The organism is Piscinibacter sp. PDB5-1, assembly GCF_056676035.1.
The window spans coordinates 389,205-443,882 of the sequence record NZ_JBWVZL010000005.1; the positions used below are offsets into that span (position 1 = coordinate 389,205).

Annotated in this window: 52 protein-coding genes; 26 read left to right on the plus strand and 26 right to left on the minus strand. The window is 69.7% G+C overall.

What is annotated here, in order from left to right; translation table 11 throughout:
• Positions 1-69 precede the first annotated feature (69 nt).
• The gene (locus tag AC1KAT_RS20690) at positions 70-648 is read left to right on the plus strand and encodes a sigma-70 family RNA polymerase sigma factor (protein WP_480328944.1); all 579 of its coding nucleotides are present in this window, start codon (positions 70-72) and stop codon (positions 646-648) included.
• Complete coding sequence (locus tag AC1KAT_RS20695) at positions 645-1,442, plus strand: anti-sigma factor (protein WP_480328946.1); 798 nt, start codon at positions 645-647, stop codon at positions 1,440-1,442. Before AC1KAT_RS20690 ends, AC1KAT_RS20695 begins: the two co-directional genes overlap by 4 nt.
• 6 nt (positions 1,443-1,448) lie before the next feature.
• Here AC1KAT_RS20695 and ubiG read toward each other — a convergent pair whose 3' ends face one another.
• Both ubiG and AC1KAT_RS20705 read right to left on the minus strand, forming a co-directional pair.
• Complete coding sequence (gene ubiG, locus AC1KAT_RS20700; RefSeq protein ID WP_480328948.1) at positions 1,449-2,246, minus strand: bifunctional 2-polyprenyl-6-hydroxyphenol methylase/3-demethylubiquinol 3-O-methyltransferase UbiG; 798 nt, start codon at positions 2,244-2,246, stop codon at positions 1,449-1,451.
• Positions 2,247-2,267: 21 nt separating this feature from the next.
• Positions 2,268-2,591 (minus strand): metalloregulator ArsR/SmtB family transcription factor, encoded by a 324-nt coding sequence (locus AC1KAT_RS20705; protein ID WP_480328950.1) that lies wholly within the window; start codon positions 2,589-2,591, stop codon positions 2,268-2,270.
• A gap of 135 nt (positions 2,592-2,726) precedes the next feature.
• Between AC1KAT_RS20705 and AC1KAT_RS20710 the strand changes: the two genes are divergently transcribed.
• The 6 genes from AC1KAT_RS20710 (at position 2,727) to AC1KAT_RS20735 (ending at position 10,992) form a co-directional block, all read left to right on the plus strand.
• Positions 2,727-3,185: a DCC1-like thiol-disulfide oxidoreductase family protein gene (locus AC1KAT_RS20710; RefSeq protein ID WP_480328952.1), complete on the plus strand. Its 459-nt coding sequence runs from the start codon at positions 2,727-2,729 to the stop codon at positions 3,183-3,185.
• Between the two features lie 68 nt (positions 3,186-3,253).
• The gene (locus AC1KAT_RS20715) at positions 3,254-3,766 is read left to right on the plus strand and encodes an HD domain-containing protein (RefSeq protein WP_480328954.1); all 513 of its coding nucleotides are present in this window, start codon (positions 3,254-3,256) and stop codon (positions 3,764-3,766) included.
• Positions 3,763-5,259 carry an FAD-linked oxidase C-terminal domain-containing protein gene (locus AC1KAT_RS20720; RefSeq protein WP_480328956.1) on the plus strand — a complete coding sequence of 499 codons (1,497 nt, stop codon included), beginning with the start codon at positions 3,763-3,765 and terminating at the stop codon, positions 5,257-5,259. Before AC1KAT_RS20715 ends, AC1KAT_RS20720 begins: the two co-directional genes overlap by 4 nt.
• 239 nt (positions 5,260-5,498) lie before the next feature.
• Complete coding sequence (corA, locus tag AC1KAT_RS20725) at positions 5,499-6,461, plus strand: magnesium/cobalt transporter CorA (protein ID WP_480328958.1); 963 nt, start codon at positions 5,499-5,501, stop codon at positions 6,459-6,461.
• Between the two features lie 25 nt (positions 6,462-6,486).
• Complete coding sequence (locus AC1KAT_RS20730; RefSeq protein WP_480328960.1) at positions 6,487-7,632, plus strand: MFS transporter; 1,146 nt, start codon at positions 6,487-6,489, stop codon at positions 7,630-7,632.
• A 270-nt stretch (positions 7,633-7,902) separates the two neighbouring features.
• Positions 7,903-10,992, plus strand: a complete 3,090-nt coding sequence (locus tag AC1KAT_RS20735; protein WP_480328962.1) for a hypothetical protein — start codon at positions 7,903-7,905, stop codon at positions 10,990-10,992.
• 581 nt (positions 10,993-11,573) lie between these two features.
• On the opposite strand, the gene AC1KAT_RS20740 is transcribed toward AC1KAT_RS20735, so the two are convergent.
• The 10 genes from AC1KAT_RS20740 to AC1KAT_RS20785 all read right to left on the minus strand — a co-directional run bounded on the left by AC1KAT_RS20740 (position 11,574) and on the right by AC1KAT_RS20785 (position 19,927).
• The gene (locus AC1KAT_RS20740; RefSeq protein WP_480328964.1) at positions 11,574-12,527 is read right to left on the minus strand and encodes an NAD(P)/FAD-dependent oxidoreductase; all 954 of its coding nucleotides are present in this window, start codon (positions 12,525-12,527) and stop codon (positions 11,574-11,576) included.
• A 10-nt stretch (positions 12,528-12,537) separates the two neighbouring features.
• Positions 12,538-12,981, minus strand: a complete 444-nt coding sequence (locus AC1KAT_RS20745) for a nuclear transport factor 2 family protein (RefSeq protein ID WP_480328966.1) — start codon at positions 12,979-12,981, stop codon at positions 12,538-12,540.
• Positions 12,978-13,751, minus strand: a complete 774-nt coding sequence (locus tag AC1KAT_RS20750) for an SDR family NAD(P)-dependent oxidoreductase (protein WP_480328968.1) — start codon at positions 13,749-13,751, stop codon at positions 12,978-12,980. The genes AC1KAT_RS20745 and AC1KAT_RS20750 overlap by 4 nt, the downstream gene beginning before the upstream one ends.
• Before the next feature lies 1 nt (position 13,752).
• Positions 13,753-14,283: a DUF3833 domain-containing protein gene (locus AC1KAT_RS20755; protein WP_480328970.1), complete on the minus strand. Its 531-nt coding sequence runs from the start codon at positions 14,281-14,283 to the stop codon at positions 13,753-13,755.
• Positions 14,280-15,554 (minus strand): MFS transporter, encoded by a 1,275-nt coding sequence (locus AC1KAT_RS20760; protein ID WP_480329220.1) that lies wholly within the window; start codon positions 15,552-15,554, stop codon positions 14,280-14,282. Before AC1KAT_RS20760 ends, AC1KAT_RS20755 begins: the two co-directional genes overlap by 4 nt.
• A gap of 22 nt (positions 15,555-15,576) precedes the next feature.
• Positions 15,577-16,131, minus strand: coding sequence for a chalcone isomerase family protein (locus AC1KAT_RS20765; RefSeq protein ID WP_480328972.1), 555 nt, complete (start codon positions 16,129-16,131; stop codon positions 15,577-15,579).
• Positions 16,132-16,135: 4 nt separating this feature from the next.
• A complete protein-coding gene (locus AC1KAT_RS20770) occupies positions 16,136-17,368 on the minus strand; it encodes a class I SAM-dependent methyltransferase (RefSeq protein WP_480328974.1) in 1,233 nt (410 codons plus the stop codon).
• Positions 17,369-17,385: 17 nt separating this feature from the next.
• Complete coding sequence (locus AC1KAT_RS20775; RefSeq protein ID WP_480328976.1) at positions 17,386-18,150, minus strand: DUF1365 domain-containing protein; 765 nt, start codon at positions 18,148-18,150, stop codon at positions 17,386-17,388.
• Between the two features lie 92 nt (positions 18,151-18,242).
• A complete protein-coding gene (locus AC1KAT_RS20780) occupies positions 18,243-19,556 on the minus strand; it encodes an NAD(P)/FAD-dependent oxidoreductase (RefSeq protein ID WP_480328978.1) in 1,314 nt (437 codons plus the stop codon).
• Positions 19,553-19,927 (minus strand): hypothetical protein, encoded by a 375-nt coding sequence (locus AC1KAT_RS20785; RefSeq protein ID WP_480328980.1) that lies wholly within the window; start codon positions 19,925-19,927, stop codon positions 19,553-19,555. Before AC1KAT_RS20785 ends, AC1KAT_RS20780 begins: the two co-directional genes overlap by 4 nt.
• Positions 19,928-20,169: 242 nt before the next feature.
• Here AC1KAT_RS20785 and AC1KAT_RS20790 point away from each other — a divergent pair, with 242 nt between their 5' ends.
• The gene (locus AC1KAT_RS20790; RefSeq protein ID WP_480328982.1) at positions 20,170-21,042 is read left to right on the plus strand and encodes a ferritin family protein; all 873 of its coding nucleotides are present in this window, start codon (positions 20,170-20,172) and stop codon (positions 21,040-21,042) included.
• Between the two features lie 77 nt (positions 21,043-21,119).
• Here AC1KAT_RS20790 and AC1KAT_RS20795 read toward each other — a convergent pair whose 3' ends face one another.
• Complete coding sequence (locus tag AC1KAT_RS20795) at positions 21,120-21,767, minus strand: glutathione S-transferase family protein (protein ID WP_480328984.1); 648 nt, start codon at positions 21,765-21,767, stop codon at positions 21,120-21,122.
• 83 nt (positions 21,768-21,850) lie between these two features.
• Between AC1KAT_RS20795 and rfaE2 the strand changes: the two genes are divergently transcribed.
• Entirely contained in the window at positions 21,851-22,324 is a 474-nt protein-coding gene (gene rfaE2, locus AC1KAT_RS20800) for a D-glycero-beta-D-manno-heptose 1-phosphate adenylyltransferase (protein WP_480328986.1), read from the plus strand.
• Between the two features lie 19 nt (positions 22,325-22,343).
• Here rfaE2 and AC1KAT_RS20805 read toward each other — a convergent pair whose 3' ends face one another.
• Genes AC1KAT_RS20805 through glnE form a run of 3 tightly spaced genes read right to left on the minus strand, consistent with a single transcriptional unit; the run spans position 22,344 to position 26,615 of the window.
• Positions 22,344-23,237: a DMT family transporter gene (locus AC1KAT_RS20805; RefSeq protein ID WP_480328988.1), complete on the minus strand. Its 894-nt coding sequence runs from the start codon at positions 23,235-23,237 to the stop codon at positions 22,344-22,346.
• Positions 23,230-23,838 (minus strand): rhombosortase, encoded by a 609-nt coding sequence (rrtA, locus tag AC1KAT_RS20810; RefSeq protein WP_480328990.1) that lies wholly within the window; start codon positions 23,836-23,838, stop codon positions 23,230-23,232. Before rrtA ends, AC1KAT_RS20805 begins: the two co-directional genes overlap by 8 nt.
• Positions 23,835-26,615, minus strand: a complete 2,781-nt coding sequence (gene glnE, locus AC1KAT_RS20815; RefSeq protein WP_480328992.1) for a bifunctional [glutamate--ammonia ligase]-adenylyl-L-tyrosine phosphorylase/[glutamate--ammonia-ligase] adenylyltransferase — start codon at positions 26,613-26,615, stop codon at positions 23,835-23,837. The genes rrtA and glnE overlap by 4 nt, the downstream gene beginning before the upstream one ends.
• Before the next feature lie 146 nt (positions 26,616-26,761).
• Between glnE and AC1KAT_RS20820 the strand changes: the two genes are divergently transcribed.
• Complete coding sequence (locus AC1KAT_RS20820) at positions 26,762-27,565, plus strand: carbon-nitrogen hydrolase family protein (RefSeq protein ID WP_480328994.1); 804 nt, start codon at positions 26,762-26,764, stop codon at positions 27,563-27,565.
• A gap of 11 nt (positions 27,566-27,576) precedes the next feature.
• On the opposite strand, the gene AC1KAT_RS20825 is transcribed toward AC1KAT_RS20820, so the two are convergent.
• The gene (locus AC1KAT_RS20825; RefSeq protein WP_480328996.1) at positions 27,577-28,764 is read right to left on the minus strand and encodes an FAD-dependent monooxygenase; all 1,188 of its coding nucleotides are present in this window, start codon (positions 28,762-28,764) and stop codon (positions 27,577-27,579) included.
• Between the two features lie 306 nt (positions 28,765-29,070).
• On the opposite strand from AC1KAT_RS20825, the gene AC1KAT_RS20830 reads away from it, so the two are divergent.
• The 9 genes from AC1KAT_RS20830 to AC1KAT_RS20870 all read left to right on the plus strand — a co-directional run bounded on the left by AC1KAT_RS20830 (position 29,071) and on the right by AC1KAT_RS20870 (position 39,185).
• Positions 29,071-29,604 (plus strand): FxDxF family PEP-CTERM protein, encoded by a 534-nt coding sequence (locus AC1KAT_RS20830; RefSeq protein WP_480328997.1) that lies wholly within the window; start codon positions 29,071-29,073, stop codon positions 29,602-29,604.
• Between the two features lie 113 nt (positions 29,605-29,717).
• Entirely contained in the window at positions 29,718-30,755 is a 1,038-nt protein-coding gene (locus tag AC1KAT_RS20835; protein WP_480328999.1) for an SPFH domain-containing protein, read from the plus strand.
• Between the two features lie 111 nt (positions 30,756-30,866).
• Entirely contained in the window at positions 30,867-32,453 is a 1,587-nt protein-coding gene (locus AC1KAT_RS20840; protein WP_480329001.1) for a DUF4178 domain-containing protein, read from the plus strand.
• A gap of 58 nt (positions 32,454-32,511) precedes the next feature.
• Positions 32,512-32,733 (plus strand): DUF350 domain-containing protein, encoded by a 222-nt coding sequence (locus AC1KAT_RS20845; RefSeq protein WP_480329222.1) that lies wholly within the window; start codon positions 32,512-32,514, stop codon positions 32,731-32,733.
• A 7-nt stretch (positions 32,734-32,740) separates the two neighbouring features.
• A complete protein-coding gene (locus AC1KAT_RS20850; protein ID WP_480329003.1) occupies positions 32,741-34,303 on the plus strand; it encodes a polyamine aminopropyltransferase in 1,563 nt (520 codons plus the stop codon).
• A complete protein-coding gene (locus tag AC1KAT_RS20855; protein WP_480329005.1) occupies positions 34,300-35,913 on the plus strand; it encodes a flavin monoamine oxidase family protein in 1,614 nt (537 codons plus the stop codon). The genes AC1KAT_RS20850 and AC1KAT_RS20855 overlap by 4 nt, the downstream gene beginning before the upstream one ends.
• A 352-nt stretch (positions 35,914-36,265) precedes the next feature.
• A complete protein-coding gene (locus tag AC1KAT_RS20860) occupies positions 36,266-36,949 on the plus strand; it encodes a hypothetical protein (RefSeq protein ID WP_480329007.1) in 684 nt (227 codons plus the stop codon).
• A 203-nt stretch (positions 36,950-37,152) separates the two neighbouring features.
• Positions 37,153-37,569: a response regulator gene (locus tag AC1KAT_RS20865; RefSeq protein ID WP_480329009.1), complete on the plus strand. Its 417-nt coding sequence runs from the start codon at positions 37,153-37,155 to the stop codon at positions 37,567-37,569.
• Positions 37,570-37,688: 119 nt separating this feature from the next.
• Positions 37,689-39,185: a sensor domain-containing diguanylate cyclase gene (locus tag AC1KAT_RS20870; protein ID WP_480329011.1), complete on the plus strand. Its 1,497-nt coding sequence runs from the start codon at positions 37,689-37,691 to the stop codon at positions 39,183-39,185.
• A gap of 19 nt (positions 39,186-39,204) precedes the next feature.
• Here the strand turns inward: AC1KAT_RS20870 and AC1KAT_RS20875 are convergent, their stop codons facing one another.
• From AC1KAT_RS20875 to AC1KAT_RS20885, 3 genes are all read right to left on the minus strand, one after another.
• Complete coding sequence (locus AC1KAT_RS20875; RefSeq protein ID WP_480329013.1) at positions 39,205-39,612, minus strand: c-type cytochrome; 408 nt, start codon at positions 39,610-39,612, stop codon at positions 39,205-39,207.
• Positions 39,609-40,181, minus strand: a complete 573-nt coding sequence (locus tag AC1KAT_RS20880) for a ferritin-like domain-containing protein (protein ID WP_480329015.1) — start codon at positions 40,179-40,181, stop codon at positions 39,609-39,611. Before AC1KAT_RS20880 ends, AC1KAT_RS20875 begins: the two co-directional genes overlap by 4 nt.
• Before the next feature lie 112 nt (positions 40,182-40,293).
• Entirely contained in the window at positions 40,294-42,093 is a 1,800-nt protein-coding gene (locus AC1KAT_RS20885) for a zinc-ribbon domain-containing protein (RefSeq protein WP_480329017.1), read from the minus strand.
• Between the two features lie 139 nt (positions 42,094-42,232).
• Between AC1KAT_RS20885 and AC1KAT_RS20890 the strand changes: the two genes are divergently transcribed.
• Complete coding sequence (locus AC1KAT_RS20890) at positions 42,233-42,859, plus strand: LysE family transporter (protein WP_480329019.1); 627 nt, start codon at positions 42,233-42,235, stop codon at positions 42,857-42,859.
• Between the two features lie 45 nt (positions 42,860-42,904).
• Here AC1KAT_RS20890 and arfB read toward each other — a convergent pair whose 3' ends face one another.
• Together arfB and alr are read right to left on the minus strand one after the other, a co-directional pair.
• Complete coding sequence (gene arfB / locus AC1KAT_RS20895) at positions 42,905-43,306, minus strand: alternative ribosome rescue aminoacyl-tRNA hydrolase ArfB (RefSeq protein ID WP_480329223.1); 402 nt, start codon at positions 43,304-43,306, stop codon at positions 42,905-42,907.
• An 11-nt stretch (positions 43,307-43,317) separates the two neighbouring features.
• Positions 43,318-44,415 (minus strand): alanine racemase, encoded by a 1,098-nt coding sequence (gene alr / locus AC1KAT_RS20900; protein WP_480329021.1) that lies wholly within the window; start codon positions 44,413-44,415, stop codon positions 43,318-43,320.
• A 178-nt stretch (positions 44,416-44,593) separates the two neighbouring features.
• On the opposite strand from alr, the gene lplT reads away from it, so the two are divergent.
• Together lplT and AC1KAT_RS20910 are read left to right on the plus strand one after the other, a co-directional pair.
• Positions 44,594-45,871, plus strand: a complete 1,278-nt coding sequence (gene lplT / locus AC1KAT_RS20905) for a lysophospholipid transporter LplT (RefSeq protein ID WP_480329023.1) — start codon at positions 44,594-44,596, stop codon at positions 45,869-45,871.
• A gap of 183 nt (positions 45,872-46,054) precedes the next feature.
• Positions 46,055-46,936 (plus strand): DMT family transporter, encoded by an 882-nt coding sequence (locus tag AC1KAT_RS20910; RefSeq protein WP_480329025.1) that lies wholly within the window; start codon positions 46,055-46,057, stop codon positions 46,934-46,936.
• A gap of 10 nt (positions 46,937-46,946) precedes the next feature.
• On the opposite strand, the gene AC1KAT_RS20915 is transcribed toward AC1KAT_RS20910, so the two are convergent.
• Positions 46,947-47,699: a response regulator gene (locus AC1KAT_RS20915; RefSeq protein ID WP_480329027.1), complete on the minus strand. Its 753-nt coding sequence runs from the start codon at positions 47,697-47,699 to the stop codon at positions 46,947-46,949.
• Positions 47,700-47,831: 132 nt separating this feature from the next.
• On the opposite strand from AC1KAT_RS20915, the gene AC1KAT_RS20920 reads away from it, so the two are divergent.
• On the plus strand, positions 47,832-48,329 hold the full coding sequence (locus AC1KAT_RS20920) for a glutathione peroxidase (protein ID WP_480329029.1): 498 nt from the start codon (positions 47,832-47,834) through the stop codon (positions 48,327-48,329).
• Positions 48,330-48,383: 54 nt separating this feature from the next.
• Positions 48,384-49,580 (plus strand): amino acid aminotransferase, encoded by a 1,197-nt coding sequence (locus AC1KAT_RS20925; protein ID WP_480329031.1) that lies wholly within the window; start codon positions 48,384-48,386, stop codon positions 49,578-49,580.
• Between the two features lie 60 nt (positions 49,581-49,640).
• On the opposite strand, the gene AC1KAT_RS20930 is transcribed toward AC1KAT_RS20925, so the two are convergent.
• Together AC1KAT_RS20930 and AC1KAT_RS20935 are read right to left on the minus strand one after the other, a co-directional pair.
• The gene (locus AC1KAT_RS20930; RefSeq protein ID WP_480329033.1) at positions 49,641-50,879 is read right to left on the minus strand and encodes an FIST signal transduction protein; all 1,239 of its coding nucleotides are present in this window, start codon (positions 50,877-50,879) and stop codon (positions 49,641-49,643) included.
• Entirely contained in the window at positions 50,876-51,556 is a 681-nt protein-coding gene (locus tag AC1KAT_RS20935; RefSeq protein ID WP_480329035.1) for a PhaM family polyhydroxyalkanoate granule multifunctional regulatory protein, read from the minus strand. Before AC1KAT_RS20935 ends, AC1KAT_RS20930 begins: the two co-directional genes overlap by 4 nt.
• Before the next feature lie 167 nt (positions 51,557-51,723).
• Here AC1KAT_RS20935 and AC1KAT_RS20940 point away from each other — a divergent pair, with 167 nt between their 5' ends.
• The gene (locus AC1KAT_RS20940; RefSeq protein WP_480329037.1) at positions 51,724-53,505 is read left to right on the plus strand and encodes a S8 family serine peptidase; all 1,782 of its coding nucleotides are present in this window, start codon (positions 51,724-51,726) and stop codon (positions 53,503-53,505) included.
• A gap of 38 nt (positions 53,506-53,543) precedes the next feature.
• Here the strand turns inward: AC1KAT_RS20940 and AC1KAT_RS20945 are convergent, their stop codons facing one another.
• Positions 53,544-54,560 carry a TraB/GumN family protein gene (locus AC1KAT_RS20945; RefSeq protein ID WP_480329039.1) on the minus strand — a complete coding sequence of 339 codons (1,017 nt, stop codon included), beginning with the start codon at positions 54,558-54,560 and terminating at the stop codon, positions 53,544-53,546.
• Positions 54,561-54,678: the final 118 nt, after the last annotated feature.

Here is a 54,678-nt window from a genome sequence, read left to right on the forward strand (position 1 = left end):
GCCCGGGCGCACGGGCGCGCGCCGCGCCTAAACTGGCCGCTTGCCCGCTTCGCCACCGCCGCACCGACGATGACCCCGGCCCCGGACCTGTCCGCGTTGAACCACCTGCTCAGCCGCATCGCCCTGCAAGACCGGGCCGCACTGCGCGAGTTGTACGAACGCACCGCGAGCCGCCTGCTGGCCGTGGCGCAGCGCATGCTTCACGACACTGGCGCGGCCGAAGACGTGTTGCAGGAAGTCTTCGTCACCGTGTGGTCGCGCGCCGGCCAGTACCCGGCGGTGCACTCGCACCCGATGGCCTGGCTGACCTCGATGGTGCGCAACCGCGCCATCGACCAGATGCGCAAGGCCAAGCCCGAAGTGCCGCTGCACTGGACCGGCGACGACGGTGAAGAGCACCAGCACGACATCGCCGACGAGAGCGCCACGCCCGTCGAACGCCTGATGGCCGCGCAGGCCGATGACCGCCTGGGCGACTGCATCGGCCAGCTCGACGCCGAGCCGCGCCTCGCGGTCATGCTGGCCTACTACGAAGGCCTCACGCATGCCGAACTGGCCGAGCGGCTGGCGCGGCCCCTGGGCACCATCAAGGCCTGGGTGCGGCGCAGCCTGTTGCGGCTGAAAGACTGCATGGGAGAGCCGGCATGAACTGGTACCGCTCGCCCGCCGTCATCGACCGACTCGCCGCCGGCTACGCGCTCGGTACCCTGCAGGGCCGTGCCCGTCGCCGCTTCGAGGCCGTGATGCGCCTGCACCCGGCCATCGCCCGGCAGGCCGCGCAGTGGGACGTGCGCCTGCAGCCAATGGCGCAGCGCGTGCCGCCCGTCGAGCCCAGCACCGATCTGTGGCATCGCATCGAACAACGCGCCTTCGGTGGCGCCCAGCCCGAGGCCGCCTCGCAGGCGAGCGAGCGTCGCCGTCCCGACGCCGACCACGCGCCGTGGTGGCGCAAGCTCTTCGCGCCCATCCCGGCCGGCGCGCTGGCCTTCGGGCTGCTGCTGGGCCTGCTGCCCACGCTCGTGCAACAGCCCCCCGGCAGCGCCCCGGGCCTGGTCGGCGAGACCCAGTTGCCCGAGAGCTACGTCGGCGTGCTGGCCAACCGCGCGGGCCAGACCGGCATGATCATCTCCAGCCAGCGCCATGGCCGCGTGCTCGACCTGAAGCAGCTGCAGCCGCTCTCGCTGGCCGCCGGCCAGACCCTGTTCATCTGGACAATCGACGCCACCGGCATCGTGCGCCCCATCGGCGCGGCCCCCAGCGGTGCGTTCGTGCATGTGGCCTTGCCGCAACCGGCCGAGCAGTTGTTCAACACCGCCGTCGAATTGGCCGTCTCGGTCGAAGTCGACGGCACGCCGCCCGCGGCCCCTGGCGGCCCCTTCGTCTACCGTGGCCTGTGCGGCAAGCTGTGGAAGGCGCCCCGGCCGGCCAGCGCGCCGCGCTGAACTGCCTCAACCGGGGCTTGCGGCGCCTTTGCGCGCAAAGCCCATGTACGACACGCCGAGCTGACGGCTCGGGCCCAGCACGACCGCGTCGCCGAACTGCGCGAAGCTGATGCGGCCCAGCCGCAGCCGCACGAACGCCGCCAGCGCCTTCAACGGGTTGCCCGTCGGGGCCAGGCCCTTGAACTCGGGCGCGACCAGGCCCTGGCGCGCGAAGCTGTCGCGCAACTCTTGCGGGCGGATGAACTGGTGCCACACGTGCACGTCGCGCGGAATGAAACGCGTCGGTGCCCAGTCCTGCGCGAGCTTGATCGCGAGCAGGTGGCTCAGCCACGTGCGGTTGATGGTGTCGAAGAAGAACACGCCACCCGGCTTGAGCACGCGGGCGATCTCGGCGACGACGCGGTCCACGTCGTCCACGTGCTCCAGCACGTCGCAGCAGCACACGACGTCGAAGCTCGCGTCGGCGAAGGGCAGCGTCTGCGCGTCACCCTGGCGGTAGTCGATCGACAGGCCGGTGGCGCGTGCATGCTCGCGGGCCGCCATCAGCGGCGTGGGCGACCGGTCGAGGCCGGTCACCTGGCAGCCCAACTGCGCGAATCGCTCCGACAACAGGCCGCCGCCGCAGCCCACGTCGAGCACCTGCAGGCCTTGCGGCGCGCGGCCCAACCGCTGCACCAGCGCCTCGCGGAAGTAAGCAAAGCGCGCCGGGTTGATCGCGGTGCGCAGCAGCGCCATGAACGAATCGTCGCCCCACCACTCGGTGTGCAGGCGGTCGTAGATGGCGTTGTCGATCAGGGCAGGCATGGCGTTCCTTTCAGCGTGCGATCAGCGAGTGGTGCGGCGGGCCTTGGCGAGCGCGGCGCTTTCTTTCTTGAGCGGGCCACCGACCGGGCAGAAGCTCGCCAGGTGCTTGTGCAGCACGCCCATCAGGTTGTCGTGCGCGAGGCTGTAGTGCACGAACTGGCCGCGCTTCTCGCTCTTCACGAGGCCGGCGTTCTCGAGGATCTTCAGGTGCTTCGAGAGCGAGGGCTTGGTCATCTCGAAACGCTCGGCGATCTCGCCGGCGGTGAGCGAGGCTTCGGACAGGTAGGCGAGGATTTTTCGGCGCGGCGTCGAGGCGAGCGCGGCGAAGACGTTGTCGGAATCCATGGGTGGCCAGTTCACGAAATGTTGGTTAAGTATTTTGCTAATTAGCTAATTGGTGTGTAGAGTATCACGGCAGCTCGTCGCTGCACAGCACCCGATCGGCACCCCGCTCGATGCTTTTATGCCGAGGTTCGCACCATGAAGAAAACCCCTGTGGCCCCCACCCCGCCCGACGACGTCTGGCTGGTCTACGACGACGAATGCCCGCTGTGCCGCAACTACTGCCAGGTCGTGCGCCTGCGCGAGGCCGTGGGCACCTTGCACTTGGTGGACGCGCGCCATCCCGGCCCGTTGATGGACGAGATCACCGCCGCCGGGCTCGACATCGACCAGGGCATGGTGCTCAAGTGGAAGGGCGTCACCTACTACGGCGCCGATGCGATCCACATGCTCAGCTTGCTCAGCACGCGCACGGGCTGGTTCAACCGCGTGAGCTTTCTCTTCTTCGGCACGCGGCTCGGTGCGCGGGTTTTCTACCCGCTGGGCAAGGCCTTCCGCAACCTGGTGCTCAAGCTGCTGGGCATCCGCTACATCGACAACCTGGGGCGCGCGGCCGCCCAGGCCGCCGCGCGCGAGGCTTCGGCGGCCAAGGGCTGACCCCCGCATCGCTACGATGCGCGAATCCTGGTGAATGAACGCGAGGCTTTCGCGCCCGCACCCCGCCCATGAAAGCAGCTGCCCGCCAGTTCGCCCTCGCGGCCCATGCCGACCAGCGCTACGGCACCCACCCGTACGCACACCACCTCGACGCCGTGGCGGCGATCGCCGCGCCGTATGGCGACGAGGCCGTGGTCGTTGCCTACCTGCACGACACCGCCGAAGACACGCCCGTCACGCTGGCGCAGATCGAGGCCGAGTTCGGCCCGCGCGTCGCCCGCTGCGTCGCCCTGCTGACCGATGCGCCGGGTGCCAACCGCAAAGAGCGCAAGGCGCTGACCTACGCCAAGCTCGCGCAGGTCACAGGCGACGAAGAACTGGCCCTGTGCGTCAAGGCGGCCGACCGCCTCGCCAACGTGCGCGCCTGCGTGGCCGATGGCGAACGGCGGCTCTGGCAGCTCTACCGCGACGAGCACCCAAGCTTTCGCGCCGCGGCGTTTCGCCCCGGGCAGTGCGATGCGCTGTGGGGCGAGCTGGATCGCCTGTTGACGGGCGACGGCCCGGCAGGGCCCGCCCCATGAACACTGACCCGCTCGCGACCCCCGAAGCGCGCCGCACCCGCCGCGCCGAGGTCGTGGCCGCGCTCACGCCGCTCGTGCCGGCGCACGCCCTGCTGTGGCACCGCGAAGAGACCATCCCGTATGAATGCGATGGGCTCACCGCCTACCGCGAGCAGCCCCTGGTGGTGGTGTTGCCCGAGACCGAAGCGCAGGTGGCCGCCGTGCTGCGCACCTGCCACGCGATGCAGGTGCCGGTGGTCGCGCGGGGCGCTGGCACGGGCCTGAGCGGCGGGGCCTTGCCGCACGCGCTGGGGGTGACGCTGAGCCTGGCGAAGTTCAACCGCATCGTGGCGCTCGACCCGCTGGCGCGCACGGCCACCGTGCAGTGCGGCGTGCGCAACCTGGCCATCAGCGAGGCGGCGGCGCCGCACGGGCTGTACTACGCGCCCGACCCGTCGAGCCAGATCGCCTGCACCATCGGCGGCAACGTGGCCGAGAACTCCGGCGGCGTGCATTGCCTCAAGTACGGCCTGACGCTGCACAACGTGCTGCGCGTGCGCGGTTTTCTGGCCGATGGCGAGCCGGTGGAGTTCGGCAGCGAAGCGCTCGACGTGGCCGGGCTCGGCCTGCTGTCGGTGGTGGTTGGCAGCGAAGGCATGCTGGCCGTGGTCACCGAAGTGACGGTCAAGCTGGTGCCCCAGCCGCAACTTGCGCGCTGCATCATGGCGAGCTTCGACGACATCCGAAAAGCCGGCGATGCGGTCGCGGCGGTCATCGCGGCCGGCATCATCCCGGCGGGTCTTGAGATGCTCGACAAGCCCATGACCGCGGCCGTCGAAGACTTCGTGCACGCGGGCTATGACCTCGGTGCCGAAGCCATCTTGCTGTGCGAAAGCGACGGCACGCCCGAAGAGGTGGCCGAAGAAATCGCTCGCATGACCGAGGTGCTGGTGGGCGCCGGCGCCTCGCGCGTCGAGGTGAGCCGCGACGAGGCGCAGCGCGTGCGCTTCTGGAGCGGGCGCAAGAACGCCTTTCCGGCCAGCGGCCGCATCAGCCCCGACTACATGTGCATGGACTCGACCATCCCGCGCAAGCGGCTGGCCGACATCCTGCTCGCCATCGCCGAGATGGAGAAGAAATACGGCCTGCGCTGTGCGAACGTCTTCCATGCGGGCGACGGCAACCTGCACCCGCTGATCCTGTACGACGCGAACGACCCCGACCAGCTGCGCCGCTGCGAGCTGTTCGGCGCCGACATCCTGGAGACCAGCGTCGCGATGGGCGGCACGGTGACCGGCGAACACGGTGTGGGCGTCGAGAAGCTCTCGTCGATGTGCGTGCAGTTCAGCGACGCCGAACGCGAGCAGATGGTGGCGCTCAAGAGGGCCTTCGACCCGGGGGGCACGCTGAACCCCGGCAAGGTGATTCCGACCCTGCACCGCTGCGCCGAATACGGCCGCGAGCACGTCAAGCGCGGGGTCGTGCGGGCCTTTGCGGAGCTGCCGCGCTTCTGAGGGTCTCTGAGCGCGCGGCAGGCCCCGAGCGTCACGCGGCTTGCGGCACAATCCGCCGCTTCGATCCCCTTGGAGTGTGTCTTGGACAGCAGTCACCCTCGGTGACCGTCCGCTCCGACCCGCGTCGCCTTCGTTGACGCCTGTGCCTGGAGTGAGACGGTTTTCCCCGCAACCCCCGTTGATCCCCAGGCCCCTTTCGGCAGCGCGCGACGCCTGCCGAGCTCGTCGGAGCGTTTTGCATGCTGAACGTGTTCACGCTGGCCAGTGGCCGGCTGTTTCAGGAAGAGATCGAAAGCGTCGAAGCCCTCACCGACCTGAACCCGGTCTGGGTGGACCTGGAGTCGCCCACGCCCGAAGAAAAGGGCTGGATCGCGCAGCGCTACGGCCTCACGATCCCCGACGACATCGTCGATGACGACCTCGAAGAGTCGGCCCGCTTCTACGAAGAAGACAACGGCGAGTTGCACATCCGCTCGGACTTCTTGATCGACGACGGCGAGACGCCGCGCAACGTGCGCGTCGCGTTCATCCTCTACAACAACGTGCTGTTCTCGATCCACGGCGAAGACCTGCCGGTGTTCCGCCTGCTGCGCCTGCGGGCGCGGCGCATCCCGGCGCTGATCGACGACGCGAAAGACGTGCTGCTCAAGCTCTACGACGCCGACGCCGAGTACAGCGCCGATGCGCTCGAGGGCATCTACGACAGCCTCGAAAAAGTCAGCGCCCGCGTGCTGAAGGAAGAAGTCAACGACCAGGCCGCCGGCCAGGCGCTGGCGGCCATCGCGCGCGAGGAAGACTTGAACGGCCGCATCCGCCGCAATGTGATGGACACGCGCCGTGCGGTCAGCTTCATGATGCGCAGCCGCATGCTCAACGCCGAGCAGTTCGAAGAGGCGCGGCAAATCTTGCGCGACATCGACTCGCTCGACTCGCACACGGCCTTCCTGTTCGACAAGATCAACTTCCTGATGGACGCCACGGTCGGCTTCATCAACATCAACCAGAACAAGATCATCAAGATCTTCTCGGTGGCCAGCGTGGCCATGCTGCCGCCGACGCTGATCGCGAGCATCTACGGCATGAACTTCCGCGCGATGCCCGAGCTCGACTGGTCGTTCGGCTACCCGGTGGCGCTGGCGCTGATGGCGCTGAGCATTGCCACGCCGTTCTGGTACTTCCACCGCAAGGGGTGGCTCAAGTAGCCACCGCCCGGCGCCCCCGTCCCGCATGACCGACACCGTCCAGCGCGCGCTGCTGCGCGTGGCCGGGGCCTCGACGCTGGTGGTGCTGGCGTTTTCGATGCTCAACCCCGTGCTGGCCGTGCGCCTGCAGGCGCAGGGCGCGTCGAACTCGGCCATCGGCTTCTTCGCGATGCTGTCCTTCCTGAGCATCGCGGTGATGGTGCCGCTGATGCCGGCGATCTTTGCGCGGCTGGGGGTCGCGCGGGCCTTCCGTTTCGGGCTGGCGCTCGAAGCCGTCGCCACGCTGGGTTATGCCAGCACCGAGCACTACGGATGGTGGTGCCTGTTCTCGGCGCTCGCCGGGGTGGGCGCGGCGGCGGCGTGGAACGGCACCGAAGCCCTGCTTGCGCACAACGCACCGCCCGACCGGCGCGGCCGCGTGATGGGCCTGTACCAGACCGTGCTGGGCGGCGCACTCGCGCTCGGCCCTTTCCTGCCTGGGCTGCTGCCGCTGTCGCCGCGCGCGCTGACGCTGGTGGCCGTGGGTTGCCTGCTGCTCGCGCTGGTGCTGGCCTGTGCGCCTTCGGTCAGCCGCATGCGCGCCTCGCGCGAGGGCGCCCCGGCGCTGGGCCTGATCGCCGCCGTGCGGCGCGTGCCGGGCCTGGTGTGGCTGGCCTTCGCGGGCGGGGTGTTCGAGGCCGGGCTGGGTTCGGTGACCACGGCCCATGCGGCCGGTGCCGGCCTGTCGCTCGCGGCTGCGGCCTCGATCGCGGGCGTGCTGGGCGTGGGCAGCTTCGCGGTGCAGTACCCGAGCGGGTGGATTGCCGACCACGTGTCGCCGCGGCCGGTGTTTTTCACGGTGGGGGTGGTGCTGGTCATGGCCTCGCTGTTGTTCGCGGGGGCGCAGCGGTTCGTGCCGCTGACCTGGGTCAGCGCGTTTCTGTGGGGGGCGGTGGGTGGCGCGCTTTACACGCTGACGATGACGCGAGTGGCGCACGAGTTTGCGCAGTCGTCGGCCGTGGCCGGGGCGGCCGCCGTGATCACCGCTTACACCGCCGGCGGGGCGCTGGGGCCGGCGGTCAGCGGGGTGATGTTCGACACGCTGGGGGTGGTCGGCCAGGCGGCGTGGCTGGCCTTGCTGGCCATCAGCGTGGTGGCGGTGGCCTGGCGCGGCATGCGCGCTGCGGGTTGAAATTCGCAGAGGCGCGTCATCACTTGCTTTCGGGCGAAGTAGATCGACAAAACCGGCGTTTGTCTTGTGCCGAGACGTTGCGGGGAAACGTGGCTGGACAGGGTTTGCCCTAGGGCGAATCATCGCGCGCCCTGAGGTTCTTTCGGCCTTGGGGCATGGCGGGCTGCCTTCACCGGTGGGTCGCCGAGTCCACCCCCACAAGCAACACACGCGCTGCTCACAGCGCGGAGGAGACACCACATGCTTTTCATATCTAGCGGATGGGCGCGCGTGAAAACACGCGCCGTCGCCGCTGGCCTCGGCTTGGCGCTCGGCGCCATGCCCGTGCTGGCGCAGACGACCACCACCCTGCTCCAGCAGCCGTTCACGGCGGGCCTGGGCACCTTCACTTCAGCGGGCGGCGTGACCACCGGCGCCACCGGCGTCGTGATGCGCGGCAGCCTGGTTTCGACCGATGGCTCCGTCACGTCGGCGGCCATCAGCACGGTCGGCTACTCGGGCCTGAGCCTGAGCTTCACCCGCGTCACGGCCGGTGGCCTGAGCACCACCGAAGCCGGCATCGCCGAGGTCTCGGTCAACGGCGGCGCCTTCACGGCGCTCGAAAGCACCCGCGTGACGGCCAGCGCGCCCGTCACCATCGCCCTGCCCACCAGCGCGGCCAACCAGGCCAGCGTGCGGTTGCGCTTCCGCATCAACGCCAACAGCACCGGCGACACCTACACGGTAACCAACGTGACGCTGACCGGCACCACGGGCACGACCAACCCGCCGCCGACCAACGCCGCCGTGCCGGCCATCGGCGAGTTCGCCACCTTCGAGAGCGGCCAGGTGCGCCCGCTCGCGCTGTCGGCCGACGGCAACCGCCTCTACGCGGTCAACACGCCGGACAACCGCGTCGAGGTCTACAACGTGTCGGGCAGCACGCCGACGCTGGTCGAGTCGATCCCGGTCGGCCTGGAGCCGGTCGCCCTCGCGCTGGCCCCCAACGGCAACCTGTGGGTGGTCAACCACCTGTCCGACAGCATCAGCATCGTCGATGTCTCGCGCTCGCCGGCCCGCGTGGTCAACACGCTCTTCACGGGTGACGAGCCGCGCGACATCGTGTTCGCCGGCACCGGCAACAAGTGGGCGTTCGTCACCGCCGCGCATCGCGGCCAGAACGCCGGCTTCGACCCGCAGCTCACGACGCCCGGCATCGGCCGCGCCGACGTGTGGGTGTTCGACGCCGCCAACCCGGGCACCAACCTCGGGGGCACGCCCGTCACGCGCCTGAACATGTTCGGCGACACGCTGCGCGGCCTGGGCCGCAACGCCGACGGCACACGCGTCTACGCCGCCGTCTTCAACTCGGGCAACAAGACCACCGTGCTGAAGGCCGACATCCCCGATGGCGGCATTCCGAACAAGCCGCCGCCCACCACCTCGGCCGCCGGTGTGACCGCACCGCAAACGCCGCTGATCGTGCAGAAGAACGCTGCCGGCAACTGGGTCGATGCGGGTGACCCCATCACCGGCACGCAGCCGCGCACCTGGAACAGCCGCGTCAAGCTCGACCTGCCCGACCTCGACGTCTTCACCATCGACACCACCGGCACCACGCCGCGTGTGGTCGCCCAGGTCTCGGGCGTCGGCACCACGCTCTTCAACGTGGTCGTGAACCCGACCTCGGGCCGCGTCTACGTCAGCAACCAGGAAGCGCGCAACGTCGTGCGTTTCGAAGGTTCGGGCACCCGGGGCTCGACCGTGAAAGGTCGCTTCGTTGAAAGCCGCATCACGGTGATCAACGGCACGACCGTCACCCCGCGCCACCTGAACAAGCACATCACCAGCTACAACCAGGCCACGGGCACCGCCGCCGAGCGCGCCCTGGCCCTGGCCCAGCCGCTGGAGATGGCCGTCTCGCCCGACGGTGCGAACCTGTTCGTCACCGCCATGGGCTCGAACCGCCTCGCGCGCCTGAGCACCACGCAGCTCGAAGCCAACACCTTCACGCTGGCCGCCGCCAACCAGGTCAACCTGACCGGCGGGGGCCCGACGGGTGTCGTGCTCAACCCCTCGCGCAACCTGGCCTATGTGCTGACGCGCCTGGACAACGGCATCTCGGTGGTCAACACCTCGGGCACGCTGAGCGAAGTGGCGCATGTGCGCATGTTCAACCCCGAGCCGGCCGAAGTGGTCAACGGCCGCCCCTTCCTGTACGACGCGCTGCGCACGTCCAGCCGGGGCGATTCGTCGTGCGCGGGCTGCCACATCTTCGGTGACATGGACCACCTCGCGTGGGACCTCGGCAACCCCGATGGCGCCGCGGTGCAAAACACCAACGCCTACAGCCCGGAAGCGCCGAACTTCGGTCGCACCGCCAGCTTCCACCCGCTGAAGGGGCCGATGACGACGCAAACCCTGCGCGGCATGCGTGGCCAGGGCCCGCTGCACTGGCGCGGTGACAAGCGCGGCAACAACCGCACTTCGGGCCAGACGCTCGAAGACGCGGCCTTCAAGGAGTTCAACGGCGCCTTCGTCGAACTGCTTGGCCGGGGTTCGGAGCTGACGGCGTCTGAAATGGACTCGTTCGCCAGGTTCGCGCTGAAGCTCGTGTTCCCGCCCAACCCGGTGGGCAACCTCGACGGCAGCCTCACGGCCGACCAGTCGGCGGGCATGACCGTCTACAACTCGCGTGTGGACGGCCTGAGCACCTGCAACGACTGCCACACGCTGAACCCGGCCGCCGGTCGCTTCGGCACCGATGGCACGATGGCGGTCGAAGGCAACAACGTGGCCGAGAACTTCAAGATCGCCGGCCTGCGCAACATGTATCAGAAGGTCGGCATGTTCGCGACCAACAGCGTGGCCACGGGCAACCCGGCCATGGGCAACCAGATTCGCGGCTTCGGCTTCGAAAACAGTGGCCAGTTCGGCAACCTCGACACCTTCTTCGCGTCGGCGGCCTTCCAGCTGTCGGTGGCGCAGCAGCAGCAGCTCGACCGGCTGATGATGTCGGTGCCGACCGAGATGGCCAACATCGTCGGCCAGCAGGTCACGGTGACGCCGACCAACGCGTCGAACACCGCTGTGCGAGCCCGCCTCGACCTGCTGGTGGCGCGCGCGCTGGTGACTTCGCCGCGCCGTGAGTGCGAGCTGGTGGCCAAGGGCGTGATCGGCAACGTGTCGCGTGGCTGGGTGATGAACTCGTCGCGCAGCTTTGTGCCGAATCGGCGTGCGGAAGCTGCCGTGACGCTGCAAGGGCTGCTCGATTCGGCTGCGGCCGATGGTGCGGCCATCACCTTCACCTGTGCGCCGGTCGGCAACGGCACGCGCTTCGGTGTGGACCGTGACGCGAACGGCACGTTCGACCGCGACTGATCGTTGACGGCTTGAGTCGGTCCGGCTTGGTGGAGCCGGCCGGCTTGGGTTGTGGAACCCCGGGGTGCTGAAAGGCGCCTCGGGGTTTTTCGTTTTATGGGACACCGACCCCGTTCGACCTGCGGCCGACCGTCCGCTGCCCATCCCGTTCGGGCTGGGGGGTCTGAGTCCTTGTGCGTTGGGGGGGGCTGTGGGTTCGTTCTTCCCCGCACGGAAGTCGGCGCCGGGATGTGCGCCCGGCAGCGCACCCACTTTCTTTCAGAAAGAAAGTGGGCAAAGAAACGGCCCCGGGGCCGGCGGTCCCGCTGCGCGGGACTGCTCTGCGATGCTCGGCCTTGAGGGCGAGTCGCCGACAACTCCCTCCGTTCCCTTCGGTCACTGCGAGTCGAACAGTCGGCGAAGTCAGAGGTGGAAGCGCGCTGCGCGCCGCCCTCAAGCCCTGCGCTTCTCGACGCCTCTACGGGGCCGGGGTCAGGCGCTTCGCGCTGGGTTGAATGCGGAGGGGGCTTTGCCCCTTGCCCCCAAGTTGGGGTGACGCTGGAACGTCGCTGCGCTCCGTTCTTTGCGGCTTCACGCCTCGTTCATACGCATGCGGCCAAGGCCTGTGCACTCAGCCACGCGCGCTCCACGCCTTCGGCGCCTTCTCTCGCCGACCATGCATCGCCGCAGGCGCCAAGGCGCAGTTCGGCATGCCAGGCGCAGGGTTCGGCCAAGGGCTGCGGCACCCGCGCTTCTCGCCACAGCTGCGCGCTGGCGTGCACCGGGCGCGCGAGTGACACGCCGAGCGCGCGGGCGAAGGCACCGAGCAGGTGTTGTGTGATTTGCGCGGGCGGCACGTCGAGGTTGTGGGCGCTCCAGGCCGGGGTGGCCTGCAAGACCCAGCGGCAGGCGATGCCGCCGACGCGGGGGCGGCCGGGGCGGCGGTCCATGCGCAAGGCCTGGCCCAGCGGGCCGAGCGGGTCGGGGCCGGGCACGCGGTCGTGCGGTGTCGGCAAGGCCGCGGGCCACGCGGCGCTCACGGTCCACATCGGTTCGCTCATCACCGAGCGCAGGCGCTCGGCCAGGGCCGGGTCGGCGGGCAGCAGCGGCAAGGCCTGGCGCGGGGGCAGGGCCAGCAGCACGGCGTCGAAACCACCGAGTGCGCGGCCGTCGGCCAGGCGCAGTTGCCAACGGTCGGACGCGCGGGTGAGCGCTGCCACGGCCGCGCCGCAGCTCACGTCCACGCCCTGGGCCAGCCGCGCCGGCAACTCGGCCATGGCGGGGCGCGCGATGAAGTGCGTGTCGCTGGCGGGCTGCACCCAGGCTTCGTCTTGCCAGCGCTGCACCTGCGGGCGAAAGCGGCCGCTGGCGGCGGTGAAGACCGGCGCGCCGTGGTCGAAGCTGCCGGCTGCGTTGCGCAGCGTGGCGCAACGGCCGCCGGCCTCCGGCGCGGCTTCGAACACGCGCACCGTGCGGCCGGCGGCGTGCAGTTCGGCCGCGAGGGTGAGGCCGGCAACACCGCCGCCGACGATGGCGATCTGGGCGATGACGCTCATCGGCGCGTGCTCATGCGTTGGCCCGGCGCTTGAGCCAGCGCATCAGCGCGCCGACCCCCGGCAGCTTCTCGTACAGCTCTTCGGCCGCGTCCCAGTAGTCGCGGTGCAGGGCGATGCGGCCCTGCGCGTCGAAGCGCAGGTGGCTCGCGCCGCGCACGGTTTGCGGGGCGTTGCTGAAGCGCTTGAAGCGAAAGAGAAAGTCCCAGGTCAGCAGGCACTGGTCGCCTTGCACGACGATGTCGCGCACCACGAAGCGCGGCTCGTGCAGCGAGGCGAACATGTGCGCGAAGACCTGCTGCACGGCGGGCACGCCGCGCACCTCGTTGAACGGGTCTTTGAACAGCGCCTCGGCGGCGTAGAAGTCGCCGAGCTGCGCCAGCGATGCGGGGGTGAGCTGCTCGAACCACGCCACGAGCCGCGCCACGCGCGCGTCGTCACAGCGGGGCACGCTCATAGCCCGGTCGCGCGGCGGATGGCCTTGAAGTAGAACGCGTCGCCGACGTGGCTCAACGCCTTCAGCCACAGCGTGAAGCGCTTCGGAAAATGCATCTCGAAGCGGCCGGCTGCCCAGCCTTTCAAGATCTCGTCGGCGGCTTCTTCGGGGGTGATCAGTGCGGGCATCTGGAACTCGTTCTGCGCGGTGAGCGGAGTTTCCACGAAACCGGGGTTGATGACCGACACGCCCAGGCCCAGCGGGTGCAGGTCGAGGTACAGCGTCTGCGCCAGATTGATCAGCGCGGCCTTGGTCGGCCCGTAGCCCAGCGCGTTGGGCAGGCCGCGGTAGCCCGCCACGCTGGCCACCAGGCTCAGGTGGCCGTGGCCCTGGCGGGTCAGCACAGGCAGCACCACGTCGAGGCAGTTCAGCGCGCCCACGTAGTTGACGTGCTGGTGGCGCAAGGCGGTGGCGAGCTTGAACTCGGTCGCGCGCATCGACTGGTAGTAGCCGGCGCAATAGACGACCACGTCGATGCGGCCGTGCCGCGCGAGCACCTCGGTCGCGGCGGCGGCCAGCGTGTCGCGCTCGGTCGCGTCGGCCACGAGGCCGAGGCTGCCGGGGTGCTGCACCTCGAACTCGCGCAGCGCGGGTTCGCTGCGTGCCGACACCACCACCCGCGCGCCACGCAGGTGCAGCGCGTGCGCGGTGGCGCGGCCGATGCCGGTCGAGGCTCCGATGAGCCAGACGACCTGGCCGGTCCAGACTTGCAGTCGCGGGTTGAGTGACATCTCAGACCTTGTGGAACGACAGCGTGACTTCGCCGAGGCGCACGCCGAACTTGCTCATCACCGCGCGGTTGAGCATCACGCGTTCGTCCATCAGGAACATCCAGTCGTCGAACTGCACGTCGTAGGTCTTGCCATCGACCGGCAGGCGCAGCGTGTATTTCCATTGAAAGGCGTTGCCGGCGGCCTGGCCGCGCGCTTCACCGACCACGTCGCCCGCGGTGCCGGTGTACTGGCCGTTGGGCAGCTTCTTCAGGCGCCACACGCGACGCTCTTTTGTGCCGTCGCTGTAGCTGAAGGCTTCGTCGAGCACGCCCTCGTCGCCGGTCCAGGTGCATTTCATCTCGACCGTGAAGCGACGCACCACGCGCCCCGAGCGGTCGGTGAAGAGGCCATGCGCCATCACCGTGCCGTTGAAGTAGCTGCGCAGGTCGAGCACCGGGGTCTCTTTGGCGTAGTCGGCCGGGGTCGGGGCCGAGGCGCAGGCGGCCAGGGCCAGCGTGCTGGCGGCCAGCAGGGTCTTCAAGGGGTTCATCGCGGGCTTTCGAGGTCAGACAAACGCAAGCGCCACAACAAGGCGGCGGCGGTGAGCTTCAATACGCAGGGCACCAGGCAGTAGGCGACGGTGAGCGCCTGCAGGGCCGGCTCGCTGCGGCTGCCGGGTGCGTAACCCAGCGCCTGCAAGAGCGGCAGCGCCACGCCGGCGGCGAGCGCAAGATTGAGCTTGGTGGCGAAGTTCCACCAGCCGAAGTACGCGCCCTCGGCGCGCTCGCCGTGGCCCGCACGCTGAATCACGCCGGCCAGCAGCGCGGGCGGCACGCTCAGGTCGGCGCCGAGGGCGATGCCGCTCAGCACGCACACGGCCGTGTAGCCGGCCACATCGCCCGCGCCCAGCGCCGCCGCCCACACGAACACCGCGACGCTCAGGCCCATGCCGACCGCCCAGGTGGGCACCAGGCCGAAACGCGCCACCGCGCGCAGCCACAGCGGCATCGACAGCGCGCCCGCTGCAAAGTAGCTGGCGAGAAAGAGCGGTTCGAACTGCGGTGCCTGCAGGCGATCGCGAATGAAAAACAGCACCAGCGTCGCCGGCACCGCGCTGGCCGTGCCGTTGACGAGGTACACGAGCAAGAGCCGTCGAAACGCCGGTTGCGCGAAGGGCAGGCCCATCGGCACCGGCGGCAATCGCACCGCGAGGCGCGCATGTGGCGCGGCGCGCAGCATCAGCACCGCGACGGCGAGGACGGCCGCGAACGCCGCCACCGTCACCGGCAGCCCGGCCAGCGCCGGCAACACGCTGGCCACCAGCACGCCGACGAGCGCCAGCCCCTCGCGCCACGCGACGATGCGGGTGCGGACGAGCGCATCGCCGCCGAGCCGCGCACCCCAGGCCTGGTGCACGACGCTGACCACGCTGTAGGCGAGGTAGGTCACGGCCAGCCAGCCGGCACACCAGGCGACGAGGCCATCGCGCGTCCAACCCGCCGGTGCGCTGAAGAGGCCGGTGAACCCCAGCGCGAGCACGGCGGCCGCGAGCGCCAGCGCGCCCCACGCACGGGCGGCCGAGTGCGCGAGCCAGCCATCGGCGAAGCGGCCGATCCACGGGTCGGCGATGGCGTCGAGCAGGCGCGCGAGCAGCAGCACCGTGCCCAGCAGCGCGAGCGGCACGCCGAGGCTCGCGTAGAGCTGCGGCAGCACCACGTACAGCGGCAAGGCGACGAAAGCCAGCGGCAGGCCCAGCGCGCCATAGCTCAGCCCGCTGCGCCAGCGCGAGGCGGGTCGCAGCGAAGGGGCGGTGGCGGTCATCGTGTGCATGAGATGCGGTGGCTCAGGCGCCCAGCAGCGCGCGGCGCAGGCCGGGCTCCGAGGTCTGGGGCGACAGCCAGATGCCGAAGAAGAGCCGCGCGAACTCGGGCTCGCGCAAGGCGGCCAGCGACTCGCCGCGCGGCTGGCCGTTGAAGAAGAAGCGCGCCGTGCCATCGCGGTGCAGGCCGGTGATGCGGTCTCCGGCTTTCACGTCGGGAAAGGCCTGCGCCATCGCGGCCAGCCAGCGTTCGGCTTGTGCTTCCGTCGGCGCGCCGACCTTGCGCATCTCTTCGAGCGAGCGTTCGGCGATCAGCCGGCCGACCAGCGTGCGCTGGTACTGCAGCTCGAGCGCGAACGGATGCTGCGCGAACTGCCCGGCGCTGAACGCGGCCGTGGTCCACAGGCGCGCGTCGTAGATCGACAGGCCCAGAAAGCGCAGCCGGCCGCTGCCTTGCAGGCGGGCCTCGGCCAGGGCCGCAGCCACCTCGGGCGGCACCGCCGCTTGCGCATGCACGGTGGCCGCAGCGCCGCCGGCCGCAGCCAGCAGCACCGATCGACGCGTGACGCCGGGGGCCATGGGGTCAGGCCTTTTGCAGCGTGAACTGCATGACACCGGTGTTGCCGGTGGCGAACGCGGCCTCGCAGTACGCGAGGTAGAACTCCCAGATGCGCATGAAGCGGGTGTCGAAGCCGAGCTGGCGCACCTGCGCGTCTTGCGACAAGAAGCGCTCGCGCCAACGGCGCAGCGTCTCGGCGTAGTCGGTGCCGAACGAGAGTTCGTTCACCACCTTCAGCCCGGCCTTCGCCGCCGCCTCGCGGAAGGCGCTGGGGCTCGGCAGCAGGCCGCCCGGGAAGATGTACTGCTGGATGAAATCGGTCGATTTGACGTAGCGCTCGAACAGGTCGTCGCGGATCGTGATGCTCTGGATGCACGCGCGGCCGCCTGGCTTCAGCTGCCGGTTCAGCGTCTCGAAGAAGCTCGGCCAGTATTCGCGGCCCACGGCTTCGAACATCTCGATGGACGCGATGGCGTCGAAGGGGCCGTCGGCAATGTCGCGGTAATCCTGGAAGCGCAGGTCTGCCTGCAGGCCCTGGCGCTGCAAGCGCTCTTGGCCCCATTGCAGCTGTTCGCTCGACAGCGTGACGCCCGTGACGTGGGCGCCGAAGTCGCGCGCCGCGCACTCGGCCAGCGCGCCCCAGCCGCAGCCGATTTCGAGCACGCGGTCGCCGGCCTTCACGCCGCATTCGCTGAGCGCGCGGCGCACCTTGGCCCATTGCGCGTGTTCCATTTCCTGGCCGGTGTCGCCCTCGAACCAGGCGCTCGAATAGTTCATCGTCGGGTCGAGCCACAGGCGGTAGAAGTCGTTGCCCAGGTCGTAGTGCGCGTGGATGTTCTTCTTGCTGCCGCTGCGCGAGTTGCGGTTGAACAGGTGCTTGGCGCGGTACAGCAGCGAGCCCCACCAGGTGCCGTAGACCACCGACTCGATCTCGTCGCGGTTGGCGATGAAGAGCTTCAGCAGCGTCGGCAGGTCACGCGTGCTCCAGTCGCCGGCGATGAAGGTCTCGGCAAAGCCGATGTCGCCGGACTTCATCGCGGCCGCGCAGACGTTCCAGTTGCGCAGGCGGATCGAGGCGCGCAGGCCGTCTTCGGTGCCCACGTGCAGGTGCGAGCCGTCGGGCAGCTGGATGTCCAGGCTGCCGTGGCGGATGCGGGTCATCAGCCTCAGCACCGCGCGCGCGGCGGCTGGCGCGGAGGGCGGCAGCGTGAAGGCAGTGGACGGGGCAGAGAACGGGGCGGTGGTGTTCGGTGTCATGGCGCGTCGAGATGAAGTCAGCGGGTGGTCGGCGGCTGGGGCTTGCGGAAGAACGGCACCCGCTTGCGCCACAACTTCAGCGCCTGCCAGTGGATGCGTGCGACGACGAAGACCGTCATCAGCGGCATGCCGAAGAAGGCGCTGCGCAAGCTTGCGCGGGTGATCGGCTGCAGGCGGCCCGAGACGCTGGTCTGGATCAGCGGGCCGTCGCGGTCGTCGTGGTCCACCCGCGCGACCGTGCGTGCTTGTTCTCTACGCGGCGAGGTGCCGGCCGGATGCACGTCGGTGCGCATGAAGCGAAAGCGGTAGCCGCCCTCGATGGCGCAGAAGGGCGACACGTGGAAGACCTTCGCCGCCGTCAGCTCGCGGCCGAAGGCCAGCTCGGGGCCGCGCAGCAGGTAGCAGTGGCGTTCGCCGAAGGTGTTGTTGACCTCGACCACGATGGCCGCGAGCGAGTTGTCGGCCCGGTGGCAGTACCAGAAGCTCACCGGCTTGAAGGTGTGGCCCAGCACGCGCGGGTAGCAGTGCAGCCAGACCTCGCCGTCGGCGTCGGTGATGCCTTCTTGTGTCAACAGGCCTTCGACCCAGGCCAGCGCGTCGTCACAACCCTCGCCGTGGTCGCGGTCGAAGAAGCTCACGAGGCCGAAGCGGTTGCGCGGCAGGGCGTCACTGGGCGAGGCGCGCAGCGAGCGCATCGGCAGCATCAGGAAGTAGGTGCCGTAGCGAAAGCCGTGGCGCGCCGGGCGCAAGCGCGTGTGCCGCACCTCGCCGATGCCGATCAAGGGAGTGGGCCCCTCGCCCGACGGGGACGTCGGACGATCCCCCGGGGGGATGCGGGTCGGCTTGGGAGCGGCCCGGTGCTCGGCCCGCGTGCTCATGCCGCCCGCCGATCTGCAGGTGGCGCGGCGGCCCAGTGGGCACGAAGCCCGTCCACCACGGCCAGCGCCGACATCAAGCCGTCTTCGTGGAAGCCGTAGCGCGTCCACGCCCCGGCGAACCAGGTGTGGGCGACGCCCTGGATCGAGGGCACGCGCCGCTGCGCGTCGATGGCGGCGAGGTCGAACACCGGGTGCGCGTAGTCGATCTCTCGCAGCACCGTCTCGGGCCGCGGCGCGCGGGTCGGGTTGAGCGACACGACGACTGGCGTGCGAAAGGGCAGCGGCTGCAGGCGGTTCAGCCAGTAGTGCAGGCACACGGCCGATTGCTCGCGCGATACCTCGGGCGCGCGTTCGTAGTTCCACGCCGCCCAGGCCAGTTTGCGGCGCGGCATCAACGAGGCGTCGGTGTGCAGCACCGCGCGGTTCGGGTGGTAGCGGATGGCGCCCAGCACGGCGCGTTCGGCCTCGGTGGCATCGACCAGCAGCGCGAGCGACTGGTCGCTGTGGCAGGCCATCACGACCTCGTCGAAGCGTTCGGTGCCGACGTCGGTGCTGACCAGCACGCCGCCGTGGCCGCCGTCGCGTGCGCTGGCTGGCGGAATGCGCCGCACCTGGCGCACCGGCGTGTTGAGGCGCGCGTCGGCGATGCGCGGCAGCATCTTCTGCACGTAGTGGCGCGCGCCGCCGACCACCGTGAACCAGCGCGGCCGCTGGCTCACCTGGATCAACCCGTGGTTGTGGCAGAAGCGGATCATCGTGGCGATCGGGAAGCGCAGCATCTGGTCGGTCGGGCACGACCAGATGCAGCCGATCATCGGCAGGAAGTACCAGTCGCGGAACTCGTCAGAGAAACCCTGCGCGGCCAGGAAGTCGCCGATGGGCTGCTGCAACTGGGACTCTTCACCGCGCTCGGCGATGGCCGTGGCCAGCGTGTTGAAACGCAGCACGTCGCGCAGCATGCGGTAGAAGCGCGGCCGCAAGAGGTTGCGGCGCTGCGCGAAGACGGTGTTGAGGTCCGAGCCGCTCCATTCGAGCCCGTCGGACTGCACCGAGAACGACATGTCGGTGGCCGAGGTCTGCACGCCCAACTCGGCAAACAGCGCGATCAGGTTCGGGTAGGTGCGCTCGTTGTAGACCAGGAAGCCCGTGTCCACGCCATGCGTCACACCTTCGAGCGTCACATCGACGGTGTTCGTGTGTCCGCCGAAATAGGCGCCCGCCTCGAACAGCGTCACCTGCGCCTGCTCGGCCAGGCGGTAGGCGGTGGCCAGGCCCGAGATGCCCGAGCCGATGACGGCGACGCGCTTCATGCCACCACCTCGGCGCAGCCCGTCGCCAATGAAAACGGGACACCCCCGGTGAGGGAGGCGTCCCGTGCAAGAAAGACCGCTGAACAGCGCCCCGAAGCGAAGGAGGGAGGGAGGAGGGAGGAGGAGAACCGCTCCGGGATTTCAATCGGCGAGGCCGAAAGGCTGTGCAGCGTGAAAAAGGGGTGAACTGGGTTCAGCAGGGTGGCGCCCTCGGCGCCGTTGTGTTCCTCGTCAAGGTAAGCCTGGAGATCGTCGCCAACAAGACCCGACCCTGCCTTGAGGAAGGACAAGCCAGCAACCGACGCCTCAACTCTGACACCCCGCTCCGTGCCGAGTTCCGCAAGCGGCGCGTCAAGAAATGTTGCTGGCATGGGCGTCTCCGGAGGAGGGTTTGAACCGATGAGTTGAAATATATACCAAGCAGTTCATTTGTGCATCAACAAGTTTTTATCTGGCCTGGCCGGATATCTCTACGGCCCATGCCGCTGTCTGGATGCACGGTGCGCCGGCGGGGAACCCCCGGCCCTGTGCCGCGTCTGACTTGTCACGCCTTTGAAAGACTGCGGGCACCCCCCGCCGACTAGAATTCGCGGGCTTAACACGAGACAACACCATGCTGTATCCCGAACTCTTCAAGCAGCTCGAAGCTGTGCGTTGGAACATGGACAAGGACATCCCCTGGGACAAGTTCGACGCCAGCAAGCTCACCGAAGAGCAAGCGCAGACCATCAAGATGAACGCCATCACCGAGTGGGCGGCGCTGCCGGCCACCGAGATGTTCTTGCGTGACAACCGCGACGACAGCGATTTCTCGGCCTTCATGAGCGTGTGGTTCTTCGAAGAGCAGAAGCACTCGCTGGTCCTGATGGAGTACCTGCGCCGCTTCCGCCCCGACCTGGTGCCCACCGAACAAGAGCTGCACGAGGTGCGCTTCGAGTTCGACCCGGCCCCGGCGCTCGAAACCCTGATGCTCCACTTCTGCGGTGAGATCCGCCTGAACCACTGGTACCGCCGTGCGTCCGAGTGGCACTCCGAGCCGGTGATCAAGGCGATCTACGAAACCCTCGCGCGCGACGAGGCGCGCCACGGCGGCGCTTACCTGCGCTACATGAAGCGTGCGATGCAGAAGTTCGGCGACGAGGCCAAGGCGGCCTTCACCAAGGTCGGCGTGCTGATGGCCAGTGCCCGCCGCACCGCGCAGGCGCTGCACCCGACCAACCTGCACGTGAACGAGAAGCTCTTCCCGCGCGACACCATCCAGAGCCGCCTGCCCAACCCCGAGTGGCTGGAGCAATGGCTGGACAAGCAGATCCAGTTCGACTCGGTCTGGGAAAACAAGGTCGTCGATCGCATCCTGCACAACCTGAGCCTGCTGATGGAACGCAGCTTTGCCAGCGTGCAAGAGCTGAACCGCTACCGCAAGGAGGTGGCCGCTGCGGTGGCCGCCGCCGCCAAGCGGCAGCAGCCGGGCGCGGCGCCGGCCTGACCGGGTCCGCCCGACACGCAGCAAAAAAAGCCCGCTTCGAGCGGGCTTTTTTTCGTCTGTCCGGTGGCTGCTGTCGGTCAGCCGGCCTTGCGCGCGTTGTCGGCCTTGCGGTCGGCCAGCACCTTCTGCACCGATGGGCGCGTGCCGAGGAACTGCGTGTAGGCCTTGACGTCGATGCCGGCGTTGGCGAGCAGGTCTTCCTGGTAGATCGCGGTGGTTGCGCGCACGACCAGCGGCAGGTGGACCCAGGCCGCGCAATCGGCCTGCGTGAAGGTGCCGCCGGCCACGAAGGGCGCGAACTTCGCCAGCCGCTTGAAGCCGGCGATGTTTTTCTCAAGCAGCTTGCGCACGCGCGCCGCGTTGCCTTCGCTGATGCTGCCGCCGAAAAAGGCGGCCCCGTACAGCTCGCGCGCGACCAGTTCGAGGTGCAGCTCGAGGAAGGTGGTCAGCTCGCGCACCTTGGCGGCTTGCCACGGGTCGCGCGGCAGCAGCGCGGGTTCGGGAAAAGCCGCCTCGATGTATTCGACGATGGTCTGGCTTTCGCACAGCGTGCCCTGCGGCGTGCGGATGAACGGGATCTTTCCCAGCGGCGATGCGCACAGCACCTCTTCGTCGGTGCGGCCGGTGTCCACACGTTCTTCGGTGAAGGGCACGCCTTTTTCGAGCAGGGCGAGCTTCACCTTGTTGTGGTAATTCGAGATGGTCGAGCCGCACAGCGTGATCATGGATGGCTTGGCAGAAGCAGAAGAGGCCACGAGTCTAAAGACCCGGGCCGCGTGCGCGCAGGCACGCGCGCGACAATCCGCGCATGGTTTCCTTCCTCGACAAGCTCTGCAGCGCCGCGCAGCTCGACGCGCGCCTGGCCGCCCTGCCGCGTCCGCTGGTGTTCACCAACGGGGTGTTCGACATCCTGCACCGCGGCCACGTGACCTACCTTGCCGAGGCGCGCGCGAAGGGCGCGAGCCTGGTGATCGGGCTCAATAGCGATGCGTCGGCGCGCCTGCTCGGTAAGGGCCCCGACCGGCCGCTCAACGCCGAAACCGACCGCGCCTGCGTGCTGGCCGCGCTCGAGAGCGTGAGCCTCGTGACCTTGTTCGACGAGCGCACGCCCTGCGAACTGCTGAAGCGCGTGCGCGCCGACCTCTACGTCAAGGGCGGCGACTACGACATGGAAACGCTCGAAGAGACCCGCCTCGTGCGCAGCTGGGGCGGCGAAGCGCTGGCGATCCCGTTCGTCGAAGGCTTCTCGACGACGGCGCTGGTGCAGCGCATCCGCGGCTGAGCGCTGCGCCCGGCGTTGCTCAACGCCGATTCACGAGCGCGATGCCGGCCACCACGCCGGCCAGCGCGAGCAGCAGCCGCAGGCTCACCGGTTCGTCGAGCAGCCACACGCCGGCCAGCAGGCCGAACACCGGTGTCAGCAGCGTGAACGCCGACAGGCGCGTCGCCGGGTAATGGCGGATCAGCCAGAACCACACCAGGTAGCTCGCGAACACGACGACCACCGTCTGGAAGGCGAGCGAGCCCCAGGCCAGCGCGGACAGGTGCGCCGACCACACATCGCCGTGCGCCAGCGAGCCCGCCACCAGCAGCACGCCCGACACACCGAGCTGGTAGGCCAGCGTCTTCTCGGGCGCGGCCGTCGCCAGCCGCGTGGCGCGGATGGTCAGCGTGGTCGCCGCCCACAGCACGGCGGCCAGCACGCCGAGCGCGTCGCCGACCCATTGCGACGGCCCAAGTGCCGGCTGCGTGAAGCCTTCGCCGAAGGCGACGGCCACGCCGGCGAAGGCGATCACGAGCCCGGCGAGTTGCGGCGCGCCGAGGCGCTCGGCGCGGGCGATGAAGTGCATGCCGGCCGCCACGACGAAGGGCGCGAGGTAGATGAAGACGATCATCCGCGAGGCGCTGGTGAAGCGCAGCCCGAGGAATATGCAGGCGAACTCGGCCGCGAACAGCGCACCGGCCAGCAGGCCGGCGGCGAGCGTGCCGTCGCGCTCGAACAGAGGGATGCGCCGCCACGCGGCCCAGGCCAGCACCAGCAGCACGCCGCCGAGCGATCGCCACGCCGCCTGCACCAGCGGTGGCACCTCGCCGAGGATGGCCTTCACCGCCGACTGGTTCAGCCCCCACAGGGCGCTGCACACGACGAGCGAGACCACCGCCAGCGTGTCGAGGTGCGTGCGGCGTTCAGACATGCGGGGTGCCCTTCGATGAGGCAGCCGATGTCGGCGCGAGCCAGCAGGCGCCGGCCGCGCACAGCGCCCCGGCCACGCTGCCGGTGACGTGCGCGAAGGGCGCGATGCCGATGTCCCAGCCGGCGGCGTGTTGTACCGCCCCGCGCCACGGCGTTTCGAGCAGCAGCTTGAACGCCATCACACCGAGCACCGCGGCGCCGAGCCAGCGGTCGCGGCGCGAGCCACGCACCAGCAGGTGCACCGCGATGGCCGCCACGCCGGCGTGCAGCACGCCCGACAGTCCGCCGTAGTGCTGCAGCGCCGGCTGCCACGCGAGCGCGATGTGCGTGAGCGGCCACGCGACGAACCACGCGAGGGCCAGCCGCCCCGGCGCCGCGCTGCGGGCCCCCAGCGCGGCCACCAGCCCCAGCCCCAGCAGGTTGGCCGCGAGGTGGCCGAAGCTCAGGTGGACGAAGGCCGCGCTCCAGGCGCGCCACGGCTCGGCCAGTGCGCGCGTGGGTTGCCAGTCGAGGGCCGGGTCGGGCAGCGCCAAGGCCATCAGCGAGCCCAGCCCCAGCAGTGCCGCCAGCGCGATCCAGGCCGCGCCGGGCCGCGCGATCAAGCGGCCGATGGAAACACCTCGCGCCACACCGCCAGCACGGCGTCGCGGTGCTGGGCCATCTCGTCGGGGTCGAATTGCGTGGGGCGTTCGTCGAGGCGCGCCCTGTGCTGGGCACGGCGCAGCTCGCGGTAGGCGTCGGCCGCCGCGTGGCCCACACCGGCGCTCAGCAGACCGCAGGCTTCGGCGCGCTGCAAGAGCGCGATGTTGCCGACGTTGTCGAGCAGCTCGGGGTGATGCGCGCTGTGCGCGAGCACGAGGCATTGCACGGCGAACTCGGCGTCCATCATGCCGCCGGGGCTGTGCTTCACGTCGAACAGCTGCGCGGGCGCCGGGTGGGCGCCGCGGACGCGCTCGCGCATCGTGGTGATCTCGTTGCGCAGCGCGGCGAGGTCGCGTTCGGCGGACAGCACGCTGCGGCGCACGGCTTCGAAGCGCGGGGCGAGCGTGGGGTCGCCGGCGCAGAAGCGCGCGCGTGTGACGGCCTGGTGCTCCCAGGTCCACGCGGTGTTGCTGCCACGGCCCTTTTGATAGTTCTCGAACGAGGCCATCGACGTCACCAGCAGGCCCGAGTTGCCGTTGGGGCGCAGTGCGGTGTCGATGTCGAACAGCTCGCCGGCGGCCGTGCGCATGGTCAGCCAGCCGATCAGCTTGCGCACGAAGGCGGCGTAGACCTCGGGCGCCTTGTACGGGTCGGCCTCGTCGCTGTCGTCGTACAGGAAGACCAGGTCGAGGTCGCTGCCGTAGCCCAGCTCTTTGCCGCCGAGCTTGCCGTAGGCGATGACGGCGAAGCGCGGCGCGTCGCGGTGGCGCAGCTTCAGGTGCATCCAGGCCCAGTCGATCGCGCATTGCAGCGTGGCGTCGGCCAGCGCCGAGAGGTCGTCGGCGACCTGCTCGACCGTGATGTGGCCTTCGACGTCGCGCACCAGGGTGCGGAAGACCTCGGCGTGGTGCGCGCGGCGCAGCGTGTCGAGCAGCGATTCTTCGTCGGCCTGGCCGGCGCGCTCCCAGGCTTCGTGGCGCGCGTCGAGGTCGCCGATGTAGCCCTCGCGGTCGAAGCGGCTGTGCAGCAGGCGGGCATCGGCCAGCTCGTCGATGACGCCCGGGTGGCGCATCAAGAACTGCGCCGGCCACTTGGCCAGGCCCAGCAGGCGCAGCAGGCGGTTCTGCACCTCGGGGCGTTCGACCAGCAGCGCGAGGTAGCTCTCGCGGCGCATCAGTGGCTCCAGCCAGTCCACGAAGCGCGTGGCGGCTTCGAGCGAACACTCGCCGCTCTCGACGCCCCGCGCGGCACGCTGAATCAAGCGCGCCAGGCGCAGCTTGCTCTCGTCGCGCAGCAGGCGGATGCGCGGGTGCTCGCACCAGCGGCGCACGCGCTCGCCCAGCAGGCCGGGCAGTTCTTCGAGGAAGGCCTCGCTGTCCACCGGCTGGGGCGGTGCGCCGCAGGTCTTGCAACCGCCCGAGGTCGCCGGGCGCGGCGACTGGCCCTCGTGCAGCAGCGAGTCGAACTCCATCGCGACAAACTCGCGCGTCTCGCACAGGCCTTCGAGCAGTTCGCAGGCTTCTTCTTTGCAGGTGAGGCCCATGCTGCGGGCGATCCATGCCAGGTCGGCATCGACCGTGGGCAGCAGGTGCGTCTGCTGGTCGTCGAGAAACTGGATGCGGTGCTCGACGCGCCGCAAGAAGGTGTAGGCCTCGGCCAGTCGCTCGGCGCTGGCAGGTTTCATCAGCCCGCTGGCGGCGAGTTTGCTCAGGGCCTTCAGCGTGGACCGCGTGCGGATCTCGGGAAACTGCCCGCCGCGCACGACCATCAGCAACTGCACGATGAACTCGATCTCGCGGATGCCGCCGCGCGACAGCTTCACGTCGTTGGCGCGTTCGGGGCGGCCGGCGGCGCGGCGCTGGGCTTCGTCGCGCACCTTGCGGTGCAGCTGGCGCAGCCCTTCGAACACGCCGTAGTCGAGGTAGCGGCGGTAGACGAACGAGGTCACGGTCGAGCGCAGTGCGAGCGCGCGGCCGCTGGTGACGCTTTCGCGCGGGGCGACCACGCGGCTCTTGAGCCAGGCGAAACGCTCCCACTCGCGGCCTTGCACGAGGAAGTACTCCTCCAGCATGGCCAGGCTCACGACCGGCGGGCCGGAGTTGCCGTTGGGCCGCAGCGCCAGATCGACACGGAAGACGAAGCCGTCGTCGGTGGTGTCGCCGATCAGCGCGTACAGGGTGCGCACCACGTGCGAGAAGTATTCATGCGCGCTGATGACCTCCGGGCCGGCGGTCTGGCCGTCGTCTTCGTAGACGTAGATGAGGTCGATGTCGGACGACACGTTCAGCTCGCGTCCGCCCAGCTTGCCCATGCCGACGACCCAGAAGTCGATGCGCTGGCCGGCCTCGTTGAGCGGGGCGCCGTAGCGCGCGTCGTGGTCGATGAAGGCCTGCTTGACGGCGCGGTCGAGCGTGGTCTCGGCCAGCTCGGTCATCGCCAGCGTGATGTCTTCCATCGCCGCGCCCTCTTCGATGTCGAGCACGGCCAGGCGTTCGAGCACGAGTTGGCGCGCCACCCGCAGGCTGCTGGCGAGGCCGCGGCCGCCGGCTTGCAGGGCGTCGATCAGGGCTTCGATGCGTTCACGGCGCGGCAGGCCGGCCGGCAGCAGGGCGCGTTCGGTGTCGAAGCGGCGGCGCACGCGCTGCACGAAGCGGCTGTGGTCGGCACGCGCCGGGCCGGCCAGGGGCACAGGTGTGGACAGGGGCTGCGCGCCGGCGGAGGCGGATTCAGAATCCATGGGTTGACGCGTGGGTCGGTGGGGCGTTCGCTTCGGCTGAACCCCATGCCAGCCTTGCGATGCGGCCGGATTCTGCCGCACAACGTTCACATACGCTGAAGGGGGATTCCCCCGCCGCCAGCGCCGATTGCCGGAGAGTTCACGCGATGTTGATTGCTGCACTGCAAATGGTCTCGACCCCCGACCTGGGCCGCAACCTGGACGCCGCCCGGCGGCTGATCGACGAGGCCGCGCGCGCGGGCGCCCGGCTCGTCGCGCTGCCCGAGTACTTCTGCCTGATGGGCCACAAAGACGAAGACAAGCTCGCCATTGCCGAAGCGCCGGGCGAGGGGCCGATCCAGCGCCTGCTGAGCGAGGCCGCCCGCGCGCACGGGCTGTGGCTGATCGGCGGCACCTTGCCGCTCCGGGTCGAGGGCGATGCACAGCACGTGTTCAACGCGAGCTGCGTGTACGGCCCCGACGGCACGCTCGCGGCGCGCTACGACAAGCTGCACCTCTTTCGCTTCGACAACGGCCGCGAGCGCTACGACGAAGGCCGCGTGCTGCGCGCGGGCGAGGCGCCGGTGACCGTCGAGGCGATGGGCCTGCGCGTGGGCTTGAGCGTCTGCTACGACCTGCGCTTTCCCGAGCTGTACCGCGCGATGATGACGCCGCCCTGCGACCTGATCGCCGTGCCTTCGGCCTTCACGCACACCACGGGCCTCGCGCACTGGGAGTTGCTGCTGCGCGCGCGGGCCGTCGAGAACCAGTGCTACGTGATCGCGCCGGCGCAAGGCGGTCTGCACGAGAACGGCCGCCGCACCTTCGGGCACAGCCTGGTCGTGGACCCGTGGGGCGAGGTGCTCGCCTGCCGCGACGAAGGCGAGGGCGTCGTGCTCGCCGAGTTGGACACGGCGCGCCTGGCGGCGGTGCGCCAGCAGCTGCCGGCGCTCGCGCACCGGCGCTTCTGACGCCGACCGGCTCAGCGCGAGCCGAACATCATCTGCTTCGCCAGCCGTGACTTCACCGGCTTCAGCGCCTGCAGCGCCGCCATGCCCAGGCCCCGCGCCGCGCCGGCCCCCGGCAGGCGCCAAGTGAAGCTGCGGGCGAGAAAGTCGGTCGCGGCGATCATGGCCCAGCGGTCGGGGCCGCGCTGCCACTCGAGGGTGCGCAGCGCGCGCGTCACGTCCGAGCGCGCGAGGGCATGCACCAGGCTGTAGGCGTCGCGCAGCCCGAGGTTGAGTCCCTGGCCCGCCACCGGGTGCAGCGTCTGCGCCGCGTTGCCGATGCGCACGATGCGGCCGTCGGTCAGGCTGCGCTGCGCACTCAGGCCGAGCGGAAAGCGCTTCAGTGGCGACAAAGCCGTCAAGCGCCCGACGCGCTCGTGGAAGACCGTGTTCAGCACGGCCAGGCGTTGGTCGTCGTTCAGGTCGGCCACCGGGTCGTCGCCGGTCGCCACGCACCACACCAGCGAGGCGCGGCCATCGCGCAAGGGCAGCAGTGCCGCCGGCCCGTGGCGGGTGAAACGCTCGAAGGCGACGCCGGGCAGCGGCCGGTCGAGCGTGACGGTGCCGACCCACGCGGTCTGCTGGTAGTCGTGGCGCCACGGGGCGCGCTGCGTGGGCGAGACCGTGCTGCCGGGTTGCTCGGTGAACACGCCGCCTTCGGCGACCACGGCGATGTCGAAGGCTTCGGCGATGCCGGCATCGACCTCAACCCCATCTTGGATCGGTTTGAGCGCGCGCACCGGCGTGGCGAAGCGGCTGTGCAGGCGGCTGGGCTCGGCTTGCACGGCGTGTTCCCACGTGCGCTGCAGGGGCGCGACGATGGCGCCGTAGCTCAGCACGGCGCCGAGCATGTCCACGCCTTCGTCGGCGGCGCGGATGCACACCTCGGGCTCGCCGAGCCAGTCGCCCAGCACACCGCCGAGTGAAGGCGGCTGCTGCGACACATGCACCTCGGTGATGGGCTGGGCGGCCTCGCCGTGCCAGGCCCCGAGCCGCTGAAGCAACTGCACACTGCCGAGCGACAGCGCGAGCGTGCGCGGGTCGGCCGACACGTCTTGTTCGGCCGGGCGTGCATCGAACAGCGTCACCTGGGCAGAGGGCAACGACCGAGCGGCCCACAGAGCCAGCGCCAGCCCCACCGGGCCGGCGCCGACCACTGCCATCCGCAGGCCCGCCGACGCGGTTCGTGAAGCCGCTGCCGCGGACGAGTTGGAGGTACTGGAAGAGGTCGTCATGGCAGCGCATTTTGCGCCTGTGGTGCGATCTGTGACGGAATCGACGTTTTCAGCGCTGGCGCGGCTTTGCGCTTGATTTTGAGCAGTGGTTTGCCCCGTGAATAAGGGGTCGGGAACAGGGGCCGACCCCCGACAGCGGGGGGGCAAAAAAAGGGGCCGGCCGGACACACTTCGTCTCAATTCGCCGCAGCGTTTTTTTGAGCGGCCGACACGAGAAAAAAGTTGGAGTCCTGCATGAAATTCAAGTCGTTCCTCGCCACCTTGGCCCTTCTCATTGCTGCGCCGGCCGCTTTCGCGCAAAGCTGCACCAGCACCACCTCGCTGGGCACCTTGACCACCGCCGACACCGCATTCGGCAACTGGTTCACCCGCGCGCAGCACTTCAACGACTGCTACACCTTCACGCTGGGTGCTGGCAGCGACGTGTCAGGCCTGACCGCAGAGCTCGACCTGTCGATCAAGTTCGACGTGGACATCGACGCGGTCACCCTGATCGGTGGCAGCCTCGGTTCGGGCCAGTCGCTCACTGCCGAGACCGGCGAATTCGAATTCGACAACCTGGCCGCTGGCGTCTACCGCCTGATGGTCTCCGGCGACGTCACCCGCGTGGCGAGCTGGGGTACGCTGCTCGGCGTCGGCTACCTCGGCACCATCTCGGCCACGCCGAACTTCGTCGCCGCCCCGGTGCCCGAACCCGAAACCTACGCCATGCTGGCCATGGGCCTCGGCATCGTGACCTGGGTGTCGCGCCGCCGCCGCCAAGCCTGAAGCGAACGATCGCGCTTCCCTTTCAAACGGACCCTTCGGGGTCCGTTTTTCTTTGGGCGTTCGAGATCGCCCACCTATGATCGGGCCCTTCTTTGGAGGCACCGGAGATCGCCATGGCCCTGATGGATTTCATCAAGAAACAGTTCATCGACGTTCTGGAGTGGACCGAGTCCGGCGACGGCGTGCTCGCCTGGCGCTACCCGATGTCGGGCAATGAAATCCAGTACGGCGCATCGCTCACGGTGCGCGAGTCGCAGATGGCCCTGTTCATCAACGAGGGCAAGGTGGCCGACGTGTTTGGCCCCGGCATGTACAAGCTCAGCACGCAGACCCTGCCGGTGCTGACCTACCTGAAGAACTGGGACAAGCTCTTCCAGAGCCCGTTCAAGAGCGACGTGGTGTTCTTCAGCACGCGCCAGCAGATCGACCAGCGCTGGGGCACCACGCAGCCGGTCACCATCCGCGACAAGGACTTCGGCGCCGTGCGCCTGCGCGCCTTCGGCAACTACGCCTACCGCGTGGTCGATCCGAAAAAGTTCTTCACCGAAATCTCGGGCACGCGCGACACCTACCCCGTCGCCGAACTCGACGGCCAACTGCGGGGCCTGATGCTGCAGCACATCAGCGATGCGGTCGCCGGCAGCGGCATCGCCTTCCTCGACCTGGCCGCGAACCAGGTGGCCTTCGCCAAGGCGCTGCTCGACGCTACCGCGCCCTCGTTCGAGGCGCTGGGCCTCAAGCTCGAAGGCGTGACGGTGCAGAACGTGTCGCTGCCCGAAGAACTGCAGAAGATCCTCGACCAGAAGATCGGCATGGGCATGGTCGGTGGCGACATGGGCAAGTTCATGCAGTACCAGACGGCCCAGGCCATCCCGAAGTTCGCCGAGGCGGGCGGCGCGGGTGGGGGCGGCATCGCGGGTGACGCGATGGGCCTGGGCGCCGGCGTGGCACTGGGCCAGGTGATGGCGCAGCAGCTCGGCCAGGGTCTGCAAGGCCAGGCTGCTGCTGCGCAGCCGGCCGCCCCGGTGGGCGTGCGGCCCGACGAGGTGATGGCCACGCTCGAAAAACTGGCCGACCTGAAGGCCAAGGGCATCCTCACGCAAGACGAGTTCGACACCAAGAAGGCCGAGTTGCTGAAGAAGCTGGTGTGACGCCGGCCGTGTGCGCTGGGCGCGTGAAGCGCCGGGCGCTTGCCGTGGGTCGGGGCGCGCTGGGCGGCCTCGGCTGTTGATTGCCCTTCGTCGCGCGCCGACCCTGCTTCCTTGGCCACCGAACCGTCTCCCCAACGCGCCTACCGCGCCGCGTGCCCGAACTGCGGCGCGCCGGTCGAATTCCACTCGGCCGCGTCGCCCTTTGCCGTGTGCAGCTTCTGCCGCAGCACCGTGGTGCGCGAGGGCGACGCGCTGCGCAAGATCGGCCAGAGCGCCGAACTCTTCGAAGACCACTCGCCCCTGCAGTTGCACGCGGCTGGGCGTTATCAGGGCGAGGCTTTCACGCTGGTCGGGCGGCTGCAGTACCGCTACGGCGAGGGCACGTGGAACGAATGGCACGCCTTCTTCGACAACGGCCGCAGCGGCTGGCTGTCCGAAGACAACGGCCGCTACGTCTTCGGTTTCGAGCAGCCGCTGAGCGAGGCACCGCCCGCGCCCGACGCCTTGCGTGTTGGCGCGCCGCAAACGGTGGCGGGGCGGGTGTGGAGCGTGGCCTCGGTGACCGTCGCCCGGCTCATCGCGGCCCAGGGCGAGTTGCCGCACCGCCCCAACACCGAGCGGGGCTTTGTCGTCGCCGACCTGCGCAACACGCAGGGCGATGTCGGCACGCTCGACTACAGCGACCCGAAGGCGCCCACGTGGTCGGCCGGCCGCTCGGTCACGCTGGCCGAACTGCAGATGAGCGGCCTCGCCGATGGCGGCGATGGACAAGGGCCGGGCCTCGCCAAGGCCTTGCGCGGGCGCAGCATCGAATGCCCGAGCTGCGGCGCGTCGCTGCAGATCCAGCTGTCGACCACGCAGTCGGTCGTGTGCGGGCAGTGCCACGCGGTGGTGGACGTGTCGCAAGGCGTGGGCGGCGACCTGACCCACTACGCGCAGGCCAACGGCATGCAGCCGCAGATCCCGTTGGGCACGACCGGCCGGCTCGCGCTGGGCGGGCCGGAGGCGCCGTGGCAGGTGGTGGGGTACGCCGAACGCTGCGAGGTCGCCAGCGACGAGGACGAGCAATCGTTCTGGCGCGAGTACCTGCTCTACAACCGCGAGCAGGGCTTCGCCTTCCTCGTCGATGCCGAAGACGGCTGGAGCTGGGCCGTGCCCATCACCGGCGTGCCCGAGGCGAGCGGCGCCAACGTGAGGTACCAGGGCGCGCTCTACCGCCCGCTCTACACCTACAGCGGCAAGACCACCTACGTGCTGGGCGAGTTCTACTGGAAGCTCGAACGCGACCAGGCCACGCACAACACCGACTACCGAGGCACCGGCAAAGAGTCGAGCCGGCGCCTGAACCGCGAGCAGACGCGCAGCGGCGAGACCGAAGAAGTCGTCTGGTCGGCCGGTGACACGCTGACGGCCGACGCGGTGCTGAAGGCCTTTCGCCTCGCGCCCGACCAAGCCAGCACGCTCAAGCGCGACGCCCTGCCCACCAGCAGCAGCTCGGGCGGCTTGCTGGCCAAGGTTTTCTTCTGGGGCTTCGTGATCGCTGTCATCTTCATGGTCACGCGCTGCGACGACGACGACTGCGATTCGCTGCGCGACACCTACGGCGCCTCGTCGCTCGAATACCAGAACTGCCGCAACGCGCAGCGCAGCAGCGGCGGTTCTTCCGGCGGGTTCTCCAGCGGCGGCTTCCACAAGTGAGTGCTGCGATGCCTGCTGCTGCCCTTTCATCCACGATTTCGTTCAGGAGGTTTTCATGATGACCCTCGAATGGCTGCGGCCGGCCGCGTTCTTCGGCTCCATCCTCTTCGCCCTGGTCGGCGTGCTCGTGTTCTGGATCAGCTTCGTCATCATCGACAAGCTGACGCCCTACGACCTGTGGGGCGAGATCGTCGAGAAGAAGAACGTGGCGCTGGCCATCGTCGTCGGCGCGATGTGCATCGCCATCGGCTTGATCATTTCGGCCGCCGTTCAAGGATGACGCTGCGGTGACCTCCGCCGTGCCGGTGCCGGCCGAGTCTCCTCGCATCAAGCCCGCCGAAGTCGCGCTGCTGGCGTCGGTGTTCCTCGTCGCGGCCTGCGGGCTGGTGTACGAGCTGGCCGCCGGGGCCTTGGCGAGCTACCTGCTCGGCGACTCGGTGCTGCAGTTCTCGACCGTCATCGGCACCTACCTATTCGCGATGGGCGTGGGCTCGTACCTGTCGCGCTTCTTCGAGCGCCAGCTGGTCGCGCACTTTTTGCGCATCGAGCTGCTGGTCGGGTTGATCGGCGGGCTGCTGCCGGCCGCGCTGTTTGCCTTGCAGACGCTTGCGGCACCGTCCTTCCGCATCGCGCTCTACGGGCTGGTGATGGTCGTCGGCACGCTGGTCGGGCTTGAGATTCCGCTGGTGATGCGCATCCTGAAGCGCTACTTCAAAGAGCGCTACCCGCTGAACGACCTGGTGTCGCAGGTGCTGACCTTCGACTACCTCGGCGCGCTGGCGGTGTCGGTGGCCTTTCCGCTGCTGCTGGTGCCGCACCTCGGGCTGGTGCGCACCGGCGCGTTCTTCGGTCTGCTGAACGCCGGCGTGGCCCTGTGGGCGCTGTGGCTCTTTCGTGCCGAGGTGCGGCACGTGCGGGCGCATGCGTTCGCCTGCTTCGCGGTGATCGCGGCGCTGACGGCGGCGCTCGCGGGCGCGCAGCGCATCAGCACCTGGGCTGAAGACCAGTTCTATGCCGACCACATCGTCTACAGCGAGACCAGCGACTACCAGCGCGTGGTCGTCACCAGCAGCCCGGTGGGTGTGCGGCTCTTCCTGAACGGCAACCTGCAGTTCCACTCGCGCGACGAGTACCGCTACCACGAGGCCCTGGTGCACCCGGCGATGGCCGCACACGGCGCGCCCAAGCGCGTGCTGGTGCTCGGCGGCGGCGACGGCATGGCGGTGCGCGAGGTGCTCAGGCACCCGGCGGTCGAGCACGTCACGCTGGTCGAACTCGACCCGCACATGACGCGCCTCTTCTCGCAGCAGCCGCTGCTGCGCCAGCTCAACGGCGACGCGCTGCACGCGCCCAAGCTGCACATCGTCAACACCGATGCCTTCGCCTGGCTCGAAGCCAGCGACGCGCTGTTCGACGTCATCGTGATCGACTTTCCCGACCCGACCAACTTCGCCATCGGCAAGCTCTACACGACCAGCTTCTTTCGCCTGATCGACAAGCAGCTCGCGGCCTCGGGTTACGCGGTGATGCAGACCACCTCGCCGCTGGTCGCGCGCAAGAGCTTCTGGACCGTCGCCACCACGATGGAGGCCAGCGGCCTCACCGTCACGCCGTACCACGCGCACGTGCCGAGCTTCGGCGAGTGGGGCTTTCTGATCGCGAGCCGCCGCCCGTATCGCCCGCCCACCGCCTTGCCGGCGGGGCTGCGCTTTCTGACGCTGGAGGGCTTGCCGGCGCTGTTTCAGTTTCCGCCCGACATGGCGCGCGTGCCGGCCGAGGTGAACCGTTTGTCGAACCAGGTGCTGGTGCAGACCTTCGAGGACGAATGGGGCCGCGTGCACCAACCGTGACCGGGCGCCTGTGGACCCGCCGCGCCGCGCTGGCCGCCGTGGCCGCGCCGCTGCTCGCGTGCGAGCGCCCGGGCGACCTGCGCGGCGGCTGGGTCGGCGCCTCGCACGAGCGCGGCCACCGCCTGCGCGAGTTGCGCAAGAGCGGCAGCCTGCCGGCACCGGCCGTGCAGCGCCGCGCCGAGGTGCTGGTGGTCGGTGGCGGCATCGCCGGCCTGGGCTGCCTGCGCGCGCTCGCGCAGGCCGGTGTTCACGACGCGCACCTGGTCGAACTCGAAGACAGCCCCGGTGGCAACAGTCGCGGGCACCAGATGGGCGGCATGCGCTGCCCGCTCGGCGCGCACTACGTGCCGACGCCCGGCGACGCGGCCGAAGAGGTCATCGAACTGCTCGAAGCGCTGGGCGTCGCGCGCACCGAACACGGCCCCCGCGTTTACGACGAACGGCACCTGTGCCACAGCCCGCAAGAACGCCTCTTCTTCGACGGCGAATGGCACGAGGGCCTGGTGCCGCCCGTCGCCGGCCAGCGTGGCACCCGCGAGGCCTACCAGCGCTTCGGCCGCCTGATCGCCGGCCTGCGCCGCGACCTCGGCTTCGCCATGCCCAGCGCGCGTGCGCCGTGGACGCCGGCGCACCAGGCGCTCGACGCGATCACCTTCGCGCAATGGCTCGACGCGCAAAGCCTGCACGACCCGTTGCTGCGCGCCTACCTCGACTACTGCTGCCGCGACGACTACGGCGCCGGCGTGCAGGCGGTGTCGGCCTGGGCGGGCCTGCACTACTTCGGCAGCCGGCACGGCTTTCACGCGACCGGTGACGACGGCGACGAGGCCGAGCAGATCCTCACCTGGCCCGAAGGCAATGCCTGGCTGGCCGAGCGCATGGCCGCGCCGCTGGCCGCCCGGCTGCACGCCGGCCGCGTGGCGCTGCAGGTGACCGAAGCGCGCCACGAGGTACAGGTGGACGTGTGGCACGAGGCCGCGAGGCAGGTCGAGCGCTGGACGGCCTCGCAGGTGGTGCTGGCCACGCCGCTGTTCGTGTCGGCGCGCCTGCTCGCGCAGCCGCCCGCCGCGCTGGTGGCTGGGGCCGCACGCGTGCCGCACGCGCCCTGGCTCGTCGCCAACCTGCAACTCGCGCGGCCCTTGCGGGTGCAGCGGGGCTTTCCGCCGGCGTGGGACAACGTCATCCACGGCAGCGCCTGGCTGGGCTATGTGGACGCCATGCACCAGAGCACGCGCCCGCACGCCGGGCCGACCGTGCTGACCGCGTATTGGGCGCTCGGCGGCGCGTCGATGGCCGACAACCTCGCCGCGCGCCAAGCCCTGATGCAGCGGCCGTGGTCGTTCTGGGCGGAGTCGCTGCTGCGCGACCTGTCGGCTGTGCACGCCGACCTGCCGGACAAGCTCGAACGCATCGACCTCATGCGCTATGGCCATGCGATGGCTGTGCCCATTGCGGGTCTGCGCGGGGACGACTCACTGCGCGCGCTGGCCGCGGCACCGGGCCGCGTGCACTTCGCGCACAGCGACCTGTCGGCGTACTCGGTTTTCGAAGAGGCCTTGTTCCAAGGCCATCGAGCGGCCCGAGACGTTCTGCGCAAACGCGCTTTCTGATCCCGCACCGCCGCAATTTCGTGGGAGTGGTCATCGGCCGCAAAGCCGCGCCGTTGCTGGGTTTGCGCGCTGCGGTGCAGCAATTCGAGCAAACCCTCTCTGTCACCAATGACAGGTTGCGAAAGGCCGGCACGGCCACTATTGTTGGAGCCTTCCCCAAGCGTGAAACCAGCTCCAGTGGGCGGGGGCATCGCCAGGGTCGGCAGACCGGCCTTCGCGATGCTTCCCTCCATGAGCGCCACGGCCTACGAGGCTTTGGCGGACTCTTGTCGGTGCCGGCGTGCGGTGTCTGCCGCACCTCCCGAGCATCCCTTTGTGCCCCGCACGTGGGGCCTGACGACGAGGAGACAACATGCTCGCTGCTCAATGCGTCTGCGGCATCCTGCAGGCCGAACATTCGGTGATTCGCCAGACTGTTTCGACCCTCGCCGACCTGACGCATGGCAAACGCTGGCGAGAGCCGGGGCGCGAGCTGAACCACCTCAAGGCCCAGGTACAACACCTGCGCGTCTATGACCGGCTCTTCCACGGCCCGAAAGACAAGCACCTGTGGCAACCGCTGTGGGGCCGGTCCGACGAAGCCGACCTGCTGCTCGGCAGCCTCGAATACACCCACGAGCGCAACGCCGACCTGCTGTGGCACGCACTCACGCAGTTGCACGCCATTGAGCAGGGCGAGTCGCAACTGGCCGCCGACTTCGTTCTCACGCTGCGCCGCCATCGCCTGGGCATGCTCAAGCAGATGGACATCGAAGAGCACGACCTGCTGCGTCTCGCGCGCCACCTGCTGCGCGAAGACGAATGGGCGGGCATCGCCTCGCTGATCTCGTCGGTGTCGTGCCCTGACGGCACGGCGTACCACTTCTCGGTCGTCGAAGACGACGTGGCCCTGATGCACCGCGCCGACGACGAGCGGGCGCGGGGCCGCCACCCCGGTGCCCACGCGGCGCCCCAGCTGGAGCCGCTGCTGCCCCCCGCGCCCACGGCGGCCGGGGCCGCGCTGTGGTCCCCGGCCCTCGCCGTGCGCCCCGAATAGCCTCGCCGGTTGCACGAGTACGGGGAAAGGCCCTCGCGGCCGAAGCCCCGCCCCCCATTGCCCCATTGGGCAGAAGGGGCTTGCGAACGCCGTGAGTCGTTCTATCCTTGGCTCGAAGCTGGCGAGTCCGCCGTGGCTGCGTGTCACGAACCGCGTGTGAAAGCGGTCTCGCTTCTTCTCTTGGAAAGAGAGAGAGAACGCTCATGGTCACGCCCGTCAATGACGCGATGGAGTTGCGAGGCAAGGTCCTGTACATCGAGGATCAAGAGGTCAACCAGCTTCTGGTCGAGGCGATGCTGGCGCCGTTTCCCGGCGTTCACCTGATCCTGGCCAGCACCGGCGCCGAGGGCGTGCGCCTGGCGCGCAGCGAGCGGCCCGACCTGGTGCTGCTCGACATGCACCTGCCCGATTTCGGCGGGCTCGAAGTCGTGCGCGAACTGGTTGAAGAAATTTCCAGCGGCCTGAAGATCGCGCTGCTCACCGCCGACACGCTGTCGATGGACATCATCAAGGCGATGAGCCTCGGTGCCTTCGAGTACTGGGTCAAGCCGCTGACCACCAAACAGTTGCACGACGGCTTGCGCCGTGCGTTGGTCGGGGCGGTGGCCGCACCGAAGTGATCCGCCCCCGGGCAGGGGTGCCGCCTGCGGAGCGGCCATGGGCGGGCCGCTCCTAGAATTGCGGCCATCTGCGCGGGTGGCCTTGGCGTGCCCGCGCTTTCTTTTGCGCCCATGCCCCTGTGCCTTCCCAAGAACCGATCGGTCGCCTGAGCGCCGCCATACAGCGTTACGGACTGCCCGTGTTCGCCGGGCTGGTGCTCGCGCTGTTGTGGGGTGTTTCGCTGTCGCTGCTGACGCTGCAAAAGCAGCGCTTGATCGAAGAAAGCCGGCGCGAGCTGGGTTTCATGAACGACGCCGTGGCCCAGCACACGACCGGTGTGCTGCGTGCGCTCGAAAGCGACCTGCGCGTGCTGGACCTGTGGTTGCAGCACCACCCCGACGCGAAGCCGCTGAGCGACGCTCGCCTGCACGCCATGGCCGACCAGATGCGCCTTGCTTCGGGCGGCCTGACGGACCTGCGCTTCGTGTCTGCCGCTGGCCAGCTCTACGCGCTGCCCAGCGCAGGCGCGCCCGGGCCCTCCGACGTCAGCGACCGCGAGTACTTCACTGCGCAGCAAGCCTCGCCCGACTCGACCCAACCCGCCCCGCTGCACGTCGGCGTGCCGGTCAAGAGCCGGGTCTCGGGCCGCTGGGTCATCCCCCTCAGCCTGCGGCTCACCCGTCCCGTCGACGGCTTCTCGCTGCTGGTGGCGGTGATCGAGCTCGAGCGCATCACCGCTTTCCATGAGGGCATGCGCTTCCGGCCCGAGGGCACGATCGTCTTGCTGCGCCGAGACGGCGCGGTGCTGTCTCGCACGCCGTTCAACGAACAGCTCATGGGGCGCAGCACGAGCCACACGCCGATGTTCATCAACGAATACGGGCACAAGCAGCGTGGAACCTTCTTGTCCGACGGGGTGGTGAGCGATGGCGTGCCGCGCGTCGTGAGCTACCGCCACCTCGACAGCCACCCGGTCATCGTGCTTGTCACCCGTGAAACCCAGCAGGTGCTGTCGCAATACCTGACGCGCCGGCCGATGATCCTCGGCGGGCTGACGGTGGTGTCGGCGCTGCTGCTGGCCCTGGCGGCGGCGCTGTACCGCTCGCAGCGCCGGCTCTTGCGCATGCAGGGCCAGCTGCGCCACCTGGCTGCCACCGACGAACTCACCGACGTGCTCAACCGCCGGGCGCTCAGCGCCGAGGCTGAGCGTGAACTGGGGCGTGCACGACGCACCGGCCGGCCGATGGCGGTGCTGGCACTCGACCTCGATCACTTCAAGCGCATCAACGACGAGCATGGCCACGCCGAGGGCGACCGTGTGCTGCGCGAATGCAGCGCGCGCTGGCAGGCCGTGCTGCGCGCCCACGACCTGCTCGGCCGCCTGGGCGGCGAAGAGTTCTGCGTCGTGCTGCCCGAGACCGACGCCGATGCCGCGCGCCAGGTGGCCGAACGCCTGCGCCTCACCCTTGCGGACCTGCCTTTGCGCAGCCTCGGCCGGGCAGTCACGACCAGCATCGGCCTCAGCCTGGTCGCGCCCACCGACGCGCGGTGGGACGACGCCCTCGAACGGGCCGACCGTGCCCTCTACCAGGCCAAGGCGAGTGGCCGCAACTGCGTGCGCGAGCACCTCGCGTGACGCGCCGCGGCGGCGTGCCTCAGCGCTTGGCCGGGCGGGCGGGCTTGAGGGTCTTGAGGTAGGCGATCAGGTCGGCGCGCACCGCCGCGTCGCCGATCGACACGCCCATGGCCTGACCCGGCACCAACTGCTCAGGCCCGGCGAGCCAGGCGTCGAGCGCCGCGTCGGTCCACACCAGCCGCGAGCGGCGCAGCGCGTCCGAATAGTCGAAGCCGGGCTGCGTGGCCGCACGCCGGCCGGCCACGCCCCGGTGCAGCGGGCCCACGCGGTGCTCGTCCACCGAGTGGCAGGCCGCGCAGCGGGCTTCGTAGGCGGCCTCGCCCCGCACGGCGTCGCCGGCCGCCTGCGCCGGCAGGGCCAGCAGCCAGGCGCTGGCGAGCGAGGCGGCGGCGACGTGCGAGGCCAGCCGCAAGCTGCGCCGGCTCATCCGCCGAAACTCAGCGCGTTGGCGGGCAGCGTCTTGCCGAGCGCGCCGGCCAGGGCGGTCCAGTGCATGGTCTCGTCGGCGGCCAGCCGCGCGGCGACCTGCGACAAACCCTTGTCGCCGAAGGCCGGGATGACCCCCAGGTACGCATTCGCCGCGCCCAGTTCGAGCTTGGCGGCCAGCGTCAGCACGTCGGCCTGGTTGGCCAGGGTGTCGGCACGCAAGGCCCGGGCGTAATCGGCCAGGGCCCTTTCGGCCACCGGCTGGCCACCCAGCTTCTGGATGGTGGCGACCAGCGCGTCGCGGTGCGCCTTGTGGTGCGACTGGAACAGCACCGCCACGTCGAGCACCGGCTTTTGCAGCAGGCCGCTCTGCGCGCCCAACTGGTAGGCGTTGATGGCTTCGTGTTCGAGGCCGAGCGCGACGTTGAGGATGCTCACGTCTTTCGATGCATCGGCCGCCAGCGCGCGGGTGGGCACGCCGCCCAGCAAGGCGACGGCACCGGCCGAGAGGGTGAGGGCGCTGCCGCCCAGAAAGCCGCGACGGGCCGTGACGAGGGACGAGGTGTTCATGCGGGGTTCCTGACAAACAAGTGGTTGTGAGACATGGCGTGTGGGTGCCATGCCCGCCACTTACGGAGCCCGCCCGGCTTTGGATGCAGCCGGCAGTGAACAAGACCTGGGCTCAGCCCGTCGCTGCCGACCCCACCTGCGGCAGCGCCGCGCCGCACTGCGCGCAGAAACGCGCCCCGGCCAGCGCCTTCGCGCCGCACTGCGTGCAATGCAGCGCGGGGGGCGCCACGCTCGCCAGCGCGGCAGCGGTGTGCAGCTCGCGTTGCAACTGTGCGGCCGAGGGGGCGTCGCCCGGCCCCTGCAGCTGGTGCTCGCCGCTGTTGAGTGCGGCGATGCGGGCCTGGTCTTCGTGCGCGGTCGGCGCGACCAGCACGCTCTGGCCGCGCGCGAACTCGGCCAGGTGCGACGACAGGGCGCGTGCCTCTTTCTCGGTCGAGAACATCGCCGTGACCTGGCGCGGCGCGTCTTTGCCGAACACCACCGACTCGACACGCGCGCGCCACACGCGCAGCGTCATCGCCTCGGTGCGCACCACGTCGTTCTCGGTGTTCATGCGGCTGGCGAACTGGTTGCCGGTGCCGATGCGCGAGGTCTGGTAGTTGCCGATCATCTCGACCCACACCAGCACCGACTCGAAGTTGAAGCGGCCCCACAGCCGTGCCGACAGCTTGAAGCAGAAGGCCGCCACGAAGGCGAGGATCACCGCCGTGCCGAGCAGCGACACGCGGTTCTCGCGCCAGTCGGCCAGCGCGTCGAAGCCCCGCACGAACACCAGGCCCAGCACCACCGCCGTGACGATCAGCACCACCGCATACAGGTCGATCAGCAGCAGCGGCCGGTGGCGGCGGTCGCCGAGGGCGCTGGCGAAGGTCGGCGCCTGCGTGCCGCTCAGGGGCAGCGGTTGCGTCTCTTCGAACAGCTCGCCCGCGAAGCTGCCACTGGGCGTGGCCGCCGAGGTCACCGGGTCGATGCGCGCGTAGCGCCGGTTCGGGATGCGCTCGGTCCACTCGCTTTGCAGCGTGCGGTCCAGTTCGTCCATCAGGCTCGCGGGCGGCGCGTTCATCGACAGGCGCGACTGCTCCATGCTCGCGCGCGTCTGCGGCGCCGCGTCCACCTGCATCAGCACGGCGACCATGCCGAGCGCGCAGGCCACGAGCGCGGTGCCCAGCATCACGAAGGTCTGCACGTTGACGTTGAACTGCCCGACGCCAGGCAACTGCGGCGCCACCAGGCCGATCGCCACCGGCGCCAGGATGGCCGCCGCGATCAGCCCGACCAGCGAGGCCGTCGAGAGCTTCGCGCGGTCTTGCGCGAGCACCGGCTTCACGAGAAAGAACACACCGAACGCGAAGTACAGAAAGCCGATCCACGGCCGTGTGGCCGCAGTGCCGAACACCAGCCACGAGAACACGAAGCTCAGCAAGGTGGCCGCCACCGCCGCCAGGTTGAACATGTAGCGCTTGGCCAGCGTCTGCACTTCGAGCGGCGCGGTGATCAGCCTGGGTGCCCAGTGGTACAGCACGCCTTCGACGGCGCCGTGCGGCTCGGGGTAGGTGAGGCCGCCCTGGCGCAAGATCTCTTTCACACGGTCGGCGGCTTGCGAACCGCCGGTGGCACCGGGCGGAATCTCGGGCGCCAGCGGCAAGGGCCGCCCACGGCCGAAGAAGAAGCGCAGCCGCGTGGCGGCGGTGGCCGCGCAGGCCAGGCCCGCCGCGACCATCAGCAACCCGGCGATCAGCGGCGCGGCCACCCGGCGCATCGCGACCAAGTGCATGGCCTCGCGCGCCCACCACAGGCTCATCACCCCGGCGGCCAGCAGCAGCACCGCGCACAGCCACAGCAGGCGGTTCTGCAGGCGGTAGGGGTTGGGCAACTCCAGCAGCTTCGATTCGGAGCTGTAGTCGTACGACATGCGGTGGGTCTCCCGGGGTGCGGCTGTGACGGGTTCAACAGCAGAGCCCGGCGAGTGTAGGTGGGCTTCACCGCCCAGGCGGTGCTTTGGGGCAAGATGCCCGGTCCGTCACTTGCCCGGCCTCGTGCCGTGTGCCGCCATGGAACTGTCAACCTGGCTTGCCTTCTTCGTTGCCGCCTGGGCCATCAGCATCTCGCCGGGCGCGGGGGCGGTCGCCGCGATGAGCGCCGGCCTCAACCACGGCTTCGCGCGAGGCTACTTCATGACCTTCGGGCTGGTGCTGGGCATCTGGGTGCAGATCGTCATCGTCGGCCTCGGGCTGGGCGCGCTGATCGCCACCTCGTCGCTCGGCTTCGCCATCGTCAAGTGGGCGGGCGTGGCCTACCTCGTCTACCTCGGCATCAAGCAATGGCGCGCCCCGGCCCAGCCGCTGGTGGCCGAGGCCGCCGACGCACCGCGCACGCGCCGGCGCGTGCTGGTGCTGCGTGGCATCGGCATCAACGCGGTCAACCCCAAGGGCACGGTCTTCCTGCTGGCCGTGGTGCCGCAGTTCCTCGACCTGTCGCAGCCGTTGGCGCCGCAATACGGGGTGATTGCCGCGACGCTCGGCTTCACCGACCTCACGGTGATGGCCGGCTACACGGCGCTGGCTTCGCGTGTGCTGCGGCTCTTGAAGTCGCCCACGCAGATGCGTCTGCTCAACCGCCTGTTCGGCAGCCTGTTCATCGGCGCCGGCATGCTGCTCGCGGCGTTCAAGCGCGCGTGATGAGACGCGTGATGGCGCGAGCGACCTCGACGCGCCCCGGCCGCGTCATTCGCTGACCTTCGAGCGGCCCGCCTTCACCTGCGAACGCTGCGCCTTGCCTTCGAGGCGGCGTCGCTTCGCGCCCGCGGTCGGCTTGGTGGGGCGCCGCGGCTTGGGCGGTGTGGCCACGCTGTCCACCAGCGCCTGCAGGCGTTGCAGGGCGTCGAGGCGGTTGGCGTCCTGGCTGCGCGAGGTCTGGGCCTTGATGACGACCACGCCTTCGCCGGTCAAGCGCTGGTCGTTCAGTGCGAGCAGACGCTCTTTCACCGCTTCGGGCAGCGACGAGGCCCGCACGTCGAAGCGCAGGTGCACCGCGCTCGACACCTTGTTGACGTTCTGCCCGCCCGCGCCCTGCGCGCGGATGGCCGTGAACTCGACCTCGGCGGGATCGACCTGCGCGCTGCCCACGCCGCCGCCGATCAGGCCAGACGCACCGGCACGCGCGCACCCAGTGCGCACATCAGCTCGTAGCCCACGGTGCCGGCCGCGTGCGCGACCTCGTCGATGGGCAGGCGGCTGCCGTTCGGCCCCTGGCCCCACAGCGTGACCTCGCTGCCGACCTGCGCGCCGGGCACGGGGCCGAGGTCCACGGTCAGCATGTCCATCGACACGCGGCCGACCATGCGCGTGCGCACGCCGTCCACCAGCACCGGCGTACCGGTGGGGGCGTGGCGCGGGTAGCCATCGGCATAGCCGCAGGCGACCACGCCCACGCGCATCGGCGCCTCGGCCGTGAAGGTGCTGCCGTAACCCACCGTGCCGCCGGCGGGTACGTCTTGCACGGCGATGAGCTGCGCGCGCAGCGTCATCGTCGGGTGCAGGTCCCAGTGCGCGATGTCGTGCGTGGGGAAGTCGGGCGACGAGCCGTACAGCATGATCCCTGGGCGCACCCAGTCGCCGCGCACGTCGGCGTCGATCTCGGCGAAGCGCAGCGTGGCCGCGCTGTTGCACAGCGAGCGGTCACCGGGCAATTCGCGCGTGGCCTCTTGAAAGGCTTCGAACTGCGCCGCCACGCCGCGCGGGCCGTCGGCATCGGCGAAGTGCGTCATCAGCGTGATGCCATCGACCTGCGTCAGCCCCGACAGGCGCAGCCACGCCGAACGAAACGCGGCCGGCGTGAAGCCCAGCCGGTTCATGCCGGAGTTCATCTTCAGGAAGACCTGCTGCGGCCACGTCGTCTTGTGGATCGCCAGCCAGTCGATCTGCGCTTCGCGGTGGATCACGTGCCAGAGGTTGAGCCGCGAGCAGCGTTCGAGGTCGCGCGCTTCGAAGCAGCCTTCGAGCAGCAGGATCGGCCCGCGCCAGCCGAGCGCGCGCAGCTGTTCGGCCTCGGCCAGGTCGAGCAGCGCAAAGCCATCGGCCCCGCGCAAGGCCTCGTACACCCGCTCGATGCCATGACCGTAGGCGCGCGCCTTGACCACCGCCCACACCTTCGCGTCGGGCGCGGCGGCGCGCGCGCGGTGCAGGTTGTGGGTGAGCGCGTCGGCGTGAACGAGCGCTTCGATGGGGCGCGGCATGGGGCCGAATTCTGCCAGCCGACCCCGGGCTTTGCCGGGCTGCGCGCCCCGTGCGCACGGGGCAGAGCGCAAAAACCCGCGTGCTATAAACCCGCCGCGAGAACGGGACTCCATCGCGCCGAGGCGCCACGTCACTGAAGACCGGGAATCATCCGGCGACGATCAGCTCAGAGAGCGAATGAAAAAAGGCTTCTACACGATCATGTCGGCGCAGTTCTTCAGCTCGCTGGCTGACAACGCGCTGTTCGTGGCGGCCGTGGAACTGTTGAGAACGTCGGGGCAAGCCGAATGGCAACGCGCCGCACTCGTCCCCATGTTCGCGCTCTTCTATGTGTTGCTTGCCCCGCTGGTCGGCGCCTTCGCCGACGCCATACCGAAGGGGCGGGTGATGTTCATCTCGAACCTCATCAAGGTTGTCGGCTGCTTGATGATGCTGTTCGGCACGCACCCGCTGATGGCCTATGCCATCGTCGGCCTCGGTGCAGCGGCCTACTCGCCGGCCAAGTACGGCATCCTGACCGAGTTGCTGCCCGCGTCGCAGCTCGTCAAGGCCAATGGCTGGATCGAAGGCCTGACCATCGGGTCGATCATCCTCGGGGTGTTGCTCGGCGGGCAGTTGGTGGGCGCCAAGGTGTCGCCTTACCTGTTGGCCATCGACATGCCCGGCATCGAGACGGGCATCAACTCGGCCGCCGAAGCAGCCATCGCGTCGATCATCGTGCTGTATGCACTGGCGGCGGCGTTCAACCTGAAGATCCCGCGCACCGACGCACCGCTGCAGCCGCTCGCCAACGGCGTGGTCGAGCTGGTGCGCGATTTCTCGAACTGCACCACCCGCCTGTGGACCGACAAGCTCGGCCAGATCTCGCTGGCCGCCACCACGCTGCTGTGGGGCGTGTCGGGCAACCTGCGCTACATCGTGCTGGCGTGGGCGGCGGCGGCGCTGGGCTACAGCACCACGCAGGCGGCGTCGCTGGTGGGCGTGGTGGCCATCGGCATGGCGGTGGGCGCGGTGATCGCGTCGATGCGCATGCGGCTCGACCAGGCGACCAAGGTGATCCCGCTCGGCGTGGTGATGGGCCTGCTGGTCATCTGCATGAACTTCATCAGCAACGTGTGGGTGGCCGCGCCCTTCCTGATCGTGCTGGGCGCCATCGGCGGCTACCTCGTGGTGCCGATGAACGCGCTGCTGCAGCACCGCGGGCACAACCTGATGGGCGCAGGCCGCTCGATCGCCGTGCAGAACTTCAACGAGCAGGCCTGCATCCTTGCGCTCGGCGCGTTCTACACCGGCATGACGCGCTTCGGCCTGTCGGCCTTCACGGCCATCACGATCTTCGGCCTGTTCGTGGCTGCCGTGATGTGGCTGATCGGCCGCTGGCACAAGAACAACTGCGTGACGCACAAGGACGAGGTCGATCGCCTGCTGGCACTCGCCCGCAGCGACAAGCACTGACGAAGGCGCGAAGCTTCCTGCTGCGCGGGCACATCTCGCGCCTGTCGCTCTTTGCAAACGCGTCGCCGTATCCCCGTACGGCTGCGCTTCTCGCCGCAAGCTGAGTCCGCTCGCGACAGAATCTTCGCGCCTTCGCCGTGCCGTGCTTCGGCCGTGCGGACGGCTTCATCCCACAGTTCTCTCGTGACCCGCTCGAACACCTCGCTGCTCGCCGTCCTCGCCCTCATGTTCAACGCCTTCGTGTGGGGCGTGTCGTGGTGGCCGTTCCGTGCGCTCGAAGGGCAGGGTCTGCACCCGCTGTGGTCCACGGCGCTGGTGTATTCGGTCGCGGTGGCGGTGATCGTCTGTCTGCGGCCACGGGCGCTCTGGCGCGTGGCCAAGACGCCAGTGCTGTGGGTGCTGCTGTTTGCCTCGGGCACGACCAACGCGGCCTTCAACTGGGGTGTGGTGGTCGGCGACGTGGTGCGCGTCGTGCTCTTGTTCTATCTGATGCCGCTGTGGGTGGTCGTGCTCGCGCGGCTGGTGCTGCACGAGCCGATCACCCGCATGGGGCTCATACGGGTGCTGCTCGCACTGGTGGGTGCGTTGGTCGTGCTGTGGCCGTCCGACGGCAGCTGGCCGGTGCCGCGCAGCCTGGCCGATTGGCTGGGTGTGCTGGGGGGCTTCTCGTTCGCGCTCAACAACGTGATGTTGCGGCGCGAGTCGGCGCGGCCCGAACAAGACCGTGCGTTGGCGATGTTCATCGGCGGCGTGACGGTTTCGGGGCTGCTGGCCGCCGGGCTGGCGTCGCAGGGGCAGGTGGCCTGGCCGCCGGCGCCCGGCGTGGGCTGGGTCGGCCTCGCGCTGGCGCTGAGCGTGGCCTTTCTGGCCAGCAACATGGCGCTGCAGTACGGTGCGGCGCGCCTGTCGGCCAACATCACCTCGGTCGTGATGCTGACGGAGGTGGTGTTCGCGTCGGTCTCGGCGCTGTGGCTGGGCGGTGGGTCGATGACTTGGCAACTCGCGCTCGGGGGCGCGCTGATCGCCACGGCGGCCTTGCTCGCCGCGCGCGAGCCGGCGCATTGACGCAAAGCTCCTAAGCCGACAACCGCAGCTGGCGCAGCGCGTTGGCGAGGTCTTCGTCCATCAAGGGCTTGACGAGGTAGGCGTCGCAGCCGGCGAGCGAGCCGCGCACGCGGTCGGTTTCGCTGCCTCGGCCGGTGACCATCACCACGGCCGGGGCCGGGCCCTCGGGCGGCGGGTGCAGCTTGATGTGCTGGCACAGCGAGAGGCCGTCGAGGCTGCCCTCGGGCCCGAGCACGATGTCGAGAAACACGATGGCGAACCGGTGCCCGGCCAGCCGTTCGAGCGCCTGCTCGGCGCTGCGTGCGCTGTGCACGCGAAAGCCCATGCGTTGCAGCCGCAGCTGCAGAAACTTGACCGCGATGCGGCTGTCGTCCACCACCAGCACATCGCGCACCGGGCGGCCCAGGTCGTCGGGCTGGGTGTCGGGTTGCTGTGGCGCGTTGCGCCGTTCGATCAGCTGGTCGAGTTCGCGCTCGATGCGCCGCGGCTCGATGGGCCGCGGCACCCAGGCGCCGGCATGGGCCGGGGCGCGCGCGCCGACGAACACCGTGTCGCCCATGCGGTCGGCGTCTTCGACGGCGGTGATGGCGTCGTGCTGGTCGGCGTCGGCGATGACGAAGTCGCAGTCGTCGAGCGAATCGACCTGCGTGTAGCCCGGCGAACGGGTGGCGTCGAGGCGGAAGAACGAGGCCAGGGCGCTGCGCTCGAAGTCGCTGAAGCCCTGCAAGGCCACGGTGTAGCGCGTGGGGCCGCGTGCGGCCATGGTGTCTCCGGGTCGTGATGTGGGGGCAGCGGTCGTCCGATGTTCAACGCCTGGCCCGGCCGCGTCAAGAACCCGGTGCGATGCGCGGGTGCCCGCGCAACGCTAGCATCGGCCAGCTTGCCAGGAGACCCCATGAGTGCCACCGCCCGCTTCCAAGACTTCGACGCGCAAACCCTCGACGGCCAGCCGGCCCCGCTGTCGGCCTACCAGGGCCAGGTCGTGCTGGTCGTCAACACCGCCAGCAAGTGCGGGTTCACGCCGCAGTTCGAAGGGCTCGAAAAACTCTGGCAGACCTACCGCGAGCGCGGCCTCGTGATCGTCGGCTTTCCGTGCAACCAGTTCGGCGGGCAAGACCCGGGCAGCAACGACGAGATCGGCGCCTTCTGCCAGCGCAACTACGGCGTGAGCTTTCCGATGATGGCCAAGGTCGATGTGAACGGCGGCGACGCCCACCCGGTCTGGAAGTGGCTCAAGAGCGAGGCGCCGGGCATCCTCGGCACCGAGGCCATCAAGTGGAACTTCACCAAGTTCCTCATCGGCCGCGACGGTCAGGTCATCAAGCGTTTCGCGCCCAACGATTCACCGGCTTCGCTCACGGCCGACATCGAAAAGGCGCTGGCCGCCGGCTGAGCGTGGCGGCGGCGGCCAGCGCCGGATAATCGCGGCTCCCTTTCAGGAGCCCCCATGTTCGAGCACGTCGATGCCTACGCTGGCGACCCCATCCTCACCCTGAACGAGAGCTTCGGCAAAGACCCCCGGCCGAACAAGATCAACCTCAGCATCGGCATCTACTTCGACGACGCCGGCCGACTTCCGGTGATGCGCGCGGTGCGTGAGGCCGAGGCGGCCATGCTGCAGCAGATCGGCCCGCGCCCCTACCTGCCGATGGAAGGCGCGGCCAACTACCGCCAGGCCGTGCAGCACCTGCTGTTCGGGGCTGAGCACGAGGCCGTGAAGAGCGGGCGCATCGCGACCATCCAGACGCTCGGCGGCTCGGGTGGCCTGAAGGTCGGCGGCGACTTTCTCAAGCGCTACTTCCCGAACAGCAACGTGTGGGTCAGCGACCCGACCTGGGACAACCACCGCGCGATGTTCGAAGGCGCGGGCTTCACGGTCAGCACCTACCCGTACTACGACGCGGCCACCGGCGGCGTGAAGTTCGAAGCCATGCTCGCGGCCCTGCAGGCCCTGCCAGAGCAGAGCATCGTGCTGCTGCACGCGTGCTGCCACAACCCGACCGGCGTGGACCTCAGCGCCGCGCAATGGCAGGCGCTGATCCCGGTGATCCAGGCGCGCCGGCTCATCCCTTACGTCGACATCGCCTACCAGGGCTTCGGCGACGGCATCGCGCAGGACGCATTCGCGCTGCGCGCCCTGGCCGATGCGGGCGTCAGCTTCTTCTGCGCAAGCTCGTTCTCGAAGAGCTTCTCGCTGTATGGCGAGCGCTGCGGTGCGCTGAGCGTGGTGTGCCCCAACAAGGCCGAGGCCGAGCTCGTGCTGGGCCAGATGAAGGCGACGGTGCGCAAGAACTATTCGAGCCCGCCCACGCATGGCAGCCAGATCGTCGCCCGGGTGCTGCAAACCCCCGAACTGCATGCGATGTGGGCCGACGAGCTGGACGCCATGCGCGTGCGCATCGCCGCGATGCGCAAGCAGCTGCACGCGGTGCTGACGGCCAAGCTGCCGGGGCGCAACTTCGACTACTTCATCACCCAGCGCGGCATGTTCAGCTACACCGGCCTGAGCGCCGAGCAGGTGGACCGCCTGCGTGAAGAACACGCCGTGTACCTCGTGCGCTCGGGGCGCATGTGCGTGGCGGGCCTGAACTCGTCGAACGTCGAGGCCACGGCGGTGGCGATGGCGGCGGTGCTGGCCGGCTGACGACGCGAGGCCGACCGGGTCACCGGCCGGCGCGCGTTCAGGCCTTGGGCAACGCCGCGCTCATTCGCCCACAAACACCGTCAGCACCCCGGTGAAGCCGTAGAGGTGGTGGCGGGCGATCTCGCCGGCGGCGAAAAAACCAACCAGCGGCACGTCGCCCAGCGCGTGCTTGATGATGGCCAGCTCAGCCGAAGGCGCCCCGAAGTGCGGGCCGTCGCGCCCGGTGCAGCTCACGTAGACGGCCCCGGCGATGCGTCGCGCCGGGTGCGGCTGCGTGCCGGCCGCGTCGCCCTGCAGAGCGAGGGCGGTGGCCAGCGGCAGGGCTTCGGGCTCCAGCTCTTCGCGGATCTCGGCGCAGATGCGCACCAGGTCGCGCCGAGCGGCTTCGGTGTCGCGGCTGCAGAACGCGAGGCGCATCCCTTCGTGCACCACGTCGCTGATGGCCACGCCGCGTTGCTTGGGGTCGATGCCGATCAGGTGGCGCACGCGCGTGTCGGCACCGAACTGCCCATGGCGCGGCATCAGGTCTTCGTTGGCGTCGCTCAGGCCGACCATGGTCTGGCGCAACCGGGGCAGGGCGTCGCGCGGTTCGGTGGTGTCGATGTGCAGGTCGCGCAGCAGCACGTCGAGCGCAGGTTCACCGTCGAGGGTGGCAACGAGGTTGCGTTCGCCACCGGTGATGCGCCGTGCCGGGCCGACGGGCTGGCAGCCTTGCGTCACCCGCGAGACGAGCTTCACGCCCGGCCCGAAGGCCACACCCGAGAGGCCGCCTTCGCAGATGCCGTCGGCGATGTGCAACGCCCGCGTGCGCGCCGAGGCCAGACCACCGAAGAGATAGCCGGTGGCCACGCGTTCGCTCATCTCGCCGATCAGGCTGCCGAGGTCGTCGCAGGCCGGGTCGGCATGTACTTGTGCGGTGTGGGCGTCGAACGCGCTGCTTGACGGGCCCGGCGCTGCGCCGAGCGGCTTGATGCCCGAGAACACACGAAACCGATCGGCCGGCACATCGCCGAGCATCAACACCAGCGCGGGCTCGTCCATGTACTCGACGCCGCTGGCCGACACGCCGACACCCACCGAGCCGACCCAGGCCACACCGGGCCAGCGCTGTTGCAGCTCGGCCAGCAGGGCTTCGGCGTGTGCCGCGTAGTGGTCGCTGAGGTAGACCCACCCCAGCGTGGGCTGCTGCACGTAGCGGCCTTCGGGGTCGGCGCGCTGCGCGTCGATCTGCGCGGCGGCCAGCGCCACCGCCATCGGCCACTCGGGGTGGGTGGCGTGCGCGTGCGCGAACAGCCTCATGCGCCCTCGCTGCCCGTGCGGCGGCGGCGGGCGGTCTTGGCGCTGGCCGCCTTGCCGCGTTTGGCGGCGGCTTTCTTCGCGGCGGGCTTGGGCGTGCCGGTGCGCGACGTGCTGGGCGCAGCCGCTGGCTTCATCGCGGTCTTCATGGCCTTCGCAGCGGCCTCGGCCATGGCCGTGGCGCCGGGCAGGTTCTTGGTGACTTCGGCGGCGCCGTCTTTCAGCGCATGCGTGGCGAGCTGGCTGAACTCTTTGGTGAGCGCGCCCCACCATTGCATCGGGTCCACCAGGCCGCGCGCGGCGGCGGCATCGGCGCTGCCGGGTTGCGCGGGGGCGGCCTTGGGCGCGGCGGCCGGCGGCGGGCTCGCGTCGCCGGGCATGCGGATGCGCATCGCTTCGCCCAGGTCGCCCATCTGCACGTTCATCGTGCGCAGGGTCGACAGCGTCATGCGCTGCACTTCGAGCGCCTGGATGGTCGCGGCCAGCATGCGCGCGTTCTGCTCCAGCCAGAACTGCACGGTGCGCAGCTCGTCGATGCGTTTGTCGATCTCTTCGGGGTTGAGCGTCGGGGCGATCCATTGCCCCACGCCGGGCATGGCCGAGCCGGCGTTGCGCACCAGGCCCTGCAGAAAGTCGAAACCGGGAACGAACTTGCTGAGGTCGGGGCTGCTGTCGGCCATGGCGGTCTCCTTCAGGGGGCAGGGGGGCGAGTCATTGTGCCTCTCGCATTTCGACGAAGAAGGTTGCCAGATGCGGGGAACCCCCGTTGACGGCGCCGGCACCCCGGGGAACCCTCAGCGTCTGCGTTCAAAGAAGCGCAGTCCACCACCAACGAGGAGACAGACGCATGACCACCCCCGCTTCCAGCCGCTTCGGGCTGGCGTTGTTGCTCGCCGGCCTGATGGCCGCCCCGGCCTTCGCGCAAAGCCCCGAGCCCCTGCCGACCGACCGGCTCATCATCAAGTACCGCGACAGCGCCCCCGGCGTGGCCCGCGCCGCCGCGGCCACCGACCGCACGCGCCTGCACCGCTTTGCGCAAGACGCCGCGCTGCGCCGCGGCGCCCGCCTCGAATGGCTGCGCAACGCCGCATCCGAAGCGCACGTGATGCGGCTTGAGCGTCGCCTGCCGCTGGCCGAAGTCGCCCAGCTCGCGCGCGAGATTGCCGCTGGCGACCCGAGCGTCGAGTACGCCGAGCCCGACACCATCATGACCACGCAGATGACGCCGAACGACACGCAGTACGGCCAGCAGTGGCACTACTTCGAAGCGGCGGGCGGCCTGAACCTGCCGCCGGCGTGGGACAAGGCCACCGGCACGGGCGTCGTGGTCGCGGTCATCGACACCGGCTACCGGCCCCACGCCGACCTGGCCGCCAACGTGCTGCCCGGCTATGACTTCATCGCCGACAGCAGCCGCGCCAATGACGGCAACGGCCGCGACAACAACGCACAAGATGCGGGCGACTACGCGTCGGCCGGTGAGTGCAGCACTTTCAGCCCTTCGCAAAACAGCAGCTGGCACGGCACGCACGTGGCCGGCACCATCGCCGCGGTCACCAACAACGGCAGTGGCGTCGCAGGCGTGGCCTTCAACGCCAAGGTGCTGCCGGTTCGTGTGCTCGGCAAGTGCGGCGGCTACACCTCCGACATCACCGATGGCGTGGTTTGGGCCGCAGGCGGCGCCGTCTCCGGCGTGCCGGCCAACCCCACGCCGGCGCGCGTGCTGAACCTGTCGCTCGGCGGTGGTGGCGCTTGCAGCACGACCTGGCAGAACGCCGTCAACGCCGCCCGTTCGCGCGGCGCGATCGTCGTCGTGGCCGCGGGCAACAGCAACGCCGACTCGGCCAACTTCTCACCGGCCAGCTGCTCGGGCGTCATTTCGGTGGCGGCGACCGGCCGCAACGGCGGCCGCGCGTCGTATTCGAACTACGGCTCGCGCGTGACCGTGGCCGCTCCCGGCGGCGACACGCGCAGCGGCGCGGCCAACGGCGTGCTCTCGACGCTCAACAGCGGCACGCGCACACCCAGCTCCGACAACTTCGCGTACTACCAAGGCACCTCGATGGCCGCCCCGCACGTGGCCGGCGTCGTGGCGCTGATGCTGTCGCGCAACCCGGCGCTCACGGCCGACCAGGTGTCGTCGATCCTGCGCAGCACGGCACGGGCCTTCCCGGCCACGTGTTCGCAATGCGGCGCCGGCATCGTCAACGCCAACGCGGCGGTCGATGCCTCGGGCGGCGGCACCAACCCACCGCCACCCCCGCCCACGGGGCAGCAAGTCGCTGAGGTCGAGCCCAACAGCTCGACCAGCAGCGCGCAGGCGGTGCGTGAGGGCGACACGGTCACCGGTGTGATTTCGAGCATCTACGACACCGACTACTACCGCGTGTCGATCGCTCCGGGCAGCACGCTCGGTGCGACGCTGACGCCCAACAGCAGCTCCAACTTCAACCTGTACATCTACAACGCCAGCGGCACGCAGCTCGCCAGCAGCACCAACGGCACGGGGGTGGTGGACAGCACCTCGGTGCGCAACAACGGCACCACGACCGCGACCTACCTGGTTCGTGTGCGTTACGCCAGCGGCAGCAACGGCTCGACCGCGAGCTACACCTTGCGGCTCGACTGAGCGGGCTCGGCGCGGCGGCCTGCCGGCCGCCGCGAGGCTCACGGTTCGAACGCCACTCGTTCGACCGTGTAGCCGCGGGCCGACAGCAAGGCCGGGAGGCCTTGCGGGCCCACCATGTGCAAGCTGCCCACGGCGGCGAACACCGTGCGCCCACCCGTGTGGATGTGGTCGATGCCATCGGCCAGGCCGGGGTTGCGCGCATCGAGCCAGCGTGCGTGCAAGGCGCGTTCGCCCGGCGTGCGCAGGCAGTCGCACCACGCTTCGTAGCGGGTCAATTCGTCGTGGCGGCTCTGCGCCCACATGTGCGCCTGGCGCACGAGGCCGGTGCGCGCCTCACCCGACTCCAGGCTCTTCAGCACGCTCTCGACGAACTCGCGCGTTTCGCGGGCATCGCGCCCGTGCAGCAGCTGCGCCTGCAATTGCGGTGATTCGAGCGACACCACCGGCCGCACCTGGCGCATGCCCATGAAGACCGGGTCGATGGCGTAGGCCGTCTCCAGCCCGTCCTGCCGCGCCGCGCCGACCACCAGGCTCACGGCGGCCATTTCGGGCGTCAGCGCCGCCAGCGTGTCGTCGGACAGGCAGGCGGCCGAAGCTTGTGTGCGCAGGCGATGCCGCAAAGGCGCGGGCAGCGCGTGGCGCGGGGTGCCCGCGAGCGCGGTCTGGAAGTCGCTCAGCACCCGGGGGTCGAGCACGTCCATCTCGACGGCGATGACCTCGCTGTCGATCGCCGCGCGGCGCACGGTGGGCCCGGGAACCAGCCACTCGCGCCGGCCGATGTGGATGGTGCCGTACAGGTACGAGCTGCGCCCGGCCTTGCTGATGCGCCACAGAAAGCCGCGGTCGCGTGCCACCGACAGCTGCTGATGCCACTCGGCCTCGGTCAGCGCGGTGGGGGCGGGCGGGCAGGGCGGTGCGGTGGGTCGCGCCGGTTCGGCGCTGGCCACACGGCCGACCGCCAGCGCGAGCACGAGGCCCAGCCCGAAGCACGCCAGCCAGGCGCACAAACGCCGGCCCACCGGGCCAGCCGAGCCGAGATGCGGGATCCGATGCATGGGCGCGTGCCTCCAACACGCGCGCCACGGGGCCGCGCTCATGGTCGCCGCCGCCGTGTCGCTCATCGACACAAGTGCCAGGACGGCACATCGTGCCCGCAGGGTCGTGGCCGCCGGC

Excerpts from the sequence above, each read along its gene's own strand:
- AC1KAT_RS20690 (WP_480328944.1), top strand. The coding sequence starts at position 70 with ATGACCCCGGCCCCGGACCTGTCCGCGTTGAACCACCTGCTCAGCCGC.
- AC1KAT_RS20695 (WP_480328946.1), top strand. The coding sequence starts at position 645 with ATGAACTGGTACCGCTCGCCCGCCGTCATCGACCGACTCGCCGCCGGC.
- ubiG (WP_480328948.1), bottom strand. The coding sequence starts at position 2,246 with ATGCCTGCCCTGATCGACAACGCCATCTACGACCGCCTGCACACCGAG.
- AC1KAT_RS20705 (WP_480328950.1), bottom strand. The coding sequence starts at position 2,591 with ATGGATTCCGACAACGTCTTCGCCGCGCTCGCCTCGACGCCGCGCCGA.
- AC1KAT_RS20710 (WP_480328952.1), top strand. The coding sequence starts at position 2,727 with ATGAAGAAAACCCCTGTGGCCCCCACCCCGCCCGACGACGTCTGGCTG.
- AC1KAT_RS20715 (WP_480328954.1), top strand. The coding sequence starts at position 3,254 with ATGAAAGCAGCTGCCCGCCAGTTCGCCCTCGCGGCCCATGCCGACCAG.
- AC1KAT_RS20720 (WP_480328956.1), top strand. The coding sequence starts at position 3,763 with ATGAACACTGACCCGCTCGCGACCCCCGAAGCGCGCCGCACCCGCCGC.
- corA (WP_480328958.1), top strand. The coding sequence starts at position 5,499 with ATGCTGAACGTGTTCACGCTGGCCAGTGGCCGGCTGTTTCAGGAAGAG.
- AC1KAT_RS20730 (WP_480328960.1), top strand. The coding sequence starts at position 6,487 with ATGACCGACACCGTCCAGCGCGCGCTGCTGCGCGTGGCCGGGGCCTCG.
- AC1KAT_RS20740 (WP_480328964.1), bottom strand. The coding sequence starts at position 12,527 with ATGAGCGTCATCGCCCAGATCGCCATCGTCGGCGGCGGTGTTGCCGGC.
- AC1KAT_RS20745 (WP_480328966.1), bottom strand. The coding sequence starts at position 12,981 with ATGAGCGTGCCCCGCTGTGACGACGCGCGCGTGGCGCGGCTCGTGGCG.
- AC1KAT_RS20750 (WP_480328968.1), bottom strand. The coding sequence starts at position 13,751 with ATGTCACTCAACCCGCGACTGCAAGTCTGGACCGGCCAGGTCGTCTGG.
- AC1KAT_RS20755 (WP_480328970.1), bottom strand. The coding sequence starts at position 14,283 with ATGAACCCCTTGAAGACCCTGCTGGCCGCCAGCACGCTGGCCCTGGCC.
- AC1KAT_RS20760 (WP_480329220.1), bottom strand. The coding sequence starts at position 15,554 with ATGACCGCCACCGCCCCTTCGCTGCGACCCGCCTCGCGCTGGCGCAGC.
- AC1KAT_RS20765 (WP_480328972.1), bottom strand. The coding sequence starts at position 16,131 with ATGGCCCCCGGCGTCACGCGTCGATCGGTGCTGCTGGCTGCGGCCGGC.
- AC1KAT_RS20770 (WP_480328974.1), bottom strand. The coding sequence starts at position 17,368 with ATGACACCGAACACCACCGCCCCGTTCTCTGCCCCGTCCACTGCCTTC.
- AC1KAT_RS20780 (WP_480328978.1), bottom strand. The coding sequence starts at position 19,556 with ATGAAGCGCGTCGCCGTCATCGGCTCGGGCATCTCGGGCCTGGCCACC.
- AC1KAT_RS20785 (WP_480328980.1), bottom strand. The coding sequence starts at position 19,927 with ATGCCAGCAACATTTCTTGACGCGCCGCTTGCGGAACTCGGCACGGAG.
- AC1KAT_RS20790 (WP_480328982.1), top strand. The coding sequence starts at position 20,170 with ATGCTGTATCCCGAACTCTTCAAGCAGCTCGAAGCTGTGCGTTGGAAC.
- AC1KAT_RS20795 (WP_480328984.1), bottom strand. The coding sequence starts at position 21,767 with ATGATCACGCTGTGCGGCTCGACCATCTCGAATTACCACAACAAGGTG.
- rfaE2 (WP_480328986.1), top strand. The coding sequence starts at position 21,851 with ATGGTTTCCTTCCTCGACAAGCTCTGCAGCGCCGCGCAGCTCGACGCG.
- AC1KAT_RS20805 (WP_480328988.1), bottom strand. The coding sequence starts at position 23,237 with ATGTCTGAACGCCGCACGCACCTCGACACGCTGGCGGTGGTCTCGCTC.
- glnE (WP_480328992.1), bottom strand. The coding sequence starts at position 26,615 with ATGGATTCTGAATCCGCCTCCGCCGGCGCGCAGCCCCTGTCCACACCT.
- AC1KAT_RS20820 (WP_480328994.1), top strand. The coding sequence starts at position 26,762 with ATGTTGATTGCTGCACTGCAAATGGTCTCGACCCCCGACCTGGGCCGC.
- AC1KAT_RS20825 (WP_480328996.1), bottom strand. The coding sequence starts at position 28,764 with ATGGCAGTGGTCGGCGCCGGCCCGGTGGGGCTGGCGCTGGCTCTGTGG.
- AC1KAT_RS20830 (WP_480328997.1), top strand. The coding sequence starts at position 29,071 with ATGAAATTCAAGTCGTTCCTCGCCACCTTGGCCCTTCTCATTGCTGCG.
- AC1KAT_RS20835 (WP_480328999.1), top strand. The coding sequence starts at position 29,718 with ATGGCCCTGATGGATTTCATCAAGAAACAGTTCATCGACGTTCTGGAG.
- AC1KAT_RS20845 (WP_480329222.1), top strand. The coding sequence starts at position 32,512 with ATGACCCTCGAATGGCTGCGGCCGGCCGCGTTCTTCGGCTCCATCCTC.
- AC1KAT_RS20860 (WP_480329007.1), top strand. The coding sequence starts at position 36,266 with ATGCTCGCTGCTCAATGCGTCTGCGGCATCCTGCAGGCCGAACATTCG.
- AC1KAT_RS20865 (WP_480329009.1), top strand. The coding sequence starts at position 37,153 with ATGGTCACGCCCGTCAATGACGCGATGGAGTTGCGAGGCAAGGTCCTG.
- AC1KAT_RS20875 (WP_480329013.1), bottom strand. The coding sequence starts at position 39,612 with ATGAGCCGGCGCAGCTTGCGGCTGGCCTCGCACGTCGCCGCCGCCTCG.
- AC1KAT_RS20880 (WP_480329015.1), bottom strand. The coding sequence starts at position 40,181 with ATGAACACCTCGTCCCTCGTCACGGCCCGTCGCGGCTTTCTGGGCGGC.
- AC1KAT_RS20885 (WP_480329017.1), bottom strand. The coding sequence starts at position 42,093 with ATGTCGTACGACTACAGCTCCGAATCGAAGCTGCTGGAGTTGCCCAAC.
- AC1KAT_RS20890 (WP_480329019.1), top strand. The coding sequence starts at position 42,233 with ATGGAACTGTCAACCTGGCTTGCCTTCTTCGTTGCCGCCTGGGCCATC.
- alr (WP_480329021.1), bottom strand. The coding sequence starts at position 44,415 with ATGCCGCGCCCCATCGAAGCGCTCGTTCACGCCGACGCGCTCACCCAC.
- lplT (WP_480329023.1), top strand. The coding sequence starts at position 44,594 with ATGAAAAAAGGCTTCTACACGATCATGTCGGCGCAGTTCTTCAGCTCG.
- AC1KAT_RS20915 (WP_480329027.1), bottom strand. The coding sequence starts at position 47,699 with ATGGCCGCACGCGGCCCCACGCGCTACACCGTGGCCTTGCAGGGCTTC.
- AC1KAT_RS20920 (WP_480329029.1), top strand. The coding sequence starts at position 47,832 with ATGAGTGCCACCGCCCGCTTCCAAGACTTCGACGCGCAAACCCTCGAC.
- AC1KAT_RS20925 (WP_480329031.1), top strand. The coding sequence starts at position 48,384 with ATGTTCGAGCACGTCGATGCCTACGCTGGCGACCCCATCCTCACCCTG.
- AC1KAT_RS20930 (WP_480329033.1), bottom strand. The coding sequence starts at position 50,879 with ATGAGGCTGTTCGCGCACGCGCACGCCACCCACCCCGAGTGGCCGATG.
- AC1KAT_RS20935 (WP_480329035.1), bottom strand. The coding sequence starts at position 51,556 with ATGGCCGACAGCAGCCCCGACCTCAGCAAGTTCGTTCCCGGTTTCGAC.
- AC1KAT_RS20940 (WP_480329037.1), top strand. The coding sequence starts at position 51,724 with ATGACCACCCCCGCTTCCAGCCGCTTCGGGCTGGCGTTGTTGCTCGCC.
- AC1KAT_RS20945 (WP_480329039.1), bottom strand. The coding sequence starts at position 54,560 with ATGCATCGGATCCCGCATCTCGGCTCGGCTGGCCCGGTGGGCCGGCGT.